The 45,945-nt window shown below is 59.8% G+C and carries 40 protein-coding genes and 7 pseudogenes; 11 read left to right on the forward strand and 36 right to left on the reverse strand.

Annotation, left to right across the window (positions count from 1 at the left end; translation table 11 throughout):
- Positions 1-166 precede the first annotated feature (166 nt).
- The 5 genes and pseudogenes from LB556_RS30110 to LB556_RS31780 all read right to left on the reverse strand — a co-directional run.
- Positions 167-437: pseudogene (locus LB556_RS30110) on the reverse strand (aldehyde dehydrogenase family protein); the annotation flags it as partial.
- A gap of 20 nt (positions 438-457) precedes the next feature.
- Positions 458-1,603: a fumarylacetoacetate hydrolase family protein gene (locus LB556_RS30115; RefSeq protein WP_224571104.1), complete on the reverse strand. Its 1,146-nt coding sequence runs from the start codon at positions 1,601-1,603 to the stop codon at positions 458-460.
- A 105-nt stretch (positions 1,604-1,708) separates the two neighbouring features.
- Positions 1,709-2,437: an SDR family NAD(P)-dependent oxidoreductase gene (locus LB556_RS30120; RefSeq protein WP_224571105.1), complete on the reverse strand. Its 729-nt coding sequence runs from the start codon at positions 2,435-2,437 to the stop codon at positions 1,709-1,711.
- Positions 2,434-3,363 (reverse strand): NAD-dependent epimerase/dehydratase family protein, encoded by a 930-nt coding sequence (locus tag LB556_RS30125; protein ID WP_224571106.1) that lies wholly within the window; start codon positions 3,361-3,363, stop codon positions 2,434-2,436. The genes LB556_RS30120 and LB556_RS30125 overlap by 4 nt, the downstream gene beginning before the upstream one ends.
- Before the next feature lie 18 nt (positions 3,364-3,381).
- On the reverse strand, positions 3,382-3,618 hold the full coding sequence (locus LB556_RS31780) for a UxaA family hydrolase (RefSeq protein ID WP_318011349.1): 237 nt from the start codon (positions 3,616-3,618) through the stop codon (positions 3,382-3,384).
- Positions 3,619-3,766: 148 nt separating this feature from the next.
- Between LB556_RS31780 and LB556_RS30135 the strand changes: the two genes are divergently transcribed.
- A complete protein-coding gene (locus LB556_RS30135) occupies positions 3,767-4,018 on the forward strand; it encodes a hypothetical protein (protein WP_224571134.1) in 252 nt (83 codons plus the stop codon).
- 55 nt (positions 4,019-4,073) lie between these two features.
- On the opposite strand, the gene hydA is transcribed toward LB556_RS30135, so the two are convergent.
- The 16 genes from hydA to LB556_RS30215 all read right to left on the reverse strand — a co-directional run bounded on the left by hydA (position 4,074) and on the right by LB556_RS30215 (position 22,318).
- The gene (hydA, locus tag LB556_RS30140) at positions 4,074-5,465 is read right to left on the reverse strand and encodes a dihydropyrimidinase (protein WP_224571107.1); all 1,392 of its coding nucleotides are present in this window, start codon (positions 5,463-5,465) and stop codon (positions 4,074-4,076) included.
- 11 nt (positions 5,466-5,476) lie between these two features.
- Positions 5,477-6,571 carry an Ldh family oxidoreductase gene (locus tag LB556_RS30145; RefSeq protein WP_224571108.1) on the reverse strand — a complete coding sequence of 365 codons (1,095 nt, stop codon included), beginning with the start codon at positions 6,569-6,571 and terminating at the stop codon, positions 5,477-5,479.
- Between the two features lie 15 nt (positions 6,572-6,586).
- Positions 6,587-6,940: a RidA family protein gene (locus tag LB556_RS30150; RefSeq protein ID WP_057143224.1), complete on the reverse strand. Its 354-nt coding sequence runs from the start codon at positions 6,938-6,940 to the stop codon at positions 6,587-6,589.
- 36 nt (positions 6,941-6,976) lie between these two features.
- The gene (locus LB556_RS30155) at positions 6,977-7,978 is read right to left on the reverse strand and encodes an ABC transporter permease (protein ID WP_224571109.1); all 1,002 of its coding nucleotides are present in this window, start codon (positions 7,976-7,978) and stop codon (positions 6,977-6,979) included.
- A 19-nt stretch (positions 7,979-7,997) separates the two neighbouring features.
- Positions 7,998-9,566: a sugar ABC transporter ATP-binding protein gene (locus tag LB556_RS30160; RefSeq protein WP_224571110.1), complete on the reverse strand. Its 1,569-nt coding sequence runs from the start codon at positions 9,564-9,566 to the stop codon at positions 7,998-8,000.
- A complete protein-coding gene (locus tag LB556_RS30165; protein WP_224571111.1) occupies positions 9,566-10,666 on the reverse strand; it encodes a sugar ABC transporter substrate-binding protein in 1,101 nt (366 codons plus the stop codon). Before LB556_RS30165 ends, LB556_RS30160 begins: the two co-directional genes overlap by 1 nt.
- Positions 10,667-11,398: 732 nt before the next feature.
- Positions 11,399-12,154: a 3-oxoacyl-ACP reductase family protein gene (locus tag LB556_RS30170; RefSeq protein WP_224571112.1), complete on the reverse strand. Its 756-nt coding sequence runs from the start codon at positions 12,152-12,154 to the stop codon at positions 11,399-11,401.
- A complete protein-coding gene (locus LB556_RS30175; RefSeq protein ID WP_224571113.1) occupies positions 12,151-13,098 on the reverse strand; it encodes an NAD-dependent epimerase/dehydratase family protein in 948 nt (315 codons plus the stop codon). Before LB556_RS30175 ends, LB556_RS30170 begins: the two co-directional genes overlap by 4 nt.
- Entirely contained in the window at positions 13,091-14,758 is a 1,668-nt protein-coding gene (locus tag LB556_RS30180; protein WP_224571114.1) for a dipeptide ABC transporter ATP-binding protein, read from the reverse strand. The genes LB556_RS30175 and LB556_RS30180 overlap by 8 nt, the downstream gene beginning before the upstream one ends.
- Complete coding sequence (locus LB556_RS30185) at positions 14,755-15,636, reverse strand: ABC transporter permease (RefSeq protein WP_224571115.1); 882 nt, start codon at positions 15,634-15,636, stop codon at positions 14,755-14,757. The genes LB556_RS30180 and LB556_RS30185 overlap by 4 nt, the downstream gene beginning before the upstream one ends.
- Positions 15,633-16,679 carry an ABC transporter permease gene (locus tag LB556_RS30190; protein WP_224571116.1) on the reverse strand — a complete coding sequence of 349 codons (1,047 nt, stop codon included), beginning with the start codon at positions 16,677-16,679 and terminating at the stop codon, positions 15,633-15,635. The genes LB556_RS30185 and LB556_RS30190 overlap by 4 nt, the downstream gene beginning before the upstream one ends.
- Before the next feature lie 129 nt (positions 16,680-16,808).
- Positions 16,809-18,398 carry an ABC transporter substrate-binding protein gene (locus LB556_RS30195; RefSeq protein WP_224571117.1) on the reverse strand — a complete coding sequence of 530 codons (1,590 nt, stop codon included), beginning with the start codon at positions 18,396-18,398 and terminating at the stop codon, positions 16,809-16,811.
- A gap of 358 nt (positions 18,399-18,756) precedes the next feature.
- Positions 18,757-19,788: a D-2-hydroxyacid dehydrogenase gene (locus LB556_RS30200; RefSeq protein WP_224571118.1), complete on the reverse strand. Its 1,032-nt coding sequence runs from the start codon at positions 19,786-19,788 to the stop codon at positions 18,757-18,759.
- 51 nt (positions 19,789-19,839) lie between these two features.
- Positions 19,840-20,316, reverse strand: a complete 477-nt coding sequence (locus LB556_RS30205; RefSeq protein ID WP_224571119.1) for an ureidoglycolate lyase — start codon at positions 20,314-20,316, stop codon at positions 19,840-19,842.
- Entirely contained in the window at positions 20,303-21,232 is a 930-nt protein-coding gene (locus LB556_RS30210; protein WP_224571120.1) for an allantoinase PuuE, read from the reverse strand. The genes LB556_RS30205 and LB556_RS30210 overlap by 14 nt, the downstream gene beginning before the upstream one ends.
- A gap of 354 nt (positions 21,233-21,586) precedes the next feature.
- Positions 21,587-22,318, reverse strand: coding sequence for a GntR family transcriptional regulator (locus LB556_RS30215; RefSeq protein ID WP_224571121.1), 732 nt, complete (start codon positions 22,316-22,318; stop codon positions 21,587-21,589).
- A 335-nt stretch (positions 22,319-22,653) separates the two neighbouring features.
- Here LB556_RS30215 and LB556_RS30220 point away from each other — a divergent pair.
- From LB556_RS30220 to LB556_RS32130, 5 genes and pseudogenes are all read left to right on the forward strand, one after another.
- Positions 22,654-23,051 (forward strand): annotated as a pseudogene (locus tag LB556_RS30220) (IS630 family transposase); the annotation flags it as partial.
- 37 nt (positions 23,052-23,088) lie between these two features.
- Positions 23,089-23,577 (forward strand): peptidase dimerization domain-containing protein, encoded by a 489-nt coding sequence (locus tag LB556_RS30225; RefSeq protein ID WP_224571122.1) that lies wholly within the window; start codon positions 23,089-23,091, stop codon positions 23,575-23,577.
- On the forward strand, positions 23,574-23,711 hold the full coding sequence (locus LB556_RS30230) for a hypothetical protein (RefSeq protein ID WP_224571123.1): 138 nt from the start codon (positions 23,574-23,576) through the stop codon (positions 23,709-23,711). The genes LB556_RS30225 and LB556_RS30230 overlap by 4 nt, the downstream gene beginning before the upstream one ends.
- A 122-nt stretch (positions 23,712-23,833) precedes the next feature.
- Positions 23,834-24,121, forward strand: coding sequence for a hypothetical protein (locus tag LB556_RS30235; protein WP_224571135.1), 288 nt, complete (start codon positions 23,834-23,836; stop codon positions 24,119-24,121).
- The gene (locus LB556_RS32130; protein WP_224571124.1) at positions 24,021-24,356 is read left to right on the forward strand and encodes a helix-turn-helix domain-containing protein; all 336 of its coding nucleotides are present in this window, start codon (positions 24,021-24,023) and stop codon (positions 24,354-24,356) included. Before LB556_RS30235 ends, LB556_RS32130 begins: the two co-directional genes overlap by 101 nt.
- On the opposite strand, the pseudogene LB556_RS30245 reads toward LB556_RS32130, so the two are convergent.
- Positions 24,344-25,411 (reverse strand): annotated as a pseudogene (locus tag LB556_RS30245) (IS630 family transposase). The gene LB556_RS32130 and the pseudogene LB556_RS30245 overlap by 13 nt on opposite strands.
- An 81-nt stretch (positions 25,412-25,492) precedes the next feature.
- On the opposite strand from LB556_RS30245, the pseudogene LB556_RS30250 reads away from it, so the two are divergent.
- Positions 25,493-26,148 (forward strand): annotated as a pseudogene (locus LB556_RS30250) (IS30 family transposase); the annotation flags it as partial.
- A 90-nt stretch (positions 26,149-26,238) separates the two neighbouring features.
- On the opposite strand, the gene LB556_RS30255 reads toward LB556_RS30250, so the two are convergent.
- The 10 genes from LB556_RS30255 to LB556_RS30300 all read right to left on the reverse strand — a co-directional run bounded on the left by LB556_RS30255 (position 26,239) and on the right by LB556_RS30300 (position 35,354).
- A complete protein-coding gene (locus LB556_RS30255; protein ID WP_224571125.1) occupies positions 26,239-26,535 on the reverse strand; it encodes a hypothetical protein in 297 nt (98 codons plus the stop codon).
- An 11-nt stretch (positions 26,536-26,546) separates the two neighbouring features.
- Entirely contained in the window at positions 26,547-27,260 is a 714-nt protein-coding gene (locus tag LB556_RS30260; protein WP_224571126.1) for a hypothetical protein, read from the reverse strand.
- Entirely contained in the window at positions 27,257-28,108 is an 852-nt protein-coding gene (locus tag LB556_RS30265; RefSeq protein WP_224571127.1) for a BtpA/SgcQ family protein, read from the reverse strand. The genes LB556_RS30260 and LB556_RS30265 overlap by 4 nt, the downstream gene beginning before the upstream one ends.
- A gap of 1 nt (position 28,109) precedes the next feature.
- Positions 28,110-29,039 carry a carbohydrate kinase family protein gene (locus LB556_RS30270; RefSeq protein ID WP_224571128.1) on the reverse strand — a complete coding sequence of 310 codons (930 nt, stop codon included), beginning with the start codon at positions 29,037-29,039 and terminating at the stop codon, positions 28,110-28,112.
- 23 nt (positions 29,040-29,062) lie between these two features.
- On the reverse strand, positions 29,063-29,899 hold the full coding sequence (locus LB556_RS30275; protein WP_224571129.1) for a sugar phosphate isomerase/epimerase family protein: 837 nt from the start codon (positions 29,897-29,899) through the stop codon (positions 29,063-29,065).
- 93 nt (positions 29,900-29,992) lie between these two features.
- The gene (locus tag LB556_RS30280) at positions 29,993-30,970 is read right to left on the reverse strand and encodes a sugar phosphate isomerase/epimerase family protein (RefSeq protein WP_140884380.1); all 978 of its coding nucleotides are present in this window, start codon (positions 30,968-30,970) and stop codon (positions 29,993-29,995) included.
- 22 nt (positions 30,971-30,992) lie between these two features.
- Entirely contained in the window at positions 30,993-31,979 is a 987-nt protein-coding gene (locus LB556_RS30285; RefSeq protein ID WP_181167547.1) for a zinc-dependent alcohol dehydrogenase, read from the reverse strand.
- A gap of 49 nt (positions 31,980-32,028) precedes the next feature.
- The gene (locus LB556_RS30290) at positions 32,029-33,288 is read right to left on the reverse strand and encodes a sugar ABC transporter permease (protein ID WP_224571130.1); all 1,260 of its coding nucleotides are present in this window, start codon (positions 33,286-33,288) and stop codon (positions 32,029-32,031) included.
- Complete coding sequence (locus LB556_RS30295; protein ID WP_140884384.1) at positions 33,285-34,097, reverse strand: ATP-binding cassette domain-containing protein; 813 nt, start codon at positions 34,095-34,097, stop codon at positions 33,285-33,287. The genes LB556_RS30290 and LB556_RS30295 overlap by 4 nt, the downstream gene beginning before the upstream one ends.
- A gap of 60 nt (positions 34,098-34,157) precedes the next feature.
- Positions 34,158-35,354: a sugar ABC transporter substrate-binding protein gene (locus LB556_RS30300; protein WP_224571131.1), complete on the reverse strand. Its 1,197-nt coding sequence runs from the start codon at positions 35,352-35,354 to the stop codon at positions 34,158-34,160.
- 179 nt (positions 35,355-35,533) lie between these two features.
- Between LB556_RS30300 and LB556_RS30305 the strand changes: the two genes are divergently transcribed.
- From LB556_RS30305 to LB556_RS30320, 4 genes are all read left to right on the forward strand, one after another.
- Complete coding sequence (locus tag LB556_RS30305) at positions 35,534-36,769, forward strand: ROK family transcriptional regulator (protein WP_181167552.1); 1,236 nt, start codon at positions 35,534-35,536, stop codon at positions 36,767-36,769.
- Between the two features lie 200 nt (positions 36,770-36,969).
- Positions 36,970-38,193 carry a substrate-binding domain-containing protein gene (locus LB556_RS30310; protein ID WP_224571132.1) on the forward strand — a complete coding sequence of 408 codons (1,224 nt, stop codon included), beginning with the start codon at positions 36,970-36,972 and terminating at the stop codon, positions 38,191-38,193.
- A gap of 109 nt (positions 38,194-38,302) precedes the next feature.
- Positions 38,303-39,091, forward strand: coding sequence for an SDR family oxidoreductase (locus tag LB556_RS30315; RefSeq protein ID WP_224571133.1), 789 nt, complete (start codon positions 38,303-38,305; stop codon positions 39,089-39,091).
- A 6-nt stretch (positions 39,092-39,097) separates the two neighbouring features.
- Complete coding sequence (locus LB556_RS30320; protein ID WP_140884440.1) at positions 39,098-40,582, forward strand: GMC oxidoreductase; 1,485 nt, start codon at positions 39,098-39,100, stop codon at positions 40,580-40,582.
- Positions 40,583-40,949: 367 nt separating this feature from the next.
- Here LB556_RS30320 and LB556_RS30325 read toward each other — a convergent pair.
- The 4 genes and pseudogenes from LB556_RS30325 to LB556_RS30340 all read right to left on the reverse strand — a co-directional run.
- Positions 40,950-41,480: pseudogene (locus LB556_RS30325) on the reverse strand (Tn3 family transposase); the annotation flags it as partial.
- Positions 41,481-41,625: 145 nt separating this feature from the next.
- Entirely contained in the window at positions 41,626-42,354 is a 729-nt protein-coding gene (gene istB / locus LB556_RS30330) for an IS21-like element helper ATPase IstB (protein ID WP_123170692.1), read from the reverse strand.
- Positions 42,287-43,853 (reverse strand): annotated as a pseudogene (istA, locus tag LB556_RS30335) (IS21 family transposase). The gene istB and the pseudogene istA overlap by 68 nt, the downstream one beginning before the upstream one ends.
- A 110-nt stretch (positions 43,854-43,963) precedes the next feature.
- Positions 43,964-45,945, reverse strand: a pseudogene (locus tag LB556_RS30340) (Tn3 family transposase); the annotation flags it as partial.

Below are 45,945 nucleotides of genomic sequence, written 5' to 3' on the forward strand. Positions count from 1 at the left end.
CAGCCGACCAAATCCTCGCGTCGGTCAAGCGCTTCTGCCAGAAGACAATGAACCGAACTTCAGATTCAGGTGACTAGACTAGCTTGCCTGATGGCTTCAGGCTGCCGTGTAGGCCGTCTTCACCGAAGTGTAGAACTCGGGTAGCGTCCCTGCTCTCGTGGCCCATGCCCTCCTCGCGCAAGAGCAACGAACCAAGCTCATCCTTGCGAGCCATGATCTCGTCGCCCGCTTTCTTCAGGATCGCGTGGCGCTGCATGATTCCTGAACGTGACCATGCGGGGAATGCCGCCTTTGCGGCACTTATGGCCTGCTGCACGTCGACGGCGGTTGCGCGCATACTCACCTACGAGATCGTTCGCGTCCGATGGGCTCACATTGCGCGAGCTTTCGTGGGGAGCGATCCATTCGCCATTGATCAGGTTTCTGAAGATTGTCATTTCCATTTCGCGCGTTCTGCCTAGATCAGGCCTCGATGGGCCAGGTTTCGCATCAGGTGTGACGAACCGAATGTCCACGGGTCGCACTGCGTGGAGAGGCGCACCCTGTTCGTGAGCAATCCAAGCTTCTCGTTCGAGATCGTGACGAGGTCGCCGATCTTGTGAGTGAAGCCCTGTCCAGCCTCGTCGCGGTCCTTCGTGGGTGCGAAGAGCGTACCCATGAAAAGCATGAACCCGTCGGGGTACTGATGATGTGTCCCGATGGTTTGAGAAACCAGATCCGGCGGGTCCCGGCTGATCTCGCTCATGCTACTTCGGCCCGTGAGTTCGAATCCATCTTCGCCCTTCACGGTCAGCGTGAGCTCTGCGGCGCGAACATCGTCGAGAGTGTAGGTGTCATCGAACAGGCGGATAAAGGGACCGATCGAGCAAGATGCGTTGTTGTCCTTGGCCCTTCCCAAGAGGAGAGCTGACCGCCCCTCGACATCCCGCAGGTTCACGTCATTTCCCAAGCTGGCGCCCTGGACAATGCCGGCGGAATTCACGGCGAGAACTATCTCCGGCTCTGGATTCGACCACTTGGAGATGGGGTGGAGTCCGACATCGTCTCCATGTCCAACCGATGACATCACCTGGGACTTCGTGAACACCTCGGCGTCGGGGCCGATGCCCACCTCGAGATACTGAGACCAAAGGCCTTCCTTAATCAGGATCTCCTTTACCTTGGCGGCCTCCTCCGAACCCGCCTTCACATTCCGCAGGCTCTCGCCGATCAAGTCTCCTACTTTCGCCCGGATCGATTCTGCAAGCGCTGGGTTTCCGGCAGCGCGCTCTTCAATGACCCGTTCCACCATCGAGCGTGCAAACGTCACACCGCAGGCCTTGATCGCCTGGAGATCGCAAGGCGCTAGGAGACGTAGCCCGTCCTTCGATCGATCAACATCCAAGGCAAGGGCATCAGAAACCGAAGCAATCCGACGACCGTCGGCAGCCCTCACGACGGACGTGGGATCCTGTAGTTCCAAGAGATCACGGACAGTAGGTAAAACCTTCGAAGTGATATCGACGAGGTCGCCGTTTCTTAGGGTGACAACACTTGGACCTTGAGCCTGCGGCATCCACATGCGACCGACGAAAGTCCCCGTAGAGAAAGCAGAGTGATTCATCCTAAACCTCGATTTATACTTTTCGGCGAAGCCTTCGCTCCGCCCAACCGACAGGCGGGGCGTAGCGGACACAATTGGTGCTTTCGTGAGCCGGCTACACGTCGGTCACCACATTACGTCACCGCCGTTGGGAGAGATGCTCTGCCCGATCATGAAGCTTGCACCTTCACTCGCCAGATAGATGTAGGCCGACGCAATCTCGTCGTGGGTGCCTACGCGCTTGATTGGCAGCTGGGAAACCTTCCACGTCTTCCAGGCTTCGTCACTACCCCGCCACATGGGCGTATCGGTCGGACCCGGGCACACGCAGTTCACCGTAACTCCGGTAGCGGCTACCTCTTGCGCGACGGATGCAGAAAGCGCGACGACGGCTGCCTTGGAAGCGCAATACGCAGCGTTGTCGGGGGCAGGCTTGTGGGCGAGCTGGGAGGCCGTGTTGATGATCCTCCCGTAACCGCGCTCGATCATGTGTGGTAAGGCATGCTTCATACCGTATGCGACGCCGTTCAAGTTGATCTGCAGCGTCCGGTTCCATTCTTCCCAGCCCATGTCCAGGAATGGCTTTCCGTTAGCTACGGCCGCGTTGTTCACGAGGATGTCTAGCTTGCCGAATTCCTCGATAGTTGCACCAATGGCCACGGAGACGCTGGCCTCGCACCGCACGTCGCACTCCAGGAAGGTCTTTGCAAAACGTTGCGGCAGAACATTGGGCGGAATGTCGGCGACCGCGACGCGCGCCCCAGCGCCGGTCATCTGCCGAGCCACAGCCGCACCGATACCGCTTTTTCCGCCTATTATCAGAGCGGAACGTCCGGCGAGGAGATTGCTCGTCATCTGGAAGTCCTCGCGCTACCATCATGCCGGCATCGGGCGATATGCGAGGCATAGCGGCGGACTCCTTCGCGAATGGCGGTCGGCGCCTGAAAGTTCAGGTCTCGAGACGCGGCTTGGCAACTAAGCGTAGGTATCCGTTCCGCTGAGATAGAAGCGTCGCAGGCGAAATGGATGTTGGCCGAAGGCAATTCGTCTCGTAAAAATTCCACGATTTGGTCGAGGCTGGGATCTTCGGGACTTACGATATTGTAGGCCGGATTGAACTCTGCATTGGCTGTCATGGCGCGCTCGATCGCCATGACGACGTCATCGATGTAGATGTAGTGGTGTAGGTAACTGGGAGGTGCCGTCAATAAAGTCGAGCGTCCCTCAAGGGCATCCGAGATCAGTGTCCTCATCTCGCATGCAGTCGCGCGGCTTGGGCCAAACACCTTACCTATCCTCAGGCTAGTCGCTGATAGGCCGAACGAGACTGCGTAAGCAGTGACCAGTGCTTCTGCTGCTACCTTCGTGGCCGCGTATACCGTCGTTGGGAACAGAGGGACGTTCTCGGGAACTGGATTGACAGTGTATGCACCGCCGTAGACGGCGATGGACGAACAAAAAATAAAGCGGTCGGCTCCGGTCTTCCGGGCTATTTCAAGAAGGTTCACAGTGCCCTTCACGTTGATGTCACTTATTAAGGACGGTTGGTCGACCAGAAGCATAGGGCCTGAGACCCCGCCACAGTGAACGATCTTCGTAGCTCGAAACTCCTCAGCCAACCCCTGCAGCTTAGGGCTGTCCAGCAGGTCGCAGACAACGGTTAGGCGGTCGTCGTCGCGTTTCATGGCATCCAGGGCAAGAACGTCGTGTCCCTGCTCGACAAGGGAACGGCATAGGGCCTGGCCTACGAACCCCGATGAACCTGTCACTAAAGCTTTCATGAAGATCCCCTTGGTGCCTTACATTATGGCACCTAGTTGCCACGGAACGTATTCCGCTTCACCGTATCCAAGCGCCTCGGACTTGGTCCTCTTGCCCGAAGCCACGGCCAGGATCTCGTCGAAGATCTGCTGCCCCTTCTCCCGATGCTGACACCGTCCACGACATCGCCGCAGTTGAATATCCACGTCCTCCACCACATGGCGATACATTCGGAGTTGGTCGCCAGCTTGATCGAGGGGTGGGATTGCAACCATAGGCCGAGCCTCTGCCTGTCGTGAGGCAGATCACGTTCGCGCCGCCCTGGCCGGTCGCAGCCGCGTGATCGTATCCCGGGTGTCCATGAACAGGAAGCCCTTCTGGGTTGTCTGCCCGGCATAGTGATAAATCGCCTCCAATATGGGTATGGAGCCAGTCACCGGCTGCCGTTCGCTCTCCGGCGAAACCGGTGACCTGGCCGAACTTGATGATAAGATCGCCAGCTTGCCGGGATCGGATCGACATCTTATGACCATGAGGTATATCCACTTGGGCTGTCACCTGCCGAATCGTGGTTCCGTGGGCTATTCGGTCGATCGCGATTATCAAATTGTCTTCGACATTCAGGCGAAGCGTGCGGGGGGACTGTGTCTTGGACTGGGTCATGTTGATCCGTGACCGGCCGCACGTTCCAAACGTGCGGGCCTGTTCCTGAAATTCCGGAAGTTTCGCTTTAGATGGTGCCGCTGCCCCGGAACGTCTTGCGTTTCAGGAATTGGCCTGAGCCGATCTGTCCCACGTACTGACGGTCGGAAACGATCTCCTCGCCACGCAGAAGAACCGTGCGGGGCGCGCCCTGGATGTCGGCACCCTCGTACGGGGTGTAGTCGACATTGTGATGGAGTTCGGCCGAAGTCATTTTGAACTTCGCCTCTGGATCCCAGATCACCACGTCGGCATCGCTTCCGATCGCGATGGTGCCCTTTCGTGGAAAGAGGCCGAATGTACGGGCAGGTCTCGTGGAGACCATATCCACGAACTGCGTGATGCTCATGCGGCCCTGACGAACGCCCCGGTAGACCATCATGAGCCGCTCCTCGATGCCAGGGGCGCCGTTCGGGATCTTGGTGAAGTCGTCCTTTCCCATGTCCTTCTGACCCTTCCAGTTCCAGGTCGAATGGTCAGAGGACACGGTCTGGAGGGTTCCTTGAGCCAGCGCACGCCACAGCAACTCTTGATCCTTTCGCGAGCGTGCGGGAGGGGTGAAGACGTACTTTGCGCCCTCGAAATTGGGGCGCGCGAGGTCTTCCTTGGTGGTGTAGAGATACTGAGTGCACGTCTCCGCCAGAGCGTCGACGCCGCGCAGACGCCCGTCGAAAAGCGCCTCCAGCGCCTCTTCGCATGTGAGATGCACGATGTAGATCGAAGTGCCTACGATCTCTGCCAGAGCGATCGCGCGAGCGGTCGCTTCCGCTTCTACGCGCGGCGGTCTCGTTTCGGCGTGGAACTTCGGCTCGATATCGCCTCTGGCGAGGGCTTTCTTTCGCAAGTAGTCGGCAGCGTCGCCGTTCTCGGCATGCACCATCACGAGTGCACCCGCATCCTTGGCGACATCCAGCGCTCTGACAAGAGTGCCGTCGTCGATGCCAAGCATCCCCTTGTAGGCCATGAACAGCTTGAAGCTGGAAACTCCGTTTGCTGGAAGTTTCCGCATTTCCGCCTCCACGTCGTCCGTGAGGTCCACCACGATCACATGGAAGCCGTAGTCGATGCATGCCTTGCCCTTCGCCTTTTCGTGCCAAGTGGCGAGGGCGTCGGCCAGGGATTGACCGATCTCCTGCTGGCAGAAATCGACGATTGAAGTGGTTCCGCCGCAGGCGGCGGCGATCGTGCCAGTCCTGAAGTCGTCTGCGGTCACCGAATTGAAAACAGGCGTATCCAGATGCGTGTGGACATCGACGCCGCCCGGGATGACGTAGCAGCCCTTGGCGTCTACGACCCGCTTTGCGAGAGACGGGTCCAGGTTGGCGGCAATGGCGACGATCTTGCCATCTTCGATCCCTACGTCTGCGGCCGACTCCATGCCGGCGGTCACGACAGTGCCGTTCTTGATAATCGTATCCATCGTTTTCTCTTTCAGCTTTGTTCGGTGAGCTCAATCGGTTCTTGGATTCGCGGTATCTGAACCCAGAGTTTCGTTGCCCATGTTTTCAGTGCAGGCATGATCGAGGCATGAAGCTCCACGCCGGACCGCAACTGCCTAGCTTTGAGGTCGAGACCGCGTTCGCCTGGCAGCCGGACCTTATCGTTTCCGGGAACGGGCGGATTCTGGCGAACCCGGTCGGCTAAAACGTCGAGTTGGCGGTTGAAACTGTCCCATCCGCCGAATGCCGTTGGATCGAAGAGCTGAATGAACACCGACGCGCCCCATCCCTCTGCGGGGTCAGCGCGCCCATGGCCGCCGAGTCCCGAGGTGAGAGCTTCGATCAGCAAACCCAGTCCGAAACCCTTGTAGCCCAATTCGGTGCCGCCGAGCGGGAGAATGCTTCCCGGCGGATCGGTGAAGAATGCTCCGGGGTCCGACGTTGGAGTTCCATCTGCATCCAGCAGCCAGCTGTGTGGCAGAGCCGCCCCTTGGTCGCGGGCCCGTGTCACCATGGCATTCGTTGTCGTCGACATGCTGATGTCGAGCAGTATGGGTTTCCCGCTTGTCGGAATGCCAGCCGCCAGCGGATTCGGCGTGATCATCCGACGAGTGCCGCCGAAAGGTGCCACGCTCTCTACCGTCGGGTCCGAGCTTGCCACGAGGATGACGAGACCCTCGTCAGTCGCCTTTTGCAGGTAAGCCGCCAAGCACGCGATATGATGGCTTCGACGGATCGCGAGGGTAAATGACCCATGCATTTTCGCTCGCGCGATGCCAAGCTCGATGCCTGTGCTGACCAGCCAAGGACCAGGCAGTCGTCTCCCGTCCCATGTCGCCGTAGCACCGCTGTCGGCTACGACGAGGTGATCGCCGTCTTTCGACATCGATCCATCTTGCAACGCGCTAAGGTACCCGGGAAGAAGGGCCAAGCCGTGGGTCGTGTGGCCCAGCATGTCTCCTTCCACAAGGATTTCAGCGGTCCGGCTTGCCTTTTCCTGTGGCAAACCCACCCCTGCCAGCAGCTCCGTCGCGTAGCCGACCAGATCCGCCGCTCGGTAGCCGCCGGCCGTTGAAGCACCGTTCACAACTGCATCCTTGCTCTATTTTACGGCCATGACCTGGATTTCGACGAGGAGTTCCTCGAATGCCAGGTTGGACTCCACGCAGGCCCTGGCTGGAGCTTGGCCAGGAGCCACCCAGGCATCCCAGTGCGCGTTCATCTTGTCGAAATCCTTGATGTCTTTCAGCCAGATCCACGCGGAGACGACCTGTTCCTTGGAGGCTTCTGCCTGTTTTAGGAGAGCGTCGATTTTTGATAAGACTTCCTTTGTCTGGCCTTCGACATCCAGGGTCTTGGTGTCGGCCACCTGGCCGGCCAACATCACCCCCGTGCCAGACAGCGGGAATGTCACGATCTGGCTCATGCGACGATTTGAATTCTGGCGTTCGATCATGGAAGTCTCCTCGTAGAATTGTCGCTTCAGTGCGGTTTATGTCAGGGACTCTTGGCGCCCGCGAACCAGTTGCGACAGCGCCACGGCTACCACGAGCGCTCCGCCGTAGAAGAGATCCTGCACGTATGTGTCGATACCCATCAGGGAGAGACCGGAAATACCTGTGACCAGGGCGTAGACGGCGATGAAGGTACCGATTGGGTTGAAGCGTCCGGGGCTGATGGTCGTCGCTCCGAGATACGCTGCAGCGAATGCTGGGAGCAGCAGCGACGTTCCGGAGTTCGGATCCGCTGCGCCCGAGGTTCCGGCGAACACTATTCCGGCAAGCGATGCGATGATCGCCGAAGCCACGAGGCAGCCAAGGCGGACACGATCCACCGCAATGCCGCTCAGGCGGGCCACGTCGCGGCCCTTTCCGACAAAGAGGATCTTTCGACCCACCGAGGTGAAGCCCAGTAGATAGGTCAGGAGCAGGCACATCGCGACTGCGTAGTAAAAGCTCAACGAGATGCCGAAGAGTCTGACCGTCAGCACTGCGTCGACCACTCTCTGATCGATTCCGCTGATCGTGCGGGAGTCGCTGATCCAGAGGGTTATGCCGTGAAGAAAAGTTCCCGTTCCCAGTGTCACGATCAACGAATGGATGCGGAAATACAGGATGAAGAAGGCATTCACCAAGCCCACGGCGACACCCCCCGCGACCGCGGCAAGCAAAGAGGGGAAGACTCCCCACGCGTGGTCGACATTGAGGACCGCGAACATCATCGATGACAGTACCAAGACTTGGGCCACCGATACGTCCATGTCGCCGGCGGTGAGCGGGATGATCAGGCCAAGCGTGAGGATCACCAGAACCGCCTGCGAGCCGAACATGCTGGAGAAATTCGGCCAAGTCAGGAAGATGTCCGGAAGAAGGAAGGCGAAAAGCGCGATGATCGCCATCCAAACCAACAGGAGGCCGAACCTTTCCAGTTCCACTAGAATTTCACGACGGTCGCTCTGGTTCATGCTCTGACCCTGGATTGTGAGATCGGCCATGTTCAACTCCTGCCGCTGGTCAATTCGAGAATACCGGTTCGAGACTCGTGAAACAGCTCTCTGTGATCTGTTCCTTCGTAACCTGATCCGATGAGAGTTCGGCAACTACCCGACCTCGAGCGAAAACGAGGACGCGGTCGCAAATGGCCGCCAGTTGTTCGTGATCGGAACTCGCGCATAGAACGCAGGCTCCAGCGCGGGCCGCCTGCGAGATCATCCTGAAGATCTGGTCTCGGGCGCCAATGTCGACGCCCTGCGTAGGCTCATCCAGGAGAATTAGCTCAGGGTTTGTCTGCAACCACTTCGCGAGGACGACCTTCTGTTGGTTACCACCACTGAGCGCTTTCAAGGGAAGCGAGCTATTGGAAGGTCTGATGTCATAGTCGCGCACCAGAGGCAGGGCGTTCTTGTCGATGCCGCTGCGGCGCACGAACCAGTTGGAAATGTTTTTGCCGAGGACAGGGAGCGCGAGGTTCTCTGCGATCGAGAATTCCGAAACGATTCCTTCCTTCTGGCGGTCGGCGGGGATCAGTACGATCCGCTGCTTGATGGCATTCACAGTGGTCTGCGATGCCAACGGAACCTTCCGACCATTTATTGTCATTGCACCACCTTTGGCAGTATGAGCCCCATATAGCAGATATGGAACCTTGTCGTAGCCAGAACCCAGTAGCCCAGTAAGGCCTATAACCTCGCCACGCTTCGCGGTGAGATCAAACGGCGCCAGTCCCTGCGAGGTCATGCCATCTATCTTGACCGCAGCGGTGCCCGAATGCTGGATCGAAACACGTTGCTCAAACTCGACGTCTCTTCCGACGATCGCTTTGATGAATTCCTTTCGGGAGCTGGTGGCTGTATCCAGAGTAGCGGCCACTTTGCCGTTCCTGAGGACGGTCGCCCGGTGAGTAAGCTCCTTTACCTCGTCGATATCGTGCGAGACGAAAATGACGCTCACCCCGCGTTCCGCCACTGTGCGTACCAAACTGAATAGCCGTTTGACATCGGCAGCCGACAGGAATGGAGTCGGCTCGTCGAGGATGAGAAGCTTGCCTTCAGACTCGTCTATGTCGCCCAGTTCATGGAACGCTCGAACTATAGACAGCAGGGCGCGTTCGACTGGGGGGATATCCGAAACGCGAGCGTCTGGATGAATATCCAGCTGATATTTGCGAAGCAGGTTTCTCGCGTCTTGGCGAGCCTTGGACCATCTGATCGACCAGTTCGATTTCCTGACGAGGCGATCGACGAACAGGTTCTCCGTCACTGTCAGGCTCTGCACGAGCCCAAGGGACTGGTGGACGATCGAGATGCCATGAGCTGCGGACTCGTTTGGCAGAATGGGAAGCTTGAGCTGGCGGCCTCCGAGCTCGATTGATCCTTCGCCGTTCGGCTCGTGGAATCCGCTCAGGATCTTAATCAACGTCGACTTGCCGGAGCCGTTCTGGCCGAGAAGGCCATGTATCTCGCCGTGATTTACGGTCAGGTCGATATTCGAAAGCGCCTGGACGCCACCAAATGACTTGGACATCCCTTTGATGACGAGGTTAGGGCGAGGAATATCCTCGCCCTTTTCCACAGCGGGCGGCATTATTTCAGCATCCAGAGCTTTTTGTAGCCTTCAACATACGCGTCACCCATACCAGCCGATGCCTTGGCGGGAACACCAGCGGCCTCAACGTTGGACTTGTCGAAGATGTAGAGCGGGATCTTGGGATCCTTGATGTGCGGAAGCCCGCAGACGATCCGCATCTCGGCATCAATTACGCCGTGACCGATCCAATCCAGGTTTTCGCCGATGTCCATGTCGATCTTGCCTCGACGCACGAGATCGAGGATAGCGGGGGTGCCATTGAAAGTTGCGATCTTCACCCGATCGCTGGATTGCGTCAGTTCCACCGCCGGAACGACGTAGCGAGCCATGTCGTCGTATGTCGGGATTATGAAGTTCATCTTCGGATTCCTCAGCAGCGCAGCCTGCACGAGAGGCTGGATGCGCGAGGACCAGTCACCGACCGCGACGTTCACGTATTCGACCTTGCAGTCCCCACACTTGTCCAAGGTGGTCTTCACGCCCTTCACGATCGCTTCAGACGAGAAGGAGTCGAGAGCCGTGATAACCAGGACGTTGGCCTTGCCTTCGGTCTTGGTTATCGCCCACATGGCTTCGAGCTCACCAGCTTTCTGGTAATCGATCGGCACGGACAGGAATGCATCAGGGCGCTTCTGGTCGAAGCCGCCGTCGTGGGAAGCCACGACGGGTATGCCTGCCTTCTTGGCTTCCTGTGCCTGAGGCACGAGCGACAGAAGGTCCGGAGCGAAGAGGTCTATCAGGTCGTATTTCTGATTGATGCCATGTTGGATGCCTTGGATCCACTGAGAATGCTGGCCGCTGTTCTTGTATTGATCAAACTGGAACCCGACCTTCTTTGCAGCCGTCGTCATCGCTTCCATGACAGTGTTTACGAATGCGATGCTGTTTGAGAACGGCACTGACAGGATCTTCTTTCCCTTCATGCAATTCGTGGCATCGAACGGTTCGCCCGCGGCGACGAATTCCGGGACCCGCTGATGCTTTGCGATCTCGGCCTTCATCGCGTCCAGATCAGTCGCATTCGCTGACGTGGCCGCTGCGAAGAAGGATCCATAAATGGCAGCGGAAATGGCCGAAGCCATCAGTAGGCTCTTCATTTTTGTTCTCCTCTTTTAGAGCATCTGCTTGGTTTTATGCTGTGCTCGGGACAGAGATTGGTGCCGAAAATTTCACAGGACAAGCGGAATAAATTGAAGCCGAGCGGTCAGAAAAAATGAAGAATGAGGGAGCAACATAACGAAATTCTTGAGCTTCCCGGCCATTAAATCTAGGCGGCGCGCGGCCGGGATCAGACAACGCTTCGACTTGAACGCGTCTCGAAAGGCCGGCGCCGTGTCAACGCCTCGATTCTTGCGTTGAACATGGCCGCCTTGGGCATCTCCTTTGCCTAGAAGGGAACGAGCCACCAGCGACCTTCGCGGAGCTTGTGATTGTCATCTTCGTCAGCAGTGACAAAGGAACTTCCTCGGTCGACGCGATATTGTAGCGAGGGGCATCGTTGCGACCGGTTTCGGCTGGCGACGTCAGTCGATAGAGCCGGTGGATTTCCGACCAGGTCAGATATCTGGTGTAGCGTCCGCACATGCTCAATCGACCAAATCTAGCAGGAGGTGTTACGGCACTGCGTCGGTTGCCCAATCGGCACAGCATGCCTGATAGCGACTTTGTTGGCATCTATCCCCAACGGCTGCTGCGTTGTACTCGTCTTCAGTTGGTTCACCATCGTCGGGAAAGCTAGAATCGTCCCAGCCCTCCAGCGCAAACATCATCCGAGGCAGTTGCGACCCTGCCATTCTTGATGATCAGATCAAACACGGCGTTCTCGTCTCTCACAGAAGGACGTCGCCTCCATTAGGTGAAAGGGTCTGACCGACGTAGAAAGACCCTGAATCCGAAGCAAGAAGCAACGCGGTCGGGGCAATTTCATCGACACGGCCGAAGCGGCCGATAGGCAACTGCGCCTGCTTCATGGCGCGCCATCCGTCGCTCAGTCCCATCAGCATGTCGGTTTCGACCGGGCCTGGCGCAATGGAATTGACCGTCACGCCGTTTGGCGCCGCCTCATAGGCCAGTGCGCGCGTGAAGCCGACGATGCCGGCTTTTGCCGCGCAATAATGGGATTGGCCTGGCGCTCCTTTGTAGGCGAGTTGCGAGGAAAAATTAATGATGCGCCCCCAGCCGCGGTCCCTCATCGACGGGTAAAACTGCCGGGTTACCAAAAATGTCCCGCGTAGATGAACACCGATCATCCTGTCGAAGGCGTCGACCGTCAGCTCCTCGAACAGCAGGTCGCCACCGATGCCGGCACAGTTTACGAGAATGTCGACACTCCCCAACGCATCACGGCTCCAGGCGGCCAGCTGGTCGACCTGGTCTTCCTTCGAAACATCACAGACCGTATGAGCAACAGATTTTCCAGAGTCTGAGAGTTTTGCTGCAAGGATTGCCGCGTTGGCGTCGTCGCCAAACTGGCAATAACCCACCTTGCAGCCATTGGCCGCAAAGAGTTCCACGATCGCAGCGCCTATGCCACGGCTACCTCCGGTCACAAGCGCAGTGCGGCCGACAAGACTGAAGTTGGTCATGGTTTCTCCTGGAACTCTCGTGTTAGCGGCACTTTTAGCCATTGTGAATAAGCGTCCACCCCTTGCTCGAGCGAGAGTGCGGGACGAAAGCCCAGATCGCGTTCAATGGCGGAAATATCGAAACGATGCTGATAATCGTCGAGTGGATCAGGGCCCGGCTGAACATCGATCTCGGGCTGGCCCAGTACCCGCCGCACAATCTGGGAGACCTCGCCGATAGTCAGAAAGCTCCCGCCCGTAGCGGTGTAGGCGGCACCGGGACAGGTCACCGCATCGTGGGCGGTGAGCAGGGCGTCGACCGCGTCGTCCACATGAATGAACTGCCGGGGAAAGTCTCGCCCCCATTCAAGACACGTCTGCCGTCCGCCATGCGCATCTTCAATCATGGTCCGGATGACGCAATCCGTCGTACGTCCGGGTCCATACACCCAGGATAGGCGGACGGCTACGGCGTCCAGCCCGTGCTGTTTCCGGTACGCAGCGACGATCTGCTCTCCTGCAACCTTGGTGGCGCCATACACACTGGTAGGACGCAATACCGCGTTCTCGGGAACACCCTTTGAACCCGCTGGCGGCTCATCTGTCGGCCCGTAGACGCTGGTCGAAGAGCAGAACACCACTCTTCTCATGCGGTGGATGCGGGCAAGCTCAATTATATTCGCCGTCCCCACGATATTGGCCTGAACAATCCCGTAAGGATTGTCGATCATCACCATCGGCCCGGAAACAGCACCACAATGGATAACAGAACCGACGTCTTCCTGGGAGGCGATGCCGTGTAGGCGATGGATATCGCACAGGTCGGCAATGTGAACGGGAATCTGTCCAGGTTTCGAAGAGATATCGATGCCGACCGCGTTGCGTTGTGATCGCTGCAACCGTCGCAGAATTCGCTGACCAATAAGGCCCGAGGCCCCAGTTACGAGAATGGAAAGATCAGCCAACGCGTTCCTCCGCAGATTTAGGCCGCCTTGCAACGCGTGCTTCGGTCTCATGCTCGATCGCAAGTTCGGCAGAAAGCAGCTTGGCAGTGTACGGATCTTTCGGATCGGAGAAGACGGTCTCCATAGAGCCCGCCTCCACGATACGCCCGCGGTTCATCACAGCCACGTCGTGTGCGAGCGATCGCACCGAATTCAAGTCGTGGGTAATGAAAAGGGCAGACAGCTTCATGCGGGTCTGAAGATCGCGGACAAGGTCAATGATCTGGCCTCGAACCCTGATGTCGAGAGCCGTCGTCGGTTCGTCGAAGATGACGAAATCGGGCTCCGTCACCAAGGCGCGCGCCATACCGACGCGTTTCTGTTCACCCGCAGTCAACTCGTGTGGAAACCGTTCCGCGTAATGGGCCGGCATATTAACGAGGTCCAAAACTTGGTGCACACGCTTCAGCCGCTCGTCGGCCGACATTTTCTCCAGCATACGCAGCGGCTCGTCGACCAGATGGCGCACACGCCATCTTGGATTGAGCGCAACATACGGCTCCTGGAAAACCATCTGGATACGTCGGCGGAGCGGCCTGAACCGAGCTTGCGCCGTCGTCAGCAGGTCGTTGCCGTCAAAACGAATGCTGCCTGAACTGGCTTCGATAAGACGAACAAGGCACTGCCCGACCGTCGTCTTGCCTGAGCCGCTTTCTCCGACCAGCGCCAGAGTTTCTCCACGCTTTATCGTAAAAGAGACATGATCGACGGCACGCACAACTTGACCTGGACGATTACCCGGGAAGATTTTCACGAGGTTCGAAACCTCGAGTAGCGCCATTTCTGAACCGCCGATGGAGCGAAGCGTGGGGATCGGCCGAACCTTGGCTGCCGCAAGAAGTTCGCGGCTGTAAACCGCTTCGGGTTGCTTGAGGAACTCGCTTACCTCTCGAAGCTCGACGACCCGTCCTTCGCGCATGACGGCGACACGGTTGCAGTAGTGAGCAATGATGCCAAGATCGTGCGTGATCAGAACGACCGAGAGTCCCAGTTCGCGCGAGCGTTGAACTAGCATGTCCAGCACCTGCACGGAGACGGTAGCGTCGAGACCCAACGTCGCATCGTCAGCCAATAGAATTTTCGGCTCCGTCACAAGGGCCATGGCGATGACGACGCGCTGAGCCATGCCGCCAGAAAGCTCATGCGGATACGCTCGCGCCCGTTGCTCCGGGTTGACGATTCCGACGTCGGCAAGGAGTTGCACGGCTTTTGTCCAGGCCGCCTTTCGGTTCAGCCGGCTATGGCTCTGCAGAACACGGACGATCTGATTGCCGACGGTTTCGACAGGATCGAGAAGCGCTTTGGCATTTGTTCCGATCAACGCGATCTGGCCCCCTCTCATCGCCCGGCGTTCGGCCTCGGTCATCTTGCCCACGGGCTTTCCGTTGACTCGCACCTCACCCGAGGTCATCCGGCCGCCTTTGGGCAGCAGATCGATGATCGCGCGCGCAAGCACAGACTTGCCCGCGCCGGTCTCTCCTACAATGCCAAGTATTTCGTTCGGCGCGAGAGTGAATTCCACGTCGCGCAGGACCTTGGTCTCGCCATGCGGCGTACCGAAGGAGACAGAGAGCCTCTCGACAGCCAATACGGGCTTCATCGCTTCCTCAGGGGCTCTCATCGGTTATCTCCGATCGGTTGAAGGTCGATCTCCGGATCGCGTGCGAACTGCTGGGCTTTCATGGGATCCATGAGGTCCCGCACCACGTCACCAAGAAGCGCGAAGCAGAGCACCGCGAGCACGATGGCCAGCCCGGGGAATAGCGACACCCACCAGACACCGAGGATCATTTGTTGTGCTCCGGAAGAGACCATCAGGCCCCACTCTGGTGTAGGCATCCTTACGCCGGCCCCGATAAAGGACAAACCAGCCGTCAGAAGGATCGCCATTCCGATGGAAATCGAAACCTGCACCATCGCTGGCATCAATGCGTTGGGCAGAAGGTGGCGGAACATGATGTCCACGTCGGTCGCGCCACTGCAGCGAGCTGCAGCAACGAACGGGCGTTCGCGAAGCGATAGAACCTCAGCTCGAATGAGACGGGCGAAGATCGGGATGAAGAGAACCGCGAGGACGGTCGCGACGTTCCAGATCTCTTGGCCCATCACCGACACTAGGGCCATTCCCAGAACAAAGATCGGGAAAGCCTGCACGAAGTCGAAAATCCGCATGATCAGGCCAGACAGAAAGCCGCGGTAATAGCCGACGAGTAGCCCGAGCGGGACACCGATGACAAAGGCGAGCGCAACCGAGGTGATGCTGATGAGAAGGTTGATCCGTGTCGCGAAGATTATCCGCGATAGGATGTCCATCCCCGAAATATCGGTTCCAAGCCAATGAGTACTGGAAGGCGGCAATAGCGACGCGAGTGGATCGGCCTCTGTCGGGGAGTAGGGACTCACCGCCGGAGCGAAAATGATCAGGACAATCTGAAGGAAAAGCAACGACAGGCCGATTATTGCAGCCGGCCGCCGGAGCGCGAAGCCAAAACTGGTCATACCTTGATCCTCGGATCGACGAGTTCGTAGAGAATGTCCACCACGAGGTAGACAAGAAGGGTGAAGGCCGCCGCTACCAGGATGAAGCCTTGCAAGGCGGGATAGTCGCTGTTCATGACCGCCTGCACCGCGTATTGCCCAAGACCACCCCACGAGAAGATCGTCTCGACGAGGACGGCCGCGCCGAGTAGGAATCCGACGAGAAAGCCGATCATCGTGATGATTGGCGGCAGACTATTCCGCAACGCGGCGCGCATTATCACGCGCTCAGGCACGCCACATGCGCGGGCATGCCGTACGAAATCGCTCTCCCAGACTCCGGAGAACACACTCTGCGTCATCTTCATGAGACCGCCCGCATTCACGATCGCGAGCGTAATGACTGGAAGAACCAGCCGGCCGGCAGCAGAACGAAACGCGTCGAAATCTCCTGCCAGGAGCGCGTCGATGGTGTAGAAGCCAGTAACCGGGGGAGGCGCATTGAGGAATACATCAATACGGCCGAACGGCGCCGCTGCCCAACCCAACAAAGTAAAGAATACATAGATGAGGATCAGACCGATCCAGAAATCGGGGATCGCTCCAGCCGCCAGTCCGTAGAAGCGCGACACAATATCGACCGTCCCTCCAGGTTTCCGCACTGAAATGACGGCAACGGCAACGCCGATCACGACCGTCAGTATCATTCCGTAGAAAATGAGCTCGATAGTAGCAGGACCGCGCTCCATCAGGTCGACCGTCACCGGATTGGACGTGAAGATGGAAACTCCGAGATCGCCATGAAGAACATTGCCGCAATAGACGAGGAATTGCGTCCAGATGCTGTCGTTCAGTCCAAGCCGGTCACGCAACTGCTCGACAGCTTCCGGCGTCGCCATGTTGCCCAGCAACAAAACCGCCGGATCACCAGGCAGCAGGCGTATTAGAAAGAAGGTGACGAGCAGCACGCCAAACATCTGTGGTACGACAAGTGCGAGGCGCCCGAGAATGATCTGAAGGCTGCGTGGAAGCACCTCCCATTGTCGTCTAAACGTGATAATCATGCAGATCTCCGAAAGAAAGCTCAGTCTTAGAAGGCGCTTAGGCCGCTTGCCGGCACGCCGGCAAGCGGCCTAATGAGGAGCTAAGAAGACAAGGCAGCCGACATCACAGCCGCGACCTCCCAACTGCGGTCATTGCTTCGCGAAGTCATACCAACTGTTGCTGTTCGGTGTATACCAGGAGAAACCGGTGACCTTGATGCTGGTCGCAAGTTGGAAGCCTGGGTTGAAAAGGAATACCCAAGGCGCTCCTTCGATCACCAGATCCTGCACCCTTTTCATGCTCGCTTCGCGGGCAGTCTCGTCGGTCGAAGTTAGGGCTTTGTTGATGAGCTCGTCGACTTCCGGGTTATTAAATCGAGAATAGTTCACCATCGACTGGCTGTTGATGAACAGGTTCGTCACATAAGCGGCATCGGGCACAATCGCCATGTCGCGGATGAAGTACATCGGGAGCATGCCCTTCGAATAGCGCTCGACAAGGCTCGAAGCCGGGAGTTTCACCAGTTCGGCATCAATGCCGGCGCGGGCGAAGGAGGTTTTCAAGATAACGGCGATCTGTTCTTCAATCGGTTCGCCGGTGCGATAGCCGATCTGCGTCTTGAAACCTTCCGGATAGCCAGCTTTGGCCAACAGCTCCTTGGCCTTCTCCACATTGTCGTCATAGGCAAAGGCTTCTTCGGTGTAGGCTGGATAGATCTCCGAGACGACGCTTTTGGTCGGCCGGGCCGTTCCCATATACACGCTCGATGCAATTTGATCGCGCGAGACCAGGTAGTTCATGGCCTGACGGACTTCGACCTTGTCGAAGGGCGCCGTTGCATTGTTCATCTCAAGGCGGTGCGTATAGTTGCCGAACACCTGCCAGAGCTTGACGGTCGGCATTTTGGCGACGAGGGCAATCTCGCGCGGCGTGAGCCATTCTGCGACGTCAATGGAGCCGGCCTGAAGTGCAGCCAGACGATTGGACGAGGTCGGCATCTCGCGAAAGATCACTTTCTTGAGCCGTGCGGCCCCGCGATAATAGTTCGGGTTGGCCTCATAGACGACTTCTTGCCCGGGCGAATATTTCGCGATGTAGTAGGGAGCGAACGACGCAGAATGGGTCGCCATGAAGCGCGCCGCGTAAGGATCTTCTGCCGTAACGTGCTTTTGAGCCTCCGCCGAGTCGATGATTCCGAGATCGTTGTTGATCCAGAGCCTGTCGATGAGAAGCGAAGGATGGGGTATCGAGACCTTGACAGTGTACTGATCGATCTTCTGGAACGCCTCGAAGTTTTCGATCTTGAGGATCTGGGTCATATACCAGCGGAACGTGGCCTTCATGTCCCATCCGCGTTTGAAGGTCCACATGACGTCGTCTGCCGTCATCTCGTTGCCGGCCGCGCTCTTGACGCCTTTGCGCAGCTTGAACGTAATCGATTTTTGGTCTGGGGAGACTTCGTAGCTCTCGGCGAGCGCGCCGTCGATCTTGCTGAAGTTCTCTACCCGAGCACCGTTATCATCCGTTTTCATGCCATAGACGAGCAGACGTTCAAAGATGTTGCGCCGGGCCTCATGGCCGGCTTCGGTGGGAGGATATTCCTGATCCACCGATTCCGGCGTACGCGGACCGGCGACGATCAGAGTTTCGTTTGCTGTTTGAGCGAGTGCCATCGATGTCATCGACAGCAATGCGGCGGTCATCACGGAAAGCACCGTTGACCAGGTTTTAGAGCGCATGTGAATCCTCCCTATCAATCCGTGTTTACGAAAGTCGCCACGCTCGGATCACGCGTGGCCGACCGGATAAATTGAGTAACGCCGCGGCTTTTTGCCACTCGGCCCTCCGACGCCGACGACTTGATCTGCGCCAGACCTTCCCTCGCGGCGGCGTGCCCTACCTCCGCCGTCAACTCTCGCCACATCCGGGAAATGTTGCGCTTGCATCCTTAACGAGGACCGGAAAGCGGGCAGTCATGTCGTCAACCTTCTCCCTGAGTAAATGCACGCAATGTTGCGTGCATTTACTTGCAAATGAATCTTCTCATGTCAATCGCGTCCAAAACTGGCTGAATGCGCTTGGTGTGCCTCTTCGCGATCAAAGCCCCGACCTCGCCTTCAATGACAACGCGCAATTGCTACGCAGAGAACTGCCAACGACATTGCGAGGCGTCCCTTTGATGAACAATTCAATGTTGTCGATCAGTTGATCGGCGAGTTCCTGTGTCGCCTGCCGACTTGCCCACGCGACATGAGGCGTGAGCAGAAAATTGGGGAGTTCGAGCAGGCGCGTGAGGACGTGATCCGAGGGCGGCGGTTCGGCGGTCGCCACGTCGAATCCTGCTCCAGATATCTGTCCTGATTGAAGCGCGTCATGAAGCGCGTTCTCATCGACAAGGCCGCCTCTCGCGGTGTTGATAAGCAGGGGTCGACGGCTCATTGCAGCAAATTCGGGCGCTCCAATCATGTTCCGGGTCGACGGCAGCAAGGACGAATGCATGGTGATGATATCACTTTGGCGCAGCACTTCCTCAAAAGCCGTGTAAAGGGGTCCCATGCCGCTCTCTCCCTTGTAGGCGGAAAAAAGCACTCGCATTCCGAAGGCTTTGGCGATGTCGGCAACAGCCTTGCCGAGTACGCCGTCGCCTATAATGCCGAGCGTGGACCCCGCCAGATCCGGGATAGGATGATCAAAGAAGCAGAACTGGTCGGACTGCTGCCAACGGCCCGATTCGACGGAATCCCGATAGAGCAGAACGCTGCGCCGCAGAGCCAGGATAAGCGCGAACGTGTGCTCCGACACGGTGTGTATCGCATAGTTCTTGATGTTTGAGACCGTTACTCCCGACTCGGCGCAGGCATCTGTATCCACAATGTCCGTGCCGGTTGCCGCCACGGCGATCAGCTTCAGGTGCCGGGCGGTCGCAAGGGCGCATGGCCTGATCGCCACCTTATTGGTTACCACGATGTCAGCATCGGCAATTCGTTCGGCGACCTCGCTGAGAGCGCTGTGGTCGTGAAAATGCAACGTGTGAGGGAATTGCAAGGGGCGCAGGCGAATGCTCCCGGGCAAAGCTCCACGGTCAAGGAATGCAACTTTGAGTGGTCGTCGAGAATCGATGGAAGTCACGGCAGATCTCCACGAAGATCGATTTCGGTTCTGGGATACGCGGACGGAGATCTATGGCTCGATTGCCACCGGCTCCGACAGGCTTACGAACTGCTCATCTTCCGGCGTTCCATCGACGAACGTCAGAACGAGGAAACGAGCGGGCCTACCAAGCACGGTGATCGGATGGTGCCAGGTATTTGCGCAGTAGTTGATGCCAACGTTCCCGGGGACATGGAAAGCCTTTGCGCCAGCCATGTCCGGCCGCCCGTCCGATGCATGGGGTGCGACAAGCACGAGGTAGGCCTCGCATTGCTGCGGAATGAAAGTCTGGGAGGAAAAAACGTGCCGCTCCATCTGGACGGCTGCTATGGGCAGCGATGTCGGGGGGATCGACATCAGGCTCATGCGAGGTTTTGCTCCCTTGCGCAGATTTGCCAGTTCCTCGAACAGATCGAGCCGAGCCTCTGTCGGCGAGCGAAGGGGCAGCAGTTGCCCAAAGGGTGCGAACCCTTGTGTGGTCACCGGTTCAACACTAATGGCCGGCATCGTGCGCACCCCGGTATGGATGATGTTCGAGCCAGTGCCGCGCCAGGTCGATCCGCTTGCAGATCCAGACGTCCGGCTTCGATTTCACATAGTCGATGAAGCGCATCAGCCCCGATGCTCGCCCCGGATGACCGAGAAGACGCATGTGCATGCCAACATTCATCATCTTCGGAGCCGTGCGCCCTTCTTCATAAAGGACGTCGAAGCTCTCCTTGAGATAAACGAAGAAGTCCTCACCAGTGCCGAAATTCGACGAGCCAAATTTCACGTCGTTGTTGGTGAGCGTATAGGGAATGACCAGGTGGGGACGCCCGCCGGTCGTCACGTAATAGGGCAACTCGTCGTTGTAGCTGTCGCTGTCATAGAGGAAGTCGCCCTCCTCCAGCAGAAGCCGTCGCGTGTTGACGCTCGGGCCATAACGGCAGTACCAGCCGAGAGGCCGTTCGCCAAAGATCCGTTTCAAACTGTCAATCGCAAGACGGATGTGTTCGCGCTCTTGAGCTTCCGTCAGCTTGAAATGTTCGATCCAGCGCCAGCCGTGACAGCAGATGTCGTGACCGGCGGCACGAATCGCTTCAGCAGCCGGTAGATTGCGTTCGAGCGCCAGCGCACAAGCGTAGACCGTCATTGGAATATCCCGCTCGGCAAAGATTCGCATAAGCCTCCAAAAGCCCACGCGGCTTCCATATTCGAACATGGATTCGGCCGCGAGATCGCGCTCGCCCTGGGCAACAGGCGAACCCGGCATCTCCACGAGGCTCGAGTCGCTCAGACCATCTCCGTCCCCGATGTTGTATTCCGAGCCTTCCTCATAATTCAGGACAAAATTCAACGCCAGGCGAGCACCATTCGGCCAATTCGGATTCGGCGGAGTCGCCCCATAGCCGATTAGATCGCGCTCGGTCGCCTGAGCCATGCTTTTTTACTCCAGTCACTGCGGGGTCCGATATCGCCGTAAACCTGACTGCCGCGTTCTTCGATTCAATGCTGTCGACCGGGATGGCAAGCTGACCACCCGGATTCCTAATGGCCGGCCTCGCGTCCCATCGAGCTAGGCCAGCATAAGTGCGGGCAACATTGCACGCACTCTTTTGGGACGCAAGGCTAATTCCCCCTACGCTACAAATTTACGTCGTGAGGATGGTCGTGAAGGTCGGCCGTGCAATGATTATCGTGTTGTGACGAGCCGGTACGGCACTCTTTGCCGGCGGCCGCGATCCGCCTACTGTCGCGGTCTCAACTGGTTCCAGATGAAACAGACATCGAGAATCTAATCCGAGAGAGATTCGTATATATCGATTTCAGCGCGCCGGCGCTCGGTCAAATCCAGGCTTTTCTCAATGTGATCGAAATGGCGCACAGCTTCCTCTGCGGCGCCGTGGGCGTCGTTCGCGGCGATCAGATCAACAATCCGCTCATGCTCGTGAACAAGGCACAAGACGCCGGTCCGCGTCTCGTAAAGCGACTGTATGAGGCAAAAGCGTCGCAGCAGCAGCGCCAGCATTCGGCTGAGGACCGCGTTGCTGGCAATGTCTGCTATCATCAGGTGAAATTCGGCTGCAACGCGGTTCATGTTCGGTCTAAGATTATCAAAAGCATCGTGCTGAATTGTCAGATGCTTGCGCAGTTCTGCGATTTTGTCCGGCGTTCCCTTCGCACACGCCAAGCGGACAGTGATCGTTTCGAGGTGCCTACGCGCTTCGAAAACATCTTTGGCTTCATCAATCGTCGGACGAGATACAAACGCTCCATGATTGAGCCTGAATTCCACCACAGCTTCGTCCCGCAGCCTTTCCAGGACGCGCCGTATTCGCGAGCGGGGAACCCCGTAAGATGCTGCGAGCTTCACTTCGTTGAGGTGCTGTCCCGGTCGAAGTGTCTTGTCAATGATCGCATCGACAAGCCTGTCATAGAGGAGTTGTTCTTCCGGGCGCTTCCCTCGAAAGTGGTGAGACGCTTCGTCGGAATGCTGCGAGCCGAAGTCTTTTTCCTTTTGCATCATATTCTCTCATACGTGGGCCGGCGGCCTATAGGGATTTCGGCCACGCACGCGAATCCCCCCGGGGATCCAAGATCCCGATCGAGTCGATAGTTCCGCCCAAGGCCGCTCACCCATCCCTATCTCGCCGACCCCAGAACCGCAAGAAAAGTGCGTGCAATGGTAATCACGTGAATTCTATCGCGAACCGCTATTCGACAGGCACCAGTGTATGGCTGTGATCTTTCGGGCTGCAAAGCTTCGCGATACGAAAAATGGTGAATCTGTCTGACATTTGATATCTTCAGTCCCGGCATCTGATGGATCGGATTTAGAGTGAATCTCTCTGGCTCGGAAGTCCAGGCCCTGCCATCGTGCTGTCTGTCGCCGAGAAGAGCCAGATTCAGGCACTTGATCGGAGCAGCCGGGACTGCCCATCAAGAAAGGCCGTGGTGCCACGATGACCCATGACTATAAGCGCCACGGCACCCTGTTTGCCGCTCTCAACATTCTCGACGGCTCGGTGATCGGCCGCAACATGCAGCGTCATCGCCATCAGGAATTCATCCGCTTTCTCAACGCCATCGAGGCGGAACTGCCCAGGGATAAGGCCGTCCACGTCATTCTCGACAACTATGCCACCCATAAGCACCCAAAGGTTCGCGCTTGGCTGGCAAGGCATCCACGGTGGACCTTCCACTTCGTCCCGACATCCTGCTCATGGCTCAACGCCGTCGAGGGCTTCTTCGTAAAACTCAATGAAGCCTCGGACTCTCCCTTGAACTGGAGCAAAGATGGGTCTCAGGTCATATCGCGTGCGGTTCTTCGGCGAGCAGAACCATGCCGGCACCACGCGCATGGCGACGCGCAAGGATGCCGGGGTGGCGCTGACGCGACTTGCGCACATGATCGACGAGACGTTTCCGAAGGTTTCCGGGAAACGCTCGGTATGGACAACCGGCCGCATCGACCTCGATCCCGGCGCCCCGTCCATCGTACCCGGCGAGGCGAGCATGTTGTTCCAGTTCCGGGACGAGGACGTCGCGCAACTGGAAGTCTTCGAACGGGCGCTCGAAGAACTGGTCAGAAAGATCAACGCGGACGGACCGTGCCGGTGTGAACTTGAGATCGTGGACAAGGCCACGCCGAAGAAGATGTCGCCGGGCTTCCAGGACGCGCTGGAACAAGCGGGCGAGATGCATGGCGCGGGCAAGCATGTCCGGATGCCGAGCGGCGCGGCTCACGACGCCCAGATCATGGCGGCGTTGACCCCGCGAGCATGATGTTCGTGCCGAGCATCGGCGGCATCAGCCACCACTACACCGAAGACACGATGGAGGAAGACATCATCCTTGGCTGCCGCGTTTTCGCCTCATCGGTGGAGACAATATTGCGCGACGCTCAATTGCAGAAGTAGCGACCCATGCCATAATCCAGCAGGGCTCACTTCGACCGACTGCGTGAATGACCGTTTTGGGGGGTGGGCTCAACGGGTGAACGCAACACATTAGTCTTTTGTCAAAAGATGGAGTGTGGGGCATGAAGCAGCGACGTCTTATCTACTACTCGGCAGCTCTGCGATCTGAGATTTGGGATCGCTGGCAGGCTTGGCGAATCGATGAGTTACGGTTTGATCGAGAGTCCTCGTCGGTCTTTTCGGTGATCTCGCCAACCGGTGGCATTCGCCCGGCCGACCGGCAACGGGCCCAAGCGGCGCTTAACCTCGGTGAGCGAGAAGAGATTTCTCGAGGGCTCAGTAAGCATTGTTCGTTCGTTGCGTTCGATCGCGCGCCGGTTGGGTCGCTCGCCATCCACGATCAGCCGTGAAGTCCGCCGCAATGGTGGGCCGGATCGGTATCGGGCTGCACGGTCCGATCAGGCCGCCTGGGATCGGGCTCTGCGCCCCAAGCTATGCAAGCTGGCTTGCCGCCCGTTCCTGAGCCGGACAGTATCTGCCAAGCTGCAGCGGAAATGGTCACCCGAGCAAATTGCCGGTGGCTCAAGCGCAGCTATCCGGGAGAGCCGAATAATCAGGTGTCATACCAAGAGTCATGGAGTTTGACCGACGTGCGCCCACTGCCGCATTCCGATTGATGTGATGGTTTCGGGCGCAGCGAGGAGCTTCTGCCAAGCCTCGCAGGCGGCGTCGATGATGGCGTCGTAGTCGTCGAAGACGCGGTTTGAGAGCCTTCTGCCGCAGATATTGCCAGACGTTTTCGACCGGGTTTAGTTCCGGAGAGCGCGAGGGCAGGAAGATCGCCGTCATGTTTTTCGGCATCCTGAGATTGGCTGCGGTGTGCCATCCGGCACGATCCATGACGAGCACAGCGTGTGCGTCCTTTTCAACATGGCGGCTGATCTCGTCGATATGGCGTTGCATGGCCTCGGTGTCGGCAAAGGGCAGAGCCAGAGCGGCCCCGGCGCCGCGCGCCGGGCAAATCGCACCAAACAGATACGCACTCTTGTAGCGCTGATCGGCCGGCTGGCGGGGCCGGGTGCCGCGCCTCGCCCATTGCCGCACGATGCCGTTCTTCTGGCCGATGCGGGCCTCATCCTGGAACCAAAGTTCCACCTTCGTGCGCGGCGGCAGGTCGCAAAGATGCGCCTTCAGCGTGCGTGGCCAGTTTTTTTGAACTCCTCGACAATATGGGCATCCTGGCCCGGATGATGTGGGCGCGCACTGATGTGCGAGAAGCCGAGCTTGTGCAGGAGTTTCCCGACATAGCGCGCGTCGTAGTCCACGCCGAAGCGCTCCTTGATGACGCGCTTCAGGTCGATGCGCCGCCAGCGCACAACGCCGTCAACGGCTCGGTCCGGCCCCGTCTCCACCATCGCAGCCAATTCGCTCTGCTGCTCTGGCGACAGCCGCGACAGCGGACCAGGCGACCACTGATCGAGAAGACCGTCGGGGCCTGCAGCATTGAACCGGTGCACCCAGTCGCGCAGCGTCTGCCGATCCATCCCGCCGATCCGCGCCGCATCGGTTCGGTTCATCCCGTCCAGAACCGCCGCGATCGATAATAGCCGGCTGCTCTGCCGCACATCCTTCGAAGCCCGCGCAAGGCGTCGAAGTTCGCTCGCCGAATAGTCATCCCGTAATTTCACCGCTGAACCCATCGCCGAATCTCCTTCGGCATCAGGGAATCACGGTCCGCCTGCGACACAAAATCACGAAAGAGTCAGCGCCCGAGACCGTTGGTATCACACGAGACGATCTATCGAAGCCTGTTCATCCAGGCGCGTGGGGTGTTGACAAAGGAGCTGCTTGAGCACCTTAGAGCCAGGCGCACCATCCGCCGCTCCAAACACGCCAGCCTGAAGCGGAACGGGCTTGGCCAGATCAAGGATGCGGTCTCCATCAGCGAAAGGCCTGCGTCCGTTGAAGATCGTGCGGTCCCTGGCCATTGGGAGGGTGACCTGATCGGTGGATCCCGCAACAGCTATGTCGCGACGCTGGTCGAGCGTCACTCGCGCTATGTGATGCTGGTCAAGGTCGCCAACAAGGATACCGAAAGCGTCGTCTCGGCACTGATCAAACAGGCGGGGAAGTCGGCGAACTGTACCAGTCGTTGACCTGGGACCGAGGCAAAGAGCTCGCCGACCACCAGCGCCTGACATTGGCCTCCGACGTCGAGGTCTACTTCTGCGATCCTCGATCGCCATGGCAGCGCGGCTCGAACGAAAACACCAACCGCTTGCTGCGCCAATATCTGCCGCGTGGGACCGACCTATCCCTGCATAGCCAAGCCAAGCTCAGCGCGATCGCACGACAGCTCAACGAGAGGCCACGAAAGACCTTGCTCTATCAAACCCCAGCAGACAAGTTCGCCGAGTGTGTTGCAGCGATCAGTTGAACCCGCCACTGCCCTTTGTCAGAGAGCGAGTGTGTGAGAGCCTCAAGTGCCTTGTCGACTTCGTCGCTAGACCGGCATGATTACGTTCTGTTACATCGGCAGGCCTATATTGTTGGAAAAAGCGTACCACTCGTTGTAGTGGGCTGCGGTAAGCCGAGACCAATGGTCGAATGCCGCTTCCGGGCTTGGAAAGCGCCAAATTTCCACGGTCTGGAAATCATGCTGTCCGCGAATGTGATAGCGGCCAAGGGTTTCGGCGCCGGCCTCGGACGACTGCGCCGCAATGGCCTGCCACGCCGCGGCCTGCGCGCGTTTCTCGTCGGCGGAAAGCTTATACCAATGCGGTCGCGGCCGGGCATAGTGGATCCAGATACTTGCATCGTTCATGGTGAAACTCTCTACCTGATCACCGCATCTAACTGGGTGACGCGACCTATGATGTGGCGGGAGGTGGTGAACATGAAATCGGACGCGTGTTCGTGGCCGCTGATCGCTACGTCGATGATTTCGGGCGAGGCGGCCTCCCAGATGCCGAGATGGTGCCAGCCATGGGCCCAATCGAGCCGATGCCGCCCGGCGATATTAATGTTGAACCCGAGATCGCCCTTGAACGCGACATCGCATTCGGCATCGTAGTTGCGCCGCTCGTCGGGCGAGGCGGCCGACCAGGCATCATTCCACTCCCAGAGAGCCAGGAACCCCCATGAGCGGTCGATCGGTTCGCCGATACCGGCCACGACCGCAAACTCGCGAGGGCCAAGCAGCCACTCGGTGGTGAAGAGCCGAGCCCAGCCGGCCTGCTCCAGCCGCACAGTCCCGCGCAGCGCTGCAGCAAGGCTCGGGGCTTCGAATACCCCGGCGATGTCGACATCATGGGCAAAGCCGGTATCGAGCACGAAGGCGTTCGGGCTAGCTTCGGCGTCGAACATCTTGCGGATCGAGAGATGCCACCCCTCCCCCGCCAGTTGCTTGAGCACCCCCAGCACGCCATCGGCCGCGGCCGCATCCGTCTCGCCCGGTTCGAGCTGACGCTTCGCCAGGAACATTACAACGCAGCGTCCGGCGGTCTGCGCCGACGAAAAGACTTCGGTTTCACTGGTGAGTAGGGTCATGCGACACCTCGTGCCTTGGCGACCGCCTCCAGCAGCGCGGCGACGCGTCGCGGATCGACCGGGTTCCACCACAGCCCGTCTTCCTTGAGCCACTGCCCGATGATTGCGCCGTCGGCGGCGGCAAAGAGCTGCGGCACCTGCTCGGGGGATAGGCCTGAGCCGACGATCACCGGCAGATTGGTGCCGCCGCGCACCTCATCGACCTCCCGCCGCTCGGTGGGCGAGCCGGTGCGGGCGCCGGTGGCGATCAGCACGTCGGCATCGAACCATTCGGCATCTGTCGCCTGCTCGGCAATGCTGCGATCGGCAGTAATCGCGTGTGCGCCGAATTTGACATGTACGTCGGCAAAGATTGCGACATCACGCGCGTCGATCATGGCTCGATAACGCATGGCTTCGGGCGCTGCAGCGTTGAGCAGGCCTTCATTGGCGACATAGGCATTGGCCCATTGGTTGACGCGCACCCACTTCGCGCCTACGGCCTTGGCAACGGCTAGCGCCGGAATGGCGCCGTTGGCGACACAGGTGATGCCGATCGGCACATCGACCGCGCCGCGCACCTCCATGCACGCAGCGGTTAGCGCTGCCACGGTCTCGTGGCCAATATGCTCGGGCCGGCTGAATGGCATATCGCTGGCATTCTCGACGATGATGCCGTCGATGCCACCATCGGCGAGCGTCTTCGCGTCGCGCACCGCCGCTGCATAGACGTCGGTCATCGCCTCGCGGTCGTAGCGCGGGGCCCCGGGGAGCGAGCGCAAATGGATCACGCCGATGACCGGCTTGCGCACCGAAAAGATGGCGTCGAGGGCGTTCGGCTTGGCCGGCAGGACTTTCGTGTTTGGCATCTCAATCCTCGTGTTGCTCGTGAAGCCGGGAAGGTTCGGCGCGCGCCGCAAACGCCCGCAGCGTCTCGGGCGTTGGATAGGAAGCCTGGGCGCCCGGGTGTTCGCAGCTGAGAGCTGCGGCCAGCACCGCCGATGGCAGCGATTCGACCGCCGAACAACCGCGCAGTCGCTGGGCGATGAACCAGCCGGCAAGGCAATCGCCGGCGCCGGTGGTGTCGCGCACCACCGGCCGGACCGGACTTTCGATGGGGGTGTCGGCCCCGCCGCGCTCGACAAGCCGCACGCCTCTCGAACCGAGCGTCAGCACGACGGCGCCGACCCCCATTGCCAGCAGAGTCGCCGCGGGCGCGGTCCCGATCCGCCGAGCCGCCTGCTCGTTGCAGAACACCACAGCGGCCCCGGCAATCACATCGGCCAACGATGCAACGCCTGTGGCGAACGAGGCCGGCTCCAGATCGACAGACCACGGAATGCCCGTAGCGCGGCACCGTTCGACCAACCGAGACGCGGCAGTGCCGTAGACGGCCGTGTGTATCCAGGCGACTCCAGCCAGATCCACCGCCTCGATTTGGGCTACCGAGGGATACATCGAGACCCCTGGATCGAGCAGGAGCCGCTTTTCACCATGCGGCTCCAGAAGGATCACCACTTGGCAGGTCCGTCCTCCGACCTTTTCGCTTTCGACCTGGACGCCGACGCGTTCCAAGCTTGTGCGCGCGAACCGCGAACCGGCATCATCACCGGTTTGCATCAGCATTCGGGTCGAAGCCCCTGCCCGCGCGCACGCCACCGCCGCGTTGGCGACGACGCCGCCCGCCAATTCGCACGACGAGGTGACATGCACCTTCTCGTCGGGCGCCGGCACGTGGTCGATGACCAGAGTGAGATCGAGGCTGACGTCCCCGACGAACAGGGCAGTTGCGGCAGTCATGGAAGGAATCCTCAGGTGAAGGCTCAGGCGACGAAGCTTTCCATCGCCGCCTTGCCGACCGCCGCCACCTTGACCGGGTCTTCTGCCCAATAGTCCTCGTTCAGCAATTCCAGTGCCCAGTAGCCGTCATAGCCATGGGCCAGCAGACCGTCCCGGATCGCCTTGAGCTGCAGCGCGCCGTCCCCCGGCATCAAGCGGTGCTTGTCTTCCCAGCTATCGGGCCGCATGTCGGGCAGGTCGCAGATATGCACATGCAGCACTTGGCTCGGCCGCAGTGCCGAGATGTCGGCGAGCGTGCCACCACTGCGGATGAAGTGGAACACGTCGAAATTGATGCCGACTGCGGGATGGTCGACTTTCTCGACAAACTCCCGCGTCTCGTTGAGTGCTGCCAGAAGGAATGGCCCAATCGGCGGATTGAGGCTCAGCGCCTCGACGCCGATGGCAACGCCATGTGCCTGCGCCAGATCTGCCGCCACCCTCACGTTCCGTATAGCGCCCTCGACCCACTCCTTGCCGGCGACGCCTCGGCCCGGATCGGCGCCGATGCCGAGGCAGCGGATGCCAAGCTCTTCGCACATCAGGATTTGCCGCTTAAGCGAAACCATGTAAGCGTCGAAATCAGCCCCACGCGCCAGGAACAGGCCCGGTCCAGTTGGCGCAAGGCCAATCGCGGCGACCGGCGTCAGGCCGCTTTTGGCCAGGAGTGCCTTGAGGTCGACAAGGCTGTGGGCGGTCAGATATTTATCGGCCTTCTCGATCGAGAGCTCCACGGCTGTCCAGCCGGTTGCGGCAAACGCCTTGAAATCGGTTTCGAGGTCGGTCGGGAATGTGGTGATTTCCGAAATGCTAATCTTCATGTCATTCTCCGGGGAACGCTTCGCCTAAGCCGGGCAGTCGGTGTCAATCGAACTCGCCCGGCGCACGCATGGATGGGACAGTCGTGGTTCGCGTCAGGCCATGTAGCGCGACAGCGTCTTGTAGCCGAGGGTCAGTCCGAACTCGTCGCGGCCGTAATTGCCGACCACGTCGGCCTCGCTCTGATGCTCGGTAAAGGCCGCGGTGTTGGCGAACACGTCGTCTTCGTGCTCGATGTCGAGATTACCTTTATAGCCCGAGTCATAGAGGGCGGTGATGAGCTTGGGCCAATCGACTTCACCCCAGCCGGGGGTGCGCGCGCGCGGCCAGCCATGCGCCATGACGTGACCCTGGAAGGTCGTCGCCGAGCCGAGGATGCTCACCCGGCTCATGATGTCGCGGCGTATCTCGAGATCCTTGGCGTGGACATGGAAGATCTTTTTGGCGTACTGCCGGATCGCTGCGATGTAGTCGATGTGCAGCCAGATGCAGTGCGAGGGATCGAACTCGAGCCCGAGGTTTTCGGAAGGTACCAGCCGGAATATTTCGTCCCAGAGCTCGGGGCTATAAGCGATGTTGTCGCCGGTGCCAGTCATGAAGTCGTGCATCGGGCAATTCTCGATGGCAACCCGGATGCCCTTCTTTTCCGCCAAGTCCATGAGCGGGGAAAATACCTCCTTGAACGGCGCAAAGCTTTCGTGAACTGGACGCGACTTGCGACGACCGGCAAAGGTCGCGACCACGCCAACTTCCATGCGCTCGGCAAGTCCGATGACCTGCTTGAGGTAGCGCTGTGCTTCCTTGCCGGCGGTCTCATCTTCGCTCAGAACGTTGGGGTAGTAGCCAAGCGCCGAAATCTCGATGTTCTTGGACGCCAGATCGCCCTTGATCTCCGCAATCCGACCATCGGTGATCGTATCGGCGTTCAGCGATGATTGGGGCCAGGCAGAGAGTTGCAGGGATGTGAAGCCGGTGCGGTGCGCAAACGCAGACACCTGCTCTGAGTAATCGGTAAAGAATCCTAGTCGCATATTGGTCCTCGTGATATGGGGAGAGTTAGACGGCTCCCGCAAGCGCGTGAGCCGCCCCGCCGGTTCAAAAGCTGATGACGCCCTTGATGTACGTTTTGTCCTTACTGTGATCGAAGAGGCGCTGGGCTTCGTCCATCGGCGCGCGGTGGGTGATGAGGTCAGCCATGTTGAGGGCGCCGCACTTGAGCAGACCGACCGTGCGGTAAAAGATCTGCGTGAAATCGGTGGCAATCATCGGCGAGGCGTTGAGGACGCGGATGCCACGCATGTGCCAAAGCGTGCCGTCGACGGTGGCCGCACCTTCCTGGTGGCCGAACATCACAAGGGTACCGCCGACGCGGACCAACTCGCTGGCGCGCTTTAGACCCGACGCGCTGCCCGAGGCTTCGAACACCACATCGCACGGTCCACCTTCGAACCCCGGTACGACATACTGATTGGGCATCGGGCGCGCCGGGGCGAATTTCGCTATCTGGGCGACGACGTCGTTCGCATCGGACCGCAGCGCTTCGTCGGCACCGTTGCGGAGCGCTTGCTCAAGACTGAAATCGCGAAGCGCCAGGGCAATCCGCAGCCGCGCCGGTGAATGGCGCAGGCATTGCAGGAGCCCGAGCCCCATGAAGCCGCAACCGACAACGGCCACCACATCATCGGGCTGAATCGCGGCGACGGCGACGCCGTTGACGCAGCAGGCGATCGGCTCCACCACCCAGCGGCTCCAGTCCTCGACCGGACCGGGAATCAACATCGCCTGGGATTCCTTGGCGACAGTGTGGGTGCTGAAGCGCTCCTGGCCGAGCAGCGCCACTGCATCGCCAATTTTGAAGCGGGTCACTTCAGCGCCGACCACCTCCACTTCACCCGCAGCCTCATGGCCGGCAAAGGCTGGAAAGCTTTCGGCTCTATCGCTGTGGAAAAGGGAGACATCGCCGTGGCAAACCCCGCATGCTCGTACCCTGACGCCGATTTCGTCCGGACCGGGAGCGGCAATGGTCCTCTCCTTGATTTCCACCGTGCCTTTGAGTGGGAAATGCAGTGCTTGCGACTTCATGATGGTCCTCGAAATGCGGCCTGACGGTCGGTGTGGAAAACGGCGGGGGTCACGAAAGGCCAGCGTTGGCCCCTCCACGTCTTGCCAGCGCATCGACTGAAACCGCAATGAGCAGGACGATTCCTGTGACGACGTAGCGGGTCGCTGCCGAGAGGCCGAGAAGGCCCATGCCGTTGTCGATCATGGCAATGACGAGACCGCCAAGTATAGCGTGGACGGCCTTGCCGCGTCCGCCGAACAGACTGGTACCGCCGATGACGGCCGCGGCGATGCTGTAAAGCACGAGAGTACCGCCATCGAGATTGGTCGAAACCGAGCGAAGTCTCGAGGCATAGATGATGCCGGCCACCGCGCCCATCAAGCCGGAGATGCCGAACACGAGGACGCGCGCCCTGCCGACCGCTATGCCGGCGCGCCGGGCGGCCTCGGCGTTGCCGCCGATGGCGTAGATGTAGGTACCAAAGGCCGTGCGATTGAGCAGAACGGTCCACGTTATAACGAAGAACAAAAGGATGAGCACAATCCAAGGAACCCCGGTCACGGGCGCGAAATTGCCGCGATTGACACTGCAGAGCCCGACAATGGCGATGGCCAGAGCCGCGACGAGCCCGATGCGCACATACGTCATTAGCGGCGCACGCACGGCGTTTCCATTGCGGCGGCGGTTTCGGTCGGCTATCAGGTTATCGGCGGCAAACAGCACGATGAGACAGGCGGCGATAATCCAGCCGATCGTTGATGGCATCACGCCGTTGGCAAGACTGACGATTACAGGATCCTGGATCGGTACGGTGCCGCCATTGCCGAGGATGATGAGCATCACCCCGTTCCAGGCCAGCAGCCCCGCCAGTGTCACGACGAAGGACGGCAGCCGCACAATGGTGATTATCAGTCCGTGGAAAATGCCTATGGCAGTTCCCGCGAGCAGACCGCAAGCAATGCCGGTATACCAAGGGTTGCCGGCGTCTCCATAAATTAGCGTCGCCACGATGACGCCCGCCACTCCGCCAATAAAGCCGATCGACAGGTCGACTTCTCCGATCAGCAGCACGAAAACCATGCCCATCGCGAGCAGCATATAGACAGCGCCCTGCACCATGAGATTGACCAGATTGCCCGGTGTCAGAAAATTGCCGTTCAACGCCTGGAAGATTACGGCGAGAATGACGAGCCCTACCAGCACCGGCAGCATGCCCATGTCGCCTGAACGCATCCCGGCAAATGTTTCGACGAATGCCAACCGCCGCGCCCTAGGCAGCGGTTGCGCTCCGCCATCGATGTTCGACGATAGTTCTTGGATGGGTGTCAATTTTCTATCCCCGACGTGGATGACTGGGCCGCTGCGCCGGCCTGGCGCAGCGCATCACTGGCAAGCTCGCCGCGCAGACGGCCGGTGGTGATGAGTTCGACCAGTTGCTGGCTGTCGACTTCGTCACGCTGCACCTGGGTGACAAGACGCCCGAGCCTGAGGACGGCGATGCTGTCCGAAACACTGAGGACGTCCTCGAGGTTGTGGCTGATCAGCAGCACCCCGAGGCCGCGCTCGGCGAGCCTCCGCACCAGGGCGAGCACCTGCTTGGTCTGGGCGACGCCCAAGGCGGCGGTCGGCTCGTCGAGCACCACGAGCTTGGAATTCCACATGACCGCCTTCGCGACGGCTATCGATTGCCGCTGGCCGCCCGACAGGCTGGCCACGGGTTGGCGCACCGATTTCACCGTCGTCACCGATAGGCCCGTCAGCACGTCGCGGGCAGCGACCTCCATGGCATTGTGGTCGAGCAGGAAGCCGCGTTTTCGCTCACGTCCGAGAAACATGTTCTGGACGACATCGAGATTGTCGCAGAGCGCCAGATCCTGGTAGACGAATTCGATCCCCACGGCCGAGGCGGCCTTCGGATTGGCGACCTTGACCGGCTGGCCCTCCCAACTCATCTGACCGCTGTCGGCCTGATAGATGCCGGCGATGCACTTGATCAGTGTCGACTTGCCGGCGCCGTTGTCGCCGACAAGGGCAGTCACGGATCCGGCCTTGATGTCGAGATCGACGCCCAGCAGCACCTGCACGGCGCCAAAGCTCTTCTTGATATCTCGCAAACTCAGCAATGTCGGCGCGCTCATCGGCAGCCTCGTGTCGGTTGGTCGAAAGACGGGACGCGGCGCGCGCGCCCCGTCCGCAATTTACTGGATGCCGGCGGCCTTGCACACGTCGGCGAAGCCGCTCACGCAGAGCTCCTTGGGATCGACAAACTTGTCGGCCACCACTGTCTTCGCCATGTTGGCGGTGGTGACACTGACCGGCTCCAGCAGGATCGAGGGGACCTTGTGGCTTTGCGCATCGTATTCGCCGTTGACGAGCTTGGCACCCGGAGTCTGGCCGGCACGTAGGATCACCGCCACCGCCGCGGCAGCCGCGACCTCGCGATAGATTGGCTTATAGACCGTCATGCACTGATACCCGGCGAGGATGTTCTGCAAGCCTTGGACGGTTGCGTCCTGCCCCGTCGTCGGGAAGCTGCGAGGCGCCACCCCATTGTTCTTGAGCACCGCGATGGCCGACTGCGCGAGCCCATCATTGGCGCTCAGTGTCGCATTGATTTCCGGATGGGCCTGCAGCGCCTGCTCGAACATAGTGAGCCCGACCTGGTTGTCCCAGTTGGGCACGCGCACCGCGCCCACTTTCACCGCCGTCTTGGCATCATAAAGCTTGCCGAGCACCGAATCGTAACCCTGCTCAACCAGTGTGGCATTGTTGTCGGTGGGCGAGCCGCCGAGGTGGAAAATTTTCGGCGTCTTGACATTCCAGTCTGCGATGCACTGCTCCAGCCCTTCGGCCATGCGCACCCCTACATTCTTGTTGTCGAAGCTGACATAGAACTTGGCCGAGCCATTGAGCGTCAGCCGGTCGTAGTCAATCGTGGCAACGCCCTTCGATTCGGCATCGGCCTGAATGGCGGCGCCGCTGCCGGAATCGAGATTGGTGATGAGCAGCACGCTGGCGCCGTCGGTGATGGCCTGCTCGGCCTGGGTGCGCTGGGTCTGCGGCATGCCTTGTGCGTTGCTGATGATGTAGTCGTTAGGCGTCAGCCCCATCTGCTTGAAGGCCCGTTCGAAGCCGGGCGCATCTACCGTTGCCCAGCGCGCGCTGGAACGGGTATCGGGCAGCAGAACCGCGATCTTGCCCTTGCCGGCTGCCGCCACATCCTTAAGCGCGTCGAGGCGCCCGAAAATATCGGCCGGACCGCCAGTGGTGAAGTCGGTGGCGGCCAGGTCGACCGGCTTTGGCTGTTCAGCAAGGCCAGCCCCTGTCATGGCAAGCACCAAAGCCGAGACCAGCGGCAAGCACGTAGCTGATTTCTTGGTATTCACACTGGGCATTTCATTCTCCTCCTCGCTTAAAAATAGTTTGTTTAATGCCTAACCGAATTAAATAGGTCTGCTATTTCGTTGTCAAGAGGTCTGGCGCGCAGACCAATCGAAATGTAAAAGAATCAATTTCTCGACGGGAACACGGGACTGAAGGAGCACGAAGGCAACGAATGAGCGGCAGGAGGCGCATGACGAATTCGAACGGCGAGACACAGACCCAGCCGGCTGACCAAAAGACGGTCCGACGCCACAATATGGGCCTCGTTCTCAACAACATTGCCAACGGCGGCCGGCGCTCGCGTGCCAGAATTTCGACCGAGACGGGCCTCAATCCGTCCACAGTTTCCAGCCTGATCGCCGATTTGATCGAGCGCGGCCTGTTGCTTGACGTGGGAGCCGAGCAGGACGGCTCGGTCGGCCGGCCGGGCCGTGCACTCGAACTCAATCCGGATGGCGGCGCAGCGCTCGGTATCGAGATCAGCGATGACGGGATCGGCGTGCTGGCGCTCGATCTTGCCGGCACGCCACGCTACCGTTCCTATTTCAGCCAATCGAACAAGGGCCTGAAGCCTGAAGACGTGGTGCGTCAGCTAGCCGAGATGACCAGAGAAGCGCTGACCTGTTTCAAGGGCAAGAACCTGAAGACCGCGTGCACCATGGCGCTGCCAGGCCTGATCGGACCTAGCGGCGAACTGCTCGAGGCGCCCAACATAGAGTGGCATCAAGTCCCCATTCTCGATTTGTGGCGTGAATTTTCCGGCCCCCTGCCCTTAGCGACGGAGAACGAGGCGCGCCTTGCAGCCTATGCCGAAATGACCAGCGGAATCGCCCGCGATCTGCGTACTTTCTTCTATGTATCGGGTGGAACGGGGTTGGGCGGCGGCATCGTCCTCGATCGCAAGATTTTCCGAGGCGCGCATGGCTTTGCCGGTGAATTCGGGCATATCACCATCGAGCGCAACGGGCCGAGTTCAGAGTGGGGCGCACGTGGTACGGTGCAGACCCTCGCCGGCGAACGCGCCCTTGCCGAACTCGCCCAATCGGCGCCCCAAGATCGGTCCGATCGCAGCGATCCTGATTGGATCGGCCGCCAGATCGCGGCGCGCGCCGCGAAGGGCGAGCGGACTGCGCTGGAGGCGCTGCAGCAGGTCGGCCATGCGCTTGGCGTCGGCATCGCCGTCGTCTCCAACCTCTTCGACATGGAGGCGATCGTGCTGGGCGGTTATTTGACGCATTTGGGCGAATGGCTGCGCGGGCCGATCGAGCAGGAACTGTTGGCCGGCGTCATTTCGCAACGCTGGGCTCATTCGCCGGTACTGTTCTCCACCATGGGACGCGAAGCCGCCGTGCAGGGTGCGGCAACCTGGTCGCTCAATGCTATCCTCGACCGCGCCGGGCACGAAGATCTCGCCGAAATGTGGTGAGGCTGCGTCGGCTTCGATCGACCGATCACCACCTGCCCCGTTCTCCACAGACCATATCTGAAGCGCGAATTACGCTGTCATTATCGGCGGTAGTTGAATTCGGCCCGACTTGATTGCCGAATGGGAAACCGCTCGCTTGGAACGATTCGTCCTTGACAGCCAGTGTGCCCGTTATAATTTGATGTCGCATCCAATTAATTATGAAGGAAGGGAACGGGAGTGAGAATATGAACAAATCTTATGGACCTAAAATCGGCCTGCTTTCGGGCGCCGCATTTTCGCTTGCGCTGGGCCTCGGCGCACCTGCATCATTGGCGCAAACGGCCGTGGGCCTTAAAGTGACGGATTTCGCCGTTGGCGGACCGGAGGACGTCTTCAGCAAGCTCAATCAGTTGAAGGATCTGGCGGCGGCCGGCAAGGGCAAAATCGCCGTTCTGCTGCCCGATACCCGCTCTAGTACGCGGTGGATGACCGCCGATGCGCCCGGCTTCGAACGGGCCTTCAAGCAGATGGGGCTGACGCCTAACGACTACATCATCAGCAACGCACAAGGCATGCCGCAGACCCAGCGTACCCAGGCCGAGCAGGCCATCACCGATGGCGCTAGCGTGCTGCTCATCACCAATCTCGATTCCGGCAGCGGCGCCGCCATTCAGGCCGACGCGGAATCAAAAGGCGTTGTCGTTATAGATTACGACCGGTTGACGCTCAACGGCTCGGCCAAGTTCTACGTCAGCTTCGATAACCAGAACGTCGGCGAGCGCATGGCGCAGGGTCTGGTGAAGTGCATCGCCGACTGGGGCGTCAAGTCGCCGCAAATCTACGAACTCGGCGGTTCCCCCACCGACAACAACGCCACACTCGTCGAAGCTGGCTACAATTCGGTGCTCGAGCCGCTGTACGGCGACGAAACTGCCACAAAAATCGGCGCGGTACGCGTGCCCAACTGGGATAATCAGGCCGGGCTCACCATGTTTCAGCAGGCGTTGCAGGCCAATCCGCAGATCAATGCCGTCCTCTCCGCCAGCGACGGGCTGGCACAGTCAGTGATCTCGGTGTTGAAGAACGCCGGCGTCGCGCCGCGCACTGTGCCGACCACCGGGCAGGACGCCATCCTGTTCTCCCTGCAGAACATTCTTGCCGATTACCAGTGCATGACCGTCTACAAGCCCATCTATCGAGAAGCAGCGGCGGCGGCCGCGATAGCGGTGATGATCAGGGCGGGCGAGACACCGGGACTCAACCTCATCAATGGCGAATATGACGCCGAGACCCACAAGGTGCCGTCGATCCTTCTTGACCTAGTGACTGTCGACAAAACCAACATGGCGGCGACAGTCGTCGCCGACAAATTCGTCGATCCAACGGATCTCTGTGCCGGTGAGTTTGGCAAGCTGTGCGCGGAGAACGGCATCAAACATTGATCTTGGAGTTCTTTCCTCAACCCATTGTCGAGGGCAACGCGTCGCGTCTGGGTATCTACCTCGCAGGCGCGGCACGGCCGATATTGACAGCACAAGCAAGGATCTTTTCGTGACCGACGAGATATCGCGCCGCAACGCCACACTCCGGGCAATCGTCACCGGTGGAACGCAAGGTGTAGGTTTTGCAATCGCCCGGCGACTGGCCTGCGAAGGCTCGCCAGCCCTGGTGATCGCCGGCCGCGACGCTACGCGCGGAGCCGCGGCGGCAATGGCGCTGTCCGAACTGGGGACCCAGTGCCGTTTCGTGCGTGCCGACGTTTCGGTAGCCGATGACTGCTACCGCCTCGTCGATGTGGCGCTAGCCGAATTCGGCAGCATCAACGGGCTCGTCAACGCCGCCGGAACGGCCGAACGCAGCACGTTGCTAAACACCAGCCTCGATCAGTGGGACGCCCATTTCAACACCAATGCGCGGGGCCCGTTCCTCCTGATGCAACGGCTCGTCGCGAATCTGGTCGACACTGGGCAATCCGGCAGCATTGTCAATATCGTCTCGATGGCGGCGCATTGCGGAGGGCCCATGGTCACTCCCTATTCGGGTTCGAAAGCGGCGCTGGCAAATTTGACTAAAAATGTCGCCAACGCATTTGCCCGCAAACACATCCGCTGCAATGGCATTCTCGCCGGCTGGATGGATACTCCCGGCGACGACGCAATCCAGCGCAAACTCCACGGTCACGGCGATGGTTGGCAGGAAAGCGTTGCCGGATCGCTGCCAATGGGCCGTCTCGCCCGGCCGGAGGAACTCGCCGGCCTTGCCGCCTATTTGTTGAGCCCCGATTCCGGCGTGATGACCGGCGCGCTGATCGACTATGACCAGAACGTGCTCGGAGCCTGAATGCGCATGACCGCGACACCGGACATCGTCATCATCGGTTCGGGCATCGGTGGCGCGACTCTGGCCGCCGGTCTGGCTGGCTGCGGCGCCAATGTGGTGATCCTCGAGCGCGGCGAGCGGCTGCGGGACAGTCCGCAAGCGCGTAATGCCCGCGCCATCTTCATCGACAAATACTTTCGCACCAATGAGCGCTGGCGCGATTCGCGCGGTCGTCAGGTGCAGCCCAGTCACTATTATTGCGTTGGCGGCAATTCGAAGTTTTACGGCGGCATACTCGTACGCTATCGCCGCGAGGATTTTGGCGAAAAGCGGCACTTCGCCGGCATCTCGCCCGCTTGGCCATACCCTTACGAGACGCTTGAGCCCTGGTACTGCAGAGCCGAAAAGCTGTATAAGGTGCGTGGCACGCTCGGTGAGGACCCGACAGAGCCGTTTCATTCCCGCCCATACGACTATCCGCCGGTCCCCGATGAGCCGGCAATCGCGTATTTCCGCAGCAAGCTGGCAGCCAACGGCCTGCATCCTTCGTCATTGCCGCTGGGCATCGACATCGATGCCTGGCTGGCACGCGGCCAGGACCCCTGGGACGCCTATCCCGACACTACAGGTGGCAAGATGGACGCCGAAAGCTGCGGGCTCAGTGCCGCCCTCGCCGATCCCGACATCCGCATGATGACCGGCGCCCGGGTCGAGCGGCTCGAACTTGCCGCCGATCGCAGAACTGTCAGGGCCGTGCATTACCGCCAAGACGGCGAGTTGAAGGTGATGATGCCCAAGCTGGTAGTGTTGAGCGCCGGCGCGATCAATTCAGCTGCGCTGCTCCTGCGATCAGGAGGGGTCGCGAACAGTTCGGACCAAGTCGGCCGCAACTTCATGAACCATAACGGCGCCGCGCTGCTGGCAATCGATCCCCGGCGCCGCAATGACGCGGTCTATCAAAAGACAATCCAGTGCAACGATTTCTACTTCGGCCAAGGTGGCGACACACGGCCGCTGGGCAATTTGCAAATGATCGGCAAGATCTCGGCCGATATGCTGCAATCAGGAATGAAATTCGTGCCGAGGCCGATGCTCGATTATATCGCGCGGCACTCCGTCGATTGCTTCGTAATGAGCGAGGATCTACCCGATCCCGAAAGCCGGGTGACGGTGAACGGCGACGAGATCAGCCTCAATTGGCAACGTACTAACGTGGAGGCCCTGCGGCGGCTGATTGCAGTGGTCCGCCGCCGGTTGCGCCAATGCGGCTACCCGATCGTTCTCACGCAGCGATACACTGAAGAAAATCCCGGACATCAGTGCGGCACAGTCCGCATGGGCAGCGATCCAAGCACTTCCCCTCTGGACACCTTCTGCCGCTCGCATGACCACGGCAATCTGTTTGTAGTCGACGGCAGCTTTTTTCCCAATTCCGCGGCGGTAAATCCCTCGCTGACGATTGCTGCGCAAGCGTTGCGGGTTGCGGATCATATTCGTACGACGCTCGCCTGAGCGGTTCGATGGCGTGAGTGTCGCCGCGAATTGTTAGCATCGCTCGGTCCACCACAGTCGTTTTGCTCACGGAGACGACGATGGCGTAGAATGGGCGATCACGATCGAAGGAAGAATAAGTTCGGGGAACTTTCACGGCCGAGATCAATGGCGAGCTTCGGGATCGACGCGTGCAGGACTTCGCGAACCAATGCCCTACGCGGTAAAGGGGCAATGGGGCTTGTCACGTTATTGGAAACAGGTTGGACGGAAGCATTCAGAGCGGATTTCAAGCGAGCGCGCCGGTGACGGCTTTCCACTCGGCCATTGCGGAGTCGGAACAAGAGCAGTTCGAAATCGTACGCCAAGGTCGAACGGAGTAGGAACGTTATGCGGCACGCCGTAGCCCAGCCGGGTGACGGAGTGACCTGAAGCCTTCTGGGAGATGTTGCTCGCTGTCCCAGGTGTAGATGCCCGTCAGGTTGATATGCTCCCAACTCAGCGGCGAGATATGCTTCAAAAACGGATCCGGAATGTTCCTTCCCGCTCGTTTCATCTGTGTGACCGCGCGGTCAAGATAGACCGTATTCCAGTGCACGATCGCACTGACGACGAGATTGAGCCCGGACGCGCGGAAGGCCTGGCTCTCGAACGATCGGTCACGGATCTCACCGCGCTCGTGGAAGAAGACCGCGCGCTTCAGCTTGTGTGCAGCCTCCCCCTTGTTGAGACCGGCCTGACAGCGCCGGCGCAATGCCGGACTTGAATACCACTCGATCATGAAGAGGGACCGCTCGATGCGACCGATTTCGCGTAGAGCCCTGGCAAGCTGGCTTTCCTTCGGGGATGCTGACAGCTTCTTCAGGATCGTGGATGGCAGGACGGACCGCGTGGTGATCGACGCCGCCAGATGTGTCAAACGGCTTCCAAAACTGACCCTCGATCGGCGTCCAATTTTGACCCCCTTCTGTAATGCGCGGCGGTCAGCGTTCGCCCGGGCGGAGCTGGTCAGGGTTGCGCAGCCCGGGCGAACGCGGATGGCGCTTGGCAGCTTGACGGGGTGATCAGGCGCGGTTCTTGAAGCGCCAGGATTCGTTTCCGGTCTCGATGATCTCGCAATGATGGGTGAGACGGTCGAGCAGCGCTGTCGTCATCTTGGCGTCGCCGAAGACGGCGGGCCATTCTCCGAACGCCAGGTTGGTGGTGACGATGATCGAGGTCCGTTCATAGAGCCTGCTGATCAGGTGGAAGAGCAATTGCCCGCCGGCCTGGGCAAAGGGCAGATAGCCGAGTTCATCGAGCACGACGAAGTCGAGCCGGGTGAGGTAGTCGGCGATACGGCCCTGCTTGCCGCCGCGGTGCTCGGTCTCGAGCCGGTTGACGAGATCGACGACGTTGAAGAAACGGCCACGTGAGCCGTTGCGGATCAGGGCGCGGGCAAGAGCGATTGCCAGATGCGACTTGCCGGTTCCGGTGCCGCCGATGAGCACGGCGTTGCGCTGGTCGGCGACGAAGGTGCCGTTGGCAAGGTCCCGGACCAGCACCTCATTGACCGGCGTGCCGTCGAAGTCGAACTCATCGATGTCCTTGGCGATCGGCAGCTTGGCGACGGTGAGCTGGTATTTGATGGAGCGGGCCTGCTTCTCGGCAATCTCGGCCGAAAGCAGATCGCCGACGATCCTCGGCGGCTCGTGCTGGCGCTTGATGCCTGTCGCCATGACCTCGTCATAGGCGCCCCGCATCCCGTAGAGCTTCAGCGTGCCCATCAGTTCCAGAACCTGCGTGCGTTCCATCAACTTGCCCTCCTGAGGCTGTCGTAGCGGGCGCAGTCGGCTTGCGGTTCGTGCTGCAGGCGAAGAGCGTCCGGGGTGAGAATGGTGACTGCCGGCGCCGGATCGCGCCGCCGCGCCAGGATGTTGATGATGACGGCGGATGAGCAGACATTCTGATCGAGCGCGTCCTGGCAGGCAGCCTCCACGGCATCGATGCCGTCGGTCAAAACCGTGGCCAGGATCGTCACCATCTGCCGATCGCCGTCATGCGCCGCCTTCAATCTCCGCCGCACCCGCTCCATTGCCGGTGGCAGAGCCCAGTCCCGGAATGGCGCGCCGTTGCGCAGCGCACCGGGCTTGCGGGCAAGTACAGGGACGTAATGCCAGGGATCGTAGACCGTCTCGTTCCGCCCGAAGGAGCGGGCATGTTCGGCGACGACCACGCCGTCCTGGCGGATGACGATCCTGTCGGCATAGGCATGGATCTCGACCGGGCGGCCGACGGCCGTCGACAGGACAGAGTATTTGTTGGTGTCGAAGCGAACCGTGCAGGTCTTCGACACCGGGGCCGGCACCGTATGGAATCCGTCGAAGGGGCCGCGATATTCGACCAGCTTGCCGCGCTCTTCCTCGAACACGTTCCAGATCGTTCGTTCCGGTTGCTCGACGTGACGGTGCGCCTTGGCGTAGGCGACGCACTTGTCCTGCAGCCAGGCGTTCAGCTCCTCATAGGTCTTGAAGCGCAGCCTGGGCGTGAAGAAGCGCTCGCGCACCAGCCCGACCTGGTTCTCGACCTGACCCTTCTCCCAGCCCGACGCTGGCGTGCAGGCGACCGGCTGCACCAGATAATGGCTGCACATCTGCAGGAGGCGGCGATTGTATTGGCGGTCCTTGCCAACAAAGATCGTTTCCACCGCCGTCTTCATGTTGTCGTAGATGCCGCGCGTGCAGGCGCCGCCGAAGAAGGCAAAGGCCCTGTCATGGGCGTCGAACACCATCTCCTGCGTCTCGCGCGGATAGGCCCTGACGAACATCATGCGGCTGTGGCAGAGCCGGACATGGGCGACCTTCACGGTCACCGTCACGCCGTTGATCAGGACGATCTCGTGGCTCCAGTCGAACTGGTAGGCCTCGCCCGGCGCGAAGAACAGCGGCACATAGGCGTCCGCCGTAGCCGACCCCTGCGCCTTCGCCCAACTCTTCGCGTAGCGGCGGACGGCGTCATAGCCACCCTCGTAGCCGAGACTGCAAAGCTCTTCGTAAATCCGGATTAGTGTCAGTTGCTCGCGCGCCGCCTTGCCACGGTTGCCATTCAAAAACCCGTCAAGCTGATCCTGCCACGGACCGATCTTCGGCTTGGGCTGCCGCTCGCGTTCGTAGGAGAACGATGTCTCATTGGATCTGAGAATCTTGCGGACCGTGTTGCGCGACACATGCAGTTCGCGGCAAATCCGCTTGAGCGACCATCCTTGCACATGGAATGCGCGCCGAACCCGGGCAATCGTATCCACCGACTTCATCCCCACACCATCCGCTCGCCACGACGAGCTGATGGTCGCAAAATCAAAGCATCAGGGGGGTCAAAATTGGACGCCGATTCCCCGGCTTATGGGGTCAATTTTGCACGCCGATTCACAGCCAGATGGAGCAGGTCGTCCCAATGATCGAGGATCAGGGTGGCGTTGATCGGTGCCCCGATATGGTTCGACAGCGCCGGATATGCATCGCCTTTCTCGAACGTGTGGAACTTCCGGTCCTTGAGGTTCCGCAACCGCGGTGCGAACCGCTTTCCGATCAGGGCGAATAGCCCGAGACGTGATCGCTTGCGCCGCCTGTATCGGTAAAGTGTTCCTGGATGTCGAGGATCGTGTCCTGATCGAATAGCCCATAGAGCACATAGGCCGCCTCGCTTTCGGTCGGGCTGATGGGCAGAATGCTGAAGTAACCATATTGATCTGACAGATGGCTATAGAACTTTGAGCCCGGCTCGCTGCCATAGTGTAGATTGACGTCGCCGCGCTTGGCCGCTCGATCGCTCGCCCGAAAGAACTGCCCGTCCGATGACGCGGTCGTTCCATTACCCCAAAGTCGGGCATGCGGGTGACGAGTGTGCGCATCGGTGATGCATGCTTGCGCCGCACGATATGTCTCCGAGCGGGCGTGGAATGTGCGCATCCAGCCGATCTGGTGCGCGCTGATCCCTTTGGATGCGCTCGCCATTCGCTTCGGACCGAGGTTGGTCGCATCGGCCAGCACGCCGGGTAGCATGGCCGAGACATTTCTTGGGACGTCACCGGTGCGAACATGCGTGAAGTGGTCGGCAAACCCAGTCCAATCGTGCACTTCCCTCAACAGGTCTGGCACTTCAACCATTGGATACATATCGCTGATCTCGGCATTCAGTTCCTCGGTCGCCGCCGGAACCTCGCCAGCAGTTGGCGTAACGATCAACGTTCCGGCCTCAAGACGAACACCTTCGAGCTTCCCGGATCGCGCTCTGTGCGCCAGGCGCTTCAGGTTGAAGTCGAGCATTTGACGCGCTTCGGCAAGCCACTGCGCGCCGCCACCTTGGACGCCCAACCCGAGACGATCCTCCTCCTTCAGTGTGGTGAATGTCGCCCGCCGCATGAGATGCTCGTCGATCGGCCGGAAAGATCGGCTGCCGTCGACCCAAATGTCCGCAGATCTAAGCCGGTCTCGCAAAGCCGCGAGCGTGGCGATCTCGTAGAGACGGCGATCAGGCTTTCCTCGTTCGAAGATGAGCCGTCGATCAGTTGGGCTGAGGTGGGTGATCGGGACGCGATCCGGGAGTGTCCGCCGCTTTTCGGCATAGAGCCGTTTCAGCAGCGCAATTGCCGCGAGGAGCGGATCGTGTCGCCGCGCCGATTGGAACGTGAACGCCTGCAGAAACGCGCCCGCAAATTTGCTTACGGTCGCATATTGCTCACCCGCCACGACCAAGGGCGACGCCTCGTTGTCCTCGACCATCGACTCGAGTTCAGGCTTCATGCGTAGCAGCCGGTGCCAGCCGACCTTCTGGTCGAGAACCTCCAACGCGTTCCGACCATAATCGTTCGCGGACTGCAGGGCAGTGATCGTATCGAGGAACATGCGCAGCGCCTTGGCGGTAACTGGTCTGCAGTCCATGTGTCGCTGCTTCTTTCGGTTATTGGCTTGCGAGAACAGCCGACCCATCAGCTTGATGAACATCGTCACCGCATCGTCGGTGAGCTTCTGGCCGAGCTTGATGACTTGGGCCACGATCAGAGCGTGCCGACGGCTGGCATTGAAGTCATTGGCCAGCCAGGCCGGCGTGGCATTGCCCTCCCGGATCATCTGGTCCCACCGTCCCGACGATATGCGCGCCTGCAGTTTCGGATCGATTTCCAGCGCGCGCAGGAAGGCAACTCTTTCTGTCAGCCCGACCAGGTTCGACGCACCCGGCGCTTCTGGCGCCGAGCGCAGCCAATGAAAGCGGGTTTGGCCGATCGACGGGTCAACCTCTAACAGCCTATCCAATGATTGAAGCGTATCGAGCGGGATGTCTTCAATCAGAGTTCTCTCCGCCCGTCGGCGGGCTATCGCACGGCCGCCAAGGCCGATCCGTTCGAT

This window comes from Mesorhizobium sp. ES1-4 (assembly GCF_020164745.1).
GTDB lineage: Bacteria > Pseudomonadota > Alphaproteobacteria > Rhizobiales > Rhizobiaceae > Mesorhizobium.

Bases quoted from the DNA above. Each gene is read 5' to 3' on its own strand.
- LB556_RS30170 (WP_224571112.1), bottom strand. From the start codon at position 12,154: ATGACCAACTTCAGTCTTGTCGGCCGCACTGCGCTTGTGACCGGAGGT.
- LB556_RS30205 (WP_224571119.1), bottom strand. From the start codon at position 20,316: ATGCCGGCCATTAGTGTTGAACCGGTGACCACACAAGGGTTCGCACCC.
- LB556_RS30260 (WP_224571126.1), bottom strand. From the start codon at position 27,260: ATGACCCTACTCACCAGTGAAACCGAAGTCTTTTCGTCGGCGCAGACC.
- LB556_RS30265 (WP_224571127.1), bottom strand. From the start codon at position 28,108: ATGCCAAACACGAAAGTCCTGCCGGCCAAGCCGAACGCCCTCGACGCC.
- LB556_RS30300 (WP_224571131.1), bottom strand. From the start codon at position 35,354: ATGCCCAGTGTGAATACCAAGAAATCAGCTACGTGCTTGCCGCTGGTC.
- LB556_RS30235 (WP_224571135.1), top strand. From the start codon at position 23,834: ATGAAGCAGCGACGTCTTATCTACTACTCGGCAGCTCTGCGATCTGAG.
- LB556_RS30160 (WP_224571110.1), bottom strand. From the start codon at position 9,566: ATGCCGCCCGCTGTGGAAAAGGGCGAGGATATTCCTCGCCCTAACCTC.
- LB556_RS30180 (WP_224571114.1), bottom strand. From the start codon at position 14,758: ATGAGAGCCCCTGAGGAAGCGATGAAGCCCGTATTGGCTGTCGAGAGG.
- LB556_RS30305 (WP_181167552.1), top strand. From the start codon at position 35,534: ATGACGAATTCGAACGGCGAGACACAGACCCAGCCGGCTGACCAAAAG.
- LB556_RS30210 (WP_224571120.1), bottom strand. From the start codon at position 21,232: ATGGCTCAGGCGACCGAGCGCGATCTAATCGGCTATGGGGCGACTCCG.
- hydA (WP_224571107.1), bottom strand. From the start codon at position 5,465: ATGGATACGATTATCAAGAACGGCACTGTCGTGACCGCCGGCATGGAG.
- LB556_RS30285 (WP_181167547.1), bottom strand. From the start codon at position 31,979: ATGAAGTCGCAAGCACTGCATTTCCCACTCAAAGGCACGGTGGAAATC.
- LB556_RS30270 (WP_224571128.1), bottom strand. From the start codon at position 29,039: ATGACTGCCGCAACTGCCCTGTTCGTCGGGGACGTCAGCCTCGATCTC.
- LB556_RS30255 (WP_224571125.1), bottom strand. From the start codon at position 26,535: ATGAACGATGCAAGTATCTGGATCCACTATGCCCGGCCGCGACCGCAT.
- LB556_RS30165 (WP_224571111.1), bottom strand. From the start codon at position 10,666: ATGAAGAGCCTACTGATGGCTTCGGCCATTTCCGCTGCCATTTATGGA.
- LB556_RS30120 (WP_224571105.1), bottom strand. From the start codon at position 2,437: ATGACGAGCAATCTCCTCGCCGGACGTTCCGCTCTGATAATAGGCGGA.
- LB556_RS30150 (WP_057143224.1), bottom strand. From the start codon at position 6,940: ATGATCGAACGCCAGAATTCAAATCGTCGCATGAGCCAGATCGTGACA.
- LB556_RS30295 (WP_140884384.1), bottom strand. From the start codon at position 34,097: ATGAGCGCGCCGACATTGCTGAGTTTGCGAGATATCAAGAAGAGCTTT.
- LB556_RS30135 (WP_224571134.1), top strand. From the start codon at position 3,767: ATGGAGCCAGTCACCGGCTGCCGTTCGCTCTCCGGCGAAACCGGTGAC.
- LB556_RS30125 (WP_224571106.1), bottom strand. From the start codon at position 3,363: ATGAAAGCTTTAGTGACAGGTTCATCGGGGTTCGTAGGCCAGGCCCTA.
- istB (WP_123170692.1), bottom strand. From the start codon at position 42,354: ATGGAACGCACGCAGGTTCTGGAACTGATGGGCACGCTGAAGCTCTAC.
- LB556_RS30185 (WP_224571115.1), bottom strand. From the start codon at position 15,636: ATGACCAGTTTTGGCTTCGCGCTCCGGCGGCCGGCTGCAATAATCGGC.
- LB556_RS30155 (WP_224571109.1), bottom strand. From the start codon at position 7,978: ATGGCCGATCTCACAATCCAGGGTCAGAGCATGAACCAGAGCGACCGT.
- LB556_RS30115 (WP_224571104.1), bottom strand. From the start codon at position 1,603: ATGAATCACTCTGCTTTCTCTACGGGGACTTTCGTCGGTCGCATGTGG.
- LB556_RS31780 (WP_318011349.1), bottom strand. From the start codon at position 3,618: ATGGTTGCAATCCCACCCCTCGATCAAGCTGGCGACCAACTCCGAATG.
- LB556_RS30195 (WP_224571117.1), bottom strand. From the start codon at position 18,398: ATGCGCTCTAAAACCTGGTCAACGGTGCTTTCCGTGATGACCGCCGCA.
- LB556_RS30190 (WP_224571116.1), bottom strand. From the start codon at position 16,679: ATGATTATCACGTTTAGACGACAATGGGAGGTGCTTCCACGCAGCCTT.
- LB556_RS30320 (WP_140884440.1), top strand. From the start codon at position 39,098: ATGACCGCGACACCGGACATCGTCATCATCGGTTCGGGCATCGGTGGC.
- LB556_RS30230 (WP_224571123.1), top strand. From the start codon at position 23,574: ATGATGTTCGTGCCGAGCATCGGCGGCATCAGCCACCACTACACCGAA.
- LB556_RS30215 (WP_224571121.1), bottom strand. From the start codon at position 22,318: ATGATGCAAAAGGAAAAAGACTTCGGCTCGCAGCATTCCGACGAAGCG.
- LB556_RS30275 (WP_224571129.1), bottom strand. From the start codon at position 29,899: ATGAAGATTAGCATTTCGGAAATCACCACATTCCCGACCGACCTCGAA.
- LB556_RS30310 (WP_224571132.1), top strand. From the start codon at position 36,970: ATGAAGGAAGGGAACGGGAGTGAGAATATGAACAAATCTTATGGACCT.
- LB556_RS30225 (WP_224571122.1), top strand. From the start codon at position 23,089: ATGGGTCTCAGGTCATATCGCGTGCGGTTCTTCGGCGAGCAGAACCAT.